Source organism: Stutzerimonas sp. R40042 (genome assembly GCF_026642215.1).
Taxonomy (GTDB): domain Bacteria; phylum Pseudomonadota; class Gammaproteobacteria; order Pseudomonadales; family Pseudomonadaceae; genus Stutzerimonas; species Stutzerimonas frequens.
The window spans coordinates 2,155,305-2,211,577 of record NZ_CP113258.1 but is presented as its reverse complement, the minus strand read 5'-3'; the positions used below and the strand labels follow the sequence as shown (position 1 = coordinate 2,211,577).

Here is a 56,273-nt window from a genome sequence, read left to right as displayed (position 1 = left end):
GGTTTAGATGTATTCTCTATCTTATTGATTTATTTAATTTTTTAGTACGTAGAGGTTCTCATGCAGCTTGTCGATATCGGTGTCAATCTGACACACCGCTCTTTCGCCTCCGCCCCATCCGCGGTGGTGGAACGCGCCAGAGCGGCAGGCGTGACGCAGATGGTGCTCACTGGCACCAGCCTCGCGGAAAGCGAAGCCGCCCTGGCCTTGTGCCGTGAACTCGACGAATCCCGCCGGCACCTGTTCAGCACCGCCGGCGTGCACCCGCATGACGCCAGCCAGTGGAGCGTCGACAGCGCCAGCCAATTGCGCGCCCTGCTGGCCGAACCCGAGGTGCGTGCCGTCGGCGAGTGTGGGCTGGACTTCAACCGCGACTTCTCGCCCCGACCACAGCAGGAACGCGCCCTGGAGGAGCAGCTGCAGCTGGCGGCAGAGAGCGCAATGCCGGTGTTTCTCCACGAACGGGACGCCAGCGAACGCCTGGTGGCGATCCTGAAACCGTTCCGCGATCGACTCAGTGCGGCGGTCGTACATTGCTTCACCGGCGAGAAGCGCGCGCTGTATGCCTATCTCGACCTCGATCTGCATATCGGCATCACCGGCTGGATATGCGACGAACGCCGCGGTACCCATCTGCATCCATTGGTCAAGGACATCCCTGCGGGCCGCCTGATGCTCGAAAGCGACGCGCCATACCTGCTGCCACGCACCCTGCGACCGAAGCCGAAAAGCGGGCATAACGAGCCGGCCTACCTGCCAGTAGTGCTGCGTGAGGTGGCCTTGCATCGTGGTGAAAGCGAAGCCCAGTTGGCAGATCAAACCACACAAACAGCGCGCCGATTCTTCGGCCTGCCTGACCTCGATTGATTCACAAAAATCCACTCAAGCTCTGCGCCGGCCAGCCGTTAATTATTCCGTCGCGCCGAAAGCGCTAATGCGCTCCGGCAACCCTCAATAGAAGAAGAGCAGCCATGGCCGTTTGGATTCGCGATCTGTCGCTCAAGTACAAGTTCTGGGCGCTCAACATGGTGACTTTCGTTATCGCCTTGTTGCTGGTGCTTTATGCCGTGCAGCTGGAGCAAAGCGCTCGCAGCGCCGACGCCCGTAGTGCCGCTCAGGCGCGTGCTGCCCTGCTGGCCACCTGGCCTGATGGCGCGACCTTGCCGCAGGCGGCGGACCTGACTGTGTATCCCGCCGGGCAACGTGCCATGGTCGATCGTCAGCCGCTGGCCGATTCTGGCTGGACGGCGCTGCCCCATGATCGCTTGTTCGCCTCCAACCCGCTGATCGGTGCGGAAATGCTCACCCGCCCCGATGGCCGGAAGCTCGCGGTAATGGCACGCACGCCCAGCGTGATCCAGATACTGGGGCAGCATTTCTTCAGTTATGCCGCCGCCGTCGCCGTGCTGATGCTCGGTCTGCTCGCCGCCTCGCAGATGCTGATCCGTTTCCTGCTCAGCCACCTCAACACGCTCAAGGACGTCATGCTGCACGTCGAGCGCAGCGGCGACCTACAGGCCCGCGTGCCGCTGGACAGCCGTGACGAAGTCGGTCAGATGGCCGGCGCCTTCAATGCGATGCAGGGCGGCTATCAGCGCGTCGTCAGCACGGTTGCCCAGGCCGCCGCGCGTCTCGACGAGGGCGCCAGCCGCCTTGCACTGAGCATGAATGACGTGCACAACGGCATGCGCGGCCAGCAGGGCGAGACCGATCAGGCCGCCACCGCGATCAACGAAATGAGCGCCACGGTGCATCAGATTGCCGAACATGCCCGCGAAACCCGTGATCAGTCGCAGAATGCCGATCGTCTCGCCGGCGACGGCCATCGGGTGGTCGGCCGAGTGGAGAAGTCCATTTCCAGCCTGTCCCAGGGCGTACAGCAGACCGGTGAGATGATCGAGCAGCTCGCCGCCGACAGCCAGAAGATCAACGGTGTGGTCAGCGTGATTCACAGCATCGCCGAGCAGACCAACCTGCTGGCGCTCAACGCGGCGATCGAAGCCGCCCGCGCCGGGGAGCAGGGTCGCGGTTTCGCGGTGGTGGCCGACGAGGTACGCAACCTGGCCAAACGCGTGCAGGACTCCACCGACGAGATCACCCAGATGATCACCGGACTGCAATCGATGACCCGCGATGCCGTGGAATTCATGCAGGAGAGCTCGCTCAAGGCCGACGATTGCGTGCGCGAGGCCCACGAGGCCGCCCAGGCCCTGGAAGCCATCGCCGAAGCCGTGGCGCAGATGCGCGAAAGCAACACGCAGATCGCCGTGGCCGCCGAGCAGCAGAGCCAGGTCGCCGAGGAGCTCAACCGCTCGGTTACCGGCATTCGCGACGTCACCGAGCGCACCGTGGAGCAGACCGTCAGCTCCGCCAGCACCAGCGCCGAACTCGCCGCGCTCTCCACCGACCTCAGTCGCGCTATCGGCCAGCTCAGGCTCTGAGGTACGCCCCGCGCCGCGCGCACCACAACGCGGCGCGGCCTGCCCGAAAAACAGGCAGCACCCCGTCTCATGCCCCATGAAGGGGCGCCTCGCCAGCCTTGGTTCAGCGCAAAAGCCGCTGACGCCTGTCCATCGCGCCTTGGCACCGCTCTTGCTTTGTCGATCATGCAGGCGAAGCTGCTGCGACAATTCGAAATAGCCGACTAGGGTTCCGACTCGCTCGCGAGTGGCTGGTCCGAGAGTTGGCGACCTCCAGTGAGGTTACACGGCGGGATAAAAGCCCGGGAGAACAGCGTGATCCGCACGCAGCTCCTGCGCCATCCCCAAACACTGGAGGGTTTGCCATGTGCCCGCTCGTATCGGCTCTGCCACTCGCCGCTCTACCCGCCCCCGCGGCCGCCTCGCAGTGGGGCACCTGCCCATGCGCCTGATCAATCGAACGCCGAGCCGCAGCGGCTGGCTTGCTCTGGCCATACTGCCCTTCGCCCTGTTGCTGGCGCTGTACCTGACCAGTTCTACCCAGCGCCTGGAGATCAATCCCAACGACAAGCTGCTGCCCAGCTTCGGCCAGATGAGCGCGGCTGTCGAACGCCTCGCCTTCACCCCGGACAAGCGCTCGGGCGACTACCTGTTCTGGCAGGACACCGCCTCGAGTCTCAAGCGCCTCGGCACCGGTCTTGCCATCGCCGCAGTGGCCGGTCTGTGCCTGGGGATCGTTGCCGGCACCCTGCCACTGTTCAGCGCGCCGCTCTCGCCGCTGCTCACGGTGCTGTCGATGGTGCCACCGCTGGCGATCCTGCCGATCCTGTTCATCGTGTTCGGGCTTGGCGAGCTGTCCAAGGTGATGCTGATCGTCATCGGCATCACCCCGATCCTCGCCCGCGACCTGGAGCAGCGTGCTCGCGAGATCCCCCGCGAGCTGCTGATCAAGGCACAGACCCTCGGCGCCAACACCTGGACGCTGATCCTGCGCCTGGTCCTTCCGCAGCTGCTGCCGCGCCTGCTGATCAGCTTGCGCCTGGTGCTCGGTTCGGCCTGGCTGTTCCTCATCGCCGCCGAGGCCATCGCCTCCACCGATGGTCTGGGCTACCGCATCTTTCTCGTGCGCCGCTACATGGCCATGGACGTCATCCTGCCTTATGTCGCCTGGATCACCCTGCTGGCCTGGGCCATGGACTACCTGCTGCGGCGCCTGACCCAGCTGCTGTTCCCCTGGTACGAAGGAGCCAAGGCATGAGCGAAAACAACGCGGAGGTGCCCGTGGCTCGCGCAGGCAGCAACCCCGGTTCTTTCATTCAGGTGAAGAACGTCTGGCAGCAGTACGGCGATCAAGTCGTGCTGGAGCGCCTGAACCTGAATATCGCCGAAGGTGAGTTCTGCACCCTGGTCGGTGCATCCGGTTGTGGCAAGTCCACCTTCCTGCGGCTGTTGCTCGGCCAGGAAGCGCCCAGCCGTGGCGAGATCCTGCTGGATGGCCAGCCATTGGCAGACGAACCGGATGCCAGCCGTGGCGTGGTTTTTCAGCGCTACTCGGTATTTCCGCACCTGACGGTACTGGACAACGTCGCCCTCGGCCTGGAACTGCCGCGCGCCCCACTGCTGGGTCGTCTGCTCGGACGCCGCAAGCGCGATGCCCGTGAGCGGGCCGCGCAGATGCTGCACAAGGTCGGCCTCGGCCATGCGCTGGACAAGTACCCGGCACAGCTCTCCGGCGGCATGCAGCAGCGCCTTGCCATCGCCCAGGCGCTGGTGATGAAGCCCCGCGTACTTTTGCTGGACGAGCCCTTCGGCGCACTCGACCCCGGTATTCGCAAGGACATGCATGAGCTGCTGCTGGAGCTGTGGCGGGAAACCCGGCTGACGGTGTTCATGGTCACCCATGACCTCTCGGAAGGCTTCACCCTCGGCAGCCGCATCCTGGTCTTCGACAAACCGCGCATCGACCCCCACTCCCCGGGTGCCTATGGCGCACGGGTGACCTACGACATTCCGCTGCACGAGGGCCGTCATGCTCCCGGCGCGTCCGCAGGCCTGCCGACCGCCCTCGCCGACTCTTTTCGCACTGCCTATCAAGGAGCCTGACATGAGTGCTTCACTCGCGATCCGCCCCACGCTGTACGAGGAAACCGTTCCTGGCGGCGGCCACACCTCCTTCATCCTCAAGCGCGGTCAAGTGCTGCGTCTGACCGATCTCGAAGGCGGCGCCAACGTCAGCCTGATGCTGCTCAACGCCCAGGAGAAGAGCGAGCGGCTGAACCTGCCGGATACCCTCAAGGGCCAGCACACCGCCAAGCTCACCGCCGGGCATTGCCTGTACTCGGACATGGGGCGCGTACTCGCCGCCATCACGGCCGACACCTGCGGCTGGCACGACAGCTTCGGCGGCGTGCTGAACGCCGATGAAGTCGCCGAGAAGTACGGCATCGGCCGCTATCAGGAACTGCGCAACGGCTTCTTCCGCAATGGCACCGACAACCTGCTGGTGGAAATGGGCAAGTGGAACCTGAACCTGCAGGACCTGCTCATGGTGCTCAATCTGTTCAGTCGCGTGGACGTCACCGCCGACGGCGCCTTCGCCTTTCACAGCGGTAATTCCAAAGTGGGCGACTACATCGAGCTGTACGCGCCCATGGACACCCTGGTGATCCTCACCGCCCTGCAGCATCCGCTGGACCCCAATCCGCTGTACGCACCCAAACCGGTGCAGCTGAGCTGGCACAAGGTCGAGAGCGATGGCATCAGCGTGCTCTGCCGCACCTCGCGCCCGGAGAACGGCCGTGCCTTTCACAACACCGAACGCCTGTACATCTGAGGAGGTGGCCGCGATGAGCCTTACCGAAAGCAGCCTGCACCCCGAAACCGCCGCCTTCCGCCATGTGATCCCGGCCGGCGAACCGTACCTGTTCGAAGTCAAGGCCGGACAGACCCTGCGCCTGCTCGATCTCGAAGGCAACCAGGCGGTGGACACGCTGTTCTTCAGCGCGAAAAACCCGCGCGAGCGCTACGACCCACAGCGCACCCTGCGCCGGCAGAACCGCGTCTACCTCACCACCGGCACGGTGCTCTATTCGAACCTCGGCAATCCGCTTCTGACCATCACCGCCGACACCTGCGGCCGCCATGACACCCTCGGCGGGGCCTGCGCCCAGGAGAGCAACGTGGTGCGCTACGCGCTGGACAAGCGCTACATGCACAGCTGCCGTGACAACTTCCTGCGCGCGAGCCTCAACGACGGTCGCCTGACCAAGCGCGACATTGGCGCCAACATCAACTTCTTCATGAACGTGCCGGTGACCCCCGAAGGCGGCCTGACGTTCGCCGACGGCATCTCCGCGCCAGGCAAGTATGTGGAGCTGAAGGCCGAGCAGGACGTGATCGTGCTGATCTCCAACTGCCCGCAGCTGAACAACCCCTGCAACGGCTGGAACCCGACGCCGGCCGAGGTGCTGGTGTGGAACTGATGCCGCTGTTGCGTCGCTACCTGCTGCCGCTGCTGCAGGCACGCGCCGGGCAGCGACCCCAGCGGCCGGCAACGAAGAAACCCTCCCCAACCACGGACGGCCGTGGCACTGATGAATAAAGGCGGGACGGCCCGCCAGCCCTTCGAGGGTTACTGACCATGTTCGACAAACTGCTGATCGCCAACCGCGGCGCCATTGCCTGCCGCATCCTGCGTACGCTGCGCAACCTGAATGTGAACGGCGTCGCCGTCTACTCCGAGGCCGACGCCGCCAGCCTGCATCTGCAGCAGGCCGACGAGGCCCACAGCCTGGGCGAAGGCCCGGCCACACAGACTTATCTGGACGCGCAGAAGATTCTCCGCATCGCCCGTGAAACCGGCGCGAAAGCCATCCACCCCGGCTACGGTTTTCTCTCCGAGAACGCGGCGTTTGCCGAAGCCTGCGAGGCCGCCGGGATCGCCTTCGTCGGTCCGACGCCGGAACAGCTGCGGGTGTTTGGCCTCAAGCACACCGCCCGCGCCCTGGCCAAACAACGCGGCGTACCGATGCTGGAGGGCACCGAGCTGCTCGACAGCCTCGCCGATGCCCTCGGCGCAGCCGAGCAGGTCGGCTACCCGGTGATGCTGAAAAGCACCGCCGGCGGTGGCGGTATCGGCATGCGCGTGTGCCGCTCGGCGGCGGAGCTCACTGATGCCTTCGAGGCGGTCAAGCGCCTGGGGCAGAACAACTTCAGCGATTCGGGCGTGTTCATCGAGAAGTACATCGAGCGTGCCCGCCACCTGGAGGTGCAGGTGTTCGGCGACGGCGCCGGCGACGTCATCGCCCTCGGCGTGCGCGACTGCTCGGTGCAGCGGCGCAACCAGAAGGTGCTGGAGGAAACCCCGGCGCCGAACCTGCCGGCCGGCATGGCCGAGGCCCTGTGCGAGGCGGCGATCACCCTGGCCAAGGCGGTCAGTTACCGCAGCGCCGGCACCGTCGAGTTCGTCTACGACGCCGAAGCCCAGCGCTTCTACTTCCTCGAGGTGAACACCCGCCTGCAGGTGGAGCACGGCGTCACCGAGCAGGTCTGGGGCGTCGATCTGGTGCGCTGGATGATCGAGCTGGCCGCCGGCGACCTGCCGCCTTTGGTCGAGCTGGTGAAGGGTCTCAAGCCCAGCGGCCACGCGATCCAGGCGCGCGTCTACGCCGAGGACCCGGGCCGGGATTTCCAGCCGAGCCCCGGTCTGCTCACCGCCGTGGCCTTCCCGGCCGCCGACGGCAAAGCCCTGCGTATCGACACCTGGGTCGAGGCCGGCTGCGAAATCCCGCCATACTTCGACCCGATGATCGCCAAGGTCATCACCTGGTCCCCGAGCCGCGAGGATGCCCGCGTCGCGCTGGACGCCGCCCTCGGCGACACCCTGCTCTACGGTGTGGAAACCAACCGCGATTATCTGCGCCAGATTCTTGCCTTCACCCCATTCGCCAGCGGCAACCCCTGGACCCGCTGTCTGGAGGGCCTCAGCTACAAGGCCGATACCTTCGAGGTGATCAGCGCCGGCACCCAGACCACCGTGCAGGACTTCCCCGGCCGCCTCGGCTACTGGGCGGTGGGCGTGCCGCCGTCCGGCCCGATGGACAGCCGCGCGCTGCGCCTGGGCAACGCCCTTTTGGGCAACCCCGAGGACGCCGCCGGGTTGGAAATCACCATGAACGGGCCGATCCTGCGCTTCAACACCGATGCGGTGGTGGCGGTCACCGGTGCCGCGATCCCTGTGAAGCTCGATGACGTCGTGCAGCCGATGTGCACCGCCATTCTGGTCAAGGCCGGCAGCACCCTGACCATCGGCACCATCGCTGGCGCCGGTGCGCGAAGCTACCTCTGTGTGCGCGGCGGGCTGCAGGTGCCGGAGTATCTCGGCAGCAAGAGCACCTTTACCCTCGGTCAGTTCGGCGGTCACGGCGGCCGGGCGCTGCGTGCCGGCGACGTGCTGCACCTGGCGCCGCTGAGCGACTCGTCTGCCGGCGCCAGGCTCGCCGCCGAGCTGTGCCGCGCCCTGCCGGCGGTGCGCGAGCTGCGGGTGATCTACGGCCCGCACGGCGCGCCGGAATACTTCACCGAGGGCTACATCGCGCGCTTCTTCGCCACCGACTGGGAAGTGCACTTCAACTCCAGCCGCACCGGCGTGCGCCTGATCGGCCCGAAACCCGAGTGGGTGCGCGAGAGCGGCGGCGAGGCCGGCCTGCACCCATCCAATATCCACGACAACCCCTACGCCATCGGCGCGGTGGACTTCACCGGCGACATGCCGGTAATCCTCGGCCCGGACGGCCCGAGTCTGGGTGGCTTCGTCTGCCCGGTGACCATCATCGAGGCCGATCTTTGGCAGCTCGGCCAGCTCAAGGCCGGCGACAAGGTGCGCTTCGTGCCGGTGGATATGGCCACCGCGCGGGCCTTGGCCTCCGCGGTCAATAGCGAACGCGCCAGCCTAACCGCCGCCACGGAGACGGCGCTTCCGGTCGCGCTGCAATCTCCCGTGGTACTCGATATCGGTGACGCCGACACCCGTCTGGTTGCCCGACTTTCCGGCGACACCCACTTGCTCCTGGAGATAGGCCAACCAGAGCTGGACCTGGTGCTGCGCTTTCGTGGCCATGCGCTGATGCAGGCCCTGGAAGCCAAGCAGCTCGATGGGGTGATCGACCTGACCCCCGGCATCCGCTCGCTGCAGGTGCACTACCAGCCCGAGACCCTGGCGCTGGAGGATCTGTTGGAGATCGTCGCCGGCCTGTGGGATGCCGTGTGCGCCGCGCAGGACCTGAAGGTGCCCTCGCGCATCGTCCACCTGCCGCTGTCCTGGGACGACCCGGCCTGCCAGTTGGCCATCGAGAAGTACATGACCACGGTGCGCAAGGACGCGCCCTGGTGCCCGAGCAACCTGGAGTTCATCCGCCGCATCAACGACCTGCCGAATCTGCAGGCGGTGTTTCAGACCGTGTTCGACGCCAGCTACCTGGTGATGGGCCTGGGCGACGTCTACCTCGGTGCGCCGGTGGCCACCCCGCTGGACCCGCGCCACCGCCTGGTCACCACCAAGTACAACCCGGCGCGCACCTGGACAGCGGAGAACTCGGTGGGCATCGGCGGCGCCTACATGTGCATCTACGGCATGGAAGGCCCGGGGGGTTACCAGTTCGTCGGCCGCACCCTGCAGATGTGGAACCGCTACCGCGCGGTCGAGGCGTTCGGCGGTCAGCCGTGGCTGCTGCGCTTCTTCGACCAGATCCGCTTCTACCCGGTCTCCGCCGAGGAACTGCTGAAGATCCGTCGCGACTTCCCGCTGGGCCGCTACCCGCTGCGTATCGAGGACACCGAGCTGCGCCTGTCCGACTACCAGGATTTCCTGGCGAAGGAGGCCGACAGCATCGACGCCTTCCGCCGCCAGCAGCGCGGCGCCTTCGACGCCGAACGCCAGCGCTGGATCGAATCGGGCCAGGCCCACTTCGAGAGCGAGGAAGTCGCCGCCGACCTCGGTGAGGACGCGCCGCTCGGCGCCGGCCAGCACGGCATCGAGAGCCACATCGCCGGCAACCTCTGGCAGGTGTCGGTGGCCGAGGGCACGCGGGTCGAGGCCGGCGACGTGCTGGTGATCCTCGAGAGCATGAAGATGGAAATCCCGCTCACCGCGCCGGTCGCCGGCGTGGTCAAGGAGGTCCGCGCCCAGCCCGGCTCGCCGGTGCGCGCCGGCCAGCGGGTGGTGGTGATCGAGGAGGCGTGAGCCCAAGCAACTGTAGGGTGGACAGCGCCTTACCTGTCCACCAACCGGCCCAGCGGGCCGGCAACGAACATCGCGGTGGAAAAGGCTTCGCCGTTTTCCACCCTACGAGGGACATGAGATGACCACGACTTTTGACCTGCGCCTGGCCACCCTGCGCACCGCCTATGCCGAAGGCACCACCACCCCGCGCCAGCTGATCCTCGGCCTGCGTGACAAGGCCGCGAAGCTCAACGGCGAGTTCAACGCCTTCATCCACCTGCTGAGCGCCGCCGAGCTCGAGCCCTACCTGGCCGCACTCGACGGCAGGACGCCCGCCGAGCTGCCGCTCTACGGCGTGCCCTTCGCCATCAAGGACAACATCGATCTGGCCGGCGTGCCGACCACCGCCGCCTGCCCGGCGTTTGCCTATACGCCCGAGACCAGCGCGACGATCGTCGAACAGCTGATCGCCCTCGGCGCGGTGCCGCTGGGCAAGACCAACCTCGACCAGTTCGCCACCGGCCTCAACGGCACCCGTTCGCCCTACGGCGAATGCCGCAACTCGGTGCACCCGGACTACCCCTCCGGCGGCTCCAGCGCCGGCTCGGCGCTGGCCGCGGCCCTGGGGCTCTGTTCCTTCGCGCTGGGCACCGACACCGCCGGTTCCGGCCGCGTGCCGGCGGCACTGAACAACCTGGTGGGCCTGAAAGCCAGCAAGGGGCTGATCTCCACCGCCGGCGTTGTCCCGGCCTGCCGTACGCTGGACTGCGTGACCTTCTTCACCGCCACCGCCGCCGAGGCCAGCCAGCTGCTGGCGCTCACCGCCAGGCTCGATCCGCGCGACGAGTACAGCCGCGCCAACCCGCTGTGGAACGACGGCTCGGCCTTCGGCCAGGTGAAGGCCTTCCGCTTCGGCGTGCCGAAGGACCTGGAGTTTCTCGGCTGCCCGGAGAGCCCGGCGCTGTTCGCCGTCACCATCGAACACCTTAAAGCCATCGGCGGCGAGCCGGTGGAGATCGACTTCTCGCCCTTCCTTGAAGCTGCACGCCTGCTCTACGAAGGTCCTTGGGTGGCCGAGCGCTACAGCGTAGCCGGCGAGCTGATCGAGCAGCAGCCCGACGCCGTGCTGCCGGTCATCGAGGCGGTACTGGAAAAGGCCCCGGGGACCACGGCGGTCGGGCTGTTCCGCGCGCAATACCGCCTGCAGCAGCTCAAGGCCATCTGCGACCGGATCATGGCTGAAGTCGATTGCGTACTGACCCCGGCCTACCCGCGCCCGGTGACGCTCGCCGAACTTCATGCCGAACCGGTCAAGCGCAATTCGGACCTGGGCTACTACACCAACTTCATGAACATGCTGGACTACGCCGCCGTAGCCGTACCGGCCGCCGTGATGCACAACAGACTTCCCTGGGGCGTGACGCTGTTCGGGCGCGTGTTCACCGACCAATACCTGCTGAGTCTGGCCGATGCGCTGCAACGCCAGACCGATCTCACCTTGGTCGGCGGCAACGCGATCACCGGACCCGTGCCGCGGAATCCGGCACGCAACGACCGAGCGAACGTGGTGGTCTGCGGTGCGCACCTCGATGGTCTGCCGCTGAACTGGCAGCTGCGCCAGCGCGGCGGTCGGCTGCTCGAAGCCACTCAAAGCTCGCCGGATTACAGGCTCTACGCCCTGGCCGGCGGCCCGCTGTTGCGCCCGGGAATGGTGCGCGTCACCGAGGGTGGCGCGGCGATTGCGGTGGAAGTCTGGGACATCCCCAGCAGCGAGCTGGGCTCCTTCCTGACTGGCATTCCCGCGCCGCTGGGCCTGGGCAAGGTGCAGCTGGCGGATGGGCGCTGGGAAACCGGGTTTATCTGCGACGCTTACGGCCTCGACGGCGCCGAAGACATCACGCGCTTTGGCGGCTGGAAAGCCTGGCTGGCCAGCCGTAACTGAAGCACTGCCACGCAGCCATCTTCTCTGGTGATCACGACTGTTCAGGCGGCTCGTCCAGCAACCTTACGGTACTCGCGCCCGGGTCCGGCAGGTCCACGCCGGCGTCGCGCAGGGCACGGATGACGCGGATGCGCACCCGCGAGGCAGTCTGCATGAAGTCGGACCGCCTCGAGTCGCACCAGAAGTTGAGCTGGAACGTCAGCCCATCAGCCCGCAGTTCCAGTAACACAACGAGGGGTGGCGGCGTATCGATCACCCCTTCGGTTTCCAGGGCCGCTGCGTTCAGCAGCGCCATCACCTGCGCAACCTCGACCCCATACCCCAGATGACACAAAACCTTGGCCCGGCGCACCGGAGCAGCGGTGTTGTTGGTCACCCGCGAGGTGAAGGTCTCGGCATTGGGTACCAGTACGCGGCGACCATCGTAGGTACGGATCTGGGTGGCACGCAGTTCGATACGTTCGACGGTGCCCTCGGTATCGCCGATGACGATCTGGTCGCCAAGTTTGAACGGCCGCAGCGTGAGGATCAGAAGGCCGCTGACGAAGTTTGAGAGGATGTCCTTCAGCGCAAAGCCGAGCGCCAGACTGGTCAGGCCGAGGCCAGTTGCCAATGTGCTGGGCTCCAATCCGAAAGCGGTGGCCGCGACGATCAGGCCCAGCAACCAGACGGTGTAGTAGCTGACCTGCTTGATCAGGTTCTCGACCGTACGATCCCGCACCAACCGCTCGGAAATGATCCGGGTCAGCCCCCGCACGCCGGCCGCCAGGGCCCAGAATACGCCGATGACCAGCAGCGCAGCGAGTGCCCGAGGCACGATGCTGACGGCCGCCTCCACCAGCCGTGCGAAGGCGGTATCGACGCTGGCGCGCACATCGGTAACGAAGCGCGCGCGCTCCGAGGTACGACGTGTACTGGCCTGTACCAGTGCGGTCTCCAGCACCGAGGCCCACTTCCGGGCCTGGGCATCCAGCGTCTGACCGTTGGCCTGTGCGTCGTCTTCGAACACCTGCATCAAGGTGCGGCCGGCGACGCTTATCTGCCGCGCCTCACCGTTTTCCCCCGCAGGGGCAATGCGCGCCTTGGCAATGCCTTCGGGAACCTCCAGCACGGCCAGCAGCTGCCGCTCGATCAGACGGGCCCGCTGGCGCGCCTCCAGCTCGCCGATAGCCCCGATGCGAAAGAGTGCGCGCCCATCCAGGCGCACTGTAGCCAGACCGTCATCGACCTGAGCGCTGACCGGCGGCGGAGACAGCAACGCCAACAATGCAAGCAGCAATGCAAGGGCAGGCGACGAAAAAGCGGTCATGGATGAAAGCGCGAACGGTGTCTGGATGGATGCGCAACCCCGAGTCGGCCGAAGGACGGCCGCTCAGGGCTCGAGGAGTGGTCAGAAGATCAGCGCGAACAGGCCGAATACGACGATCAGGCCGATGAGAAAGATGATGCCGACGGTGCTTCCGAGAAATTTCAGCATTGCGGTGCTCCCGTTTTTGCGTGGGTTCACTTGTTCCGACTGAGCCTTATCCCCATCGTTCAGGATTTTCCATCAGGTATTGCGCGTCGCCACTCGTCTGCGCGGCACCATTGCAGCGCGCGGAGCCTTTCCGCTGACCTGCATTCGCGCACGCGGCTTGCCTCGCTTGGAAGCGCAAAGCGGGGGCAAGCAGCGCCAGACGTGGCCTGGCGACCACTTCATGGTATCTGGCACGCAACCTGCTCTATCACCCTTGCACGGGATGAGTCGCCTCCGGCACTCATGACGCTTGGCACAATTAGGAGCAACTTCAAGGAGAACTAGGGTTCCGGCTCACAGGGAGTGGGCGCTGGTCCGAGAGTTCTCCGGTCCCAAGGACGGGACTACACGGAGGGATAAAAGCCCGGGAGACGCGATGTCATCCCGTGCCTGTCATTCCAATGTGTAGGGAAATCACGCCATGTCCACACTGCGCTCGCTGAACAAGACCATCCTCGCCGCCGGCCTGGCCGTCGCGACGTTGTTTTCACCGCTGGCCAGCCAGGCCGCCGAGAAGCTGAAGATCGGCACCGTGGTCTGGGCCGGCTATGGCCCCTTCTACGTCGCCGACAAGCTCGACCTGTACAAGCCCCATGGCCTGGACGTTGAGCTGCAGTTCTTCAACGACCCGGCACTGATCCCCACCGCCATGCTCAGCCGCGCGCTGGACGGCGGCATGCTCACCTACGACCAGGTAGTGGCCTCGGTCGCCAAGGGCTTGAAGCACCGGGTGGTGATGCCCATCGACTTCTCCAACGGCGGTGACGCCATCGTCGCCGACGCCTCGGTTCAGTCGGTCGCTGACTTCAAGGGCAAGAAGGTCGGCTTCAACCCGCTGTCGCCCTCCGACTTCCTCCTGGCCTACGCGCTGCAGCAGAACGGCATGAGCGACAAGGACATTGATGCCGTCAACATGACCCCGGAAGGCATCCCCGGCGCCATGGCCTCGGGCAACCTGCCAGTCGGCGTGACCTACGAGCCCAACGTCTCGCAGATCCTCTCCATGGGCGGCGGCGACAAGTTCAAGGTGGTCTATTCGTCCAAAGACGCCCCGGGGCTGATCACCGATGTGCTGGTCTTCGACGAGGCGGTGATCGCCAAGAAGCCCGCCGCCATCAAGGCGATGATTCAGGGCTATCTCGACGGCCTGGCCTACATGCAGGCGCACCCCGAGGAGTCGGCGAAAATCATCGGCGAGGTGCTCGGCGTCAGCGCCGAGGAAGCCGTCGAGCAGATGGCCGGCGCCTACAACATCCCGCTCGCGGAGATGGGCAAGAGCTTCACCCCGGGCGACGACACCCATTCCTTCCATGGCAGCGGCGCGATCATCGCCAAGCTGCTCAAGGACAACGGGCAGATCCCGAGCATCCCCGACTTCAGCCAGACCTACGACGCCCAGTTCACCGAAGCGCTCGCCCAGTAAGCCGACGCCGGGCGGGCCGTCGCCCGCCTGTGCTGGAGAAAAACCATGACTGCCAAACCCCTGTACCGTTACGCCGATGGCCGCCTACCCAACACGCTGGCGATCCTCTATACCGCGCTCGCCTACGGCGGCGGCCTGGCTCTGCTGTTCGCCAGTAACGGCTGGCTGAACGCACTGGGCACGCTGCTGCTGGCCCACGGCATGATCATCGCCGCCTACCTGATCCACGAATTCGCCCACGGCGCCATCTTCAGCGTGCCCAAGCACAACGAATGGGCCGGCAATGTCTGCAGCTGGCTGTGCGGCAGCTGCTACGCCGAGTTCCAGGACCTGCGCAAGAAGCACATGCGCCACCACGTCGACCGCGCCGACGTGATCACCTTCGACAGCAAGGCCTTCCTCAAGGCACGCCCGCTGTGGTTCCAGAAGCTGGTGCTGGCGCTGGAATGGGCCTATGTGCCGGCGGTGGAACTGATCATGCATTTCTACGTGATCGCCCTACCCTTCATCACCGACAACGACAAGCACCGCGCCCGGCGCGGCAAGGTCGCCGCGGTGCTGGCCATTCGCACACTGCTCTTTGCCGGGCTCGCGGTGCTCTCGCTGAAGGCCGTGCTGCTCTACGCCGTGGCCTGGATGATCATGCTCAGCGTGCTGCGTTTCGCCGATGCCTATCAGCACACCTACGAGGCCTTCGCCGTGCTGGAAGACGGTGGCAAGCTGCCGGAGGACAAGCGCCGCGACCGCAGCTACGAGCAGCAGAACACCTACAGCAACGTGGTTTCCGAGCGGTGGCCGGCGCTGAACCTGCTGCTGCTCAACTTTTCCTTCCACAACGCCCACCACGAGAAGCCGGTGGCGCCCTGGTATCGCCTGCCCAAGCTGCACGCCGAGCTGTACGGCAGCACCTACAACCAGGTCATCCCGATGCGCAAGCTGCTCGGCAGCTTCCACCGCTACCGAGTACGCCGCGTGCTGGACGATGACTACGGGGTGGTCAGCGAGGGGCCGCACAAGGCCGACAACTTCTATGGCGCCGTGGGCGTCTCCTTCCTGACGGCGGTGTGACATGCACAAGGCACTGGATTACCGAGGCCGCTGCGTGGTCATCACCGGCGCCGCCGGGGGCATCGGCCGGGGCCTGGCGCAGAGCTTCGCCGCTGCCGGCGCCACCCTGGAGCTGCTGGACCGTGACGCCGACGCCCTCGCCCGGCTCGCCGACGAACTCGCTGGCGAGACGCCGCTGCACTGCACCGCACTGGACCTGGGTGATCGCCAGGCGGTGCAGCAGTACGCCGATGACCTCGCCTGCCGCGGCCTCAACGCCGATGTGCTGATCAACAACGCCGGCGTCGAGTACGCAACGCCGCTGGGCGAGTGCAGCTTCGAGGCCGATCAGCGCTGGTCGGCCCTGCTGGAGAACAACGTCGGTTCCATGCAGCGCCTGACCCGCGCGTTGCTGCCACGCCTGCGCGCCGGCGCCAGCGTGATCAACCAGGCCTCCATCTGGGGTCTGAAAGGCGTGCCGGGCTTTTCCGCCTATGTTGCCAGCAAGCATGCGGTGGTCGGCCTGACCCGTTCGCTGGCCTGGGAGCTGGGCCCGCGGCGCATCCGGGTGAACGCGGTGTGCCCCGGCTGGATCGGCACCGATGCGGCCATGCGCTCGCTGCAGGTGATGGCGGACGCCAACGGCCGCAGCGACAGCGCCGAGCTGGCGGCGATACTCGCCAACCAGGCCATTCCGGAGCTGCTGACACCGGCCGATCTCGGCGGCACCTTCCTGTTTCTCGGCTCGCCACTGGCCACCGCCCTGACCGGCCAGGCGCTGTCGGTCAGCCACGGCGAGGTGATGCACTGATGGCTGCCATCCTTACCGGGCGGACCGCTCTGGTCACCGGCGCAGCGACCGGCATCGGCCGTGCCACCGCACTCGCGCTGGCCGCAGAAGGCGCGCGGCTCTGGATCAACCATCGCGATCAACACGACCTGGCGGAACGAGTGCTCGAGCAGATCATCGCCAGCGGCGGCTGCGCCTGGGCCATCGAGGCCGATGTCAGCGATCCGGCCGCAGTCGCGGCAATGTTCGAGACCATCGAAGCACAGGGACCGCTGGATCTGCTGGTCAACAACGCCGGGGTGATCCTGGAAAAGCCCTTTCTCGAAACCAGCGAGGCGGACTGGGCAAGGGTGCTGGGCGTCGATCTCGCCGGCGTCTACCGCTGCTGCCGCCATGCACTGGCACAGATGCAGCCGCGGCGCAGCGGCGCCATCGTCAATGTCGCCTCGGACCTCGGATTTCTCGGCCGCGAACAGTACGTCGCCTATTGCACCGCCAAAGCCGGGGTGATCGGCCTGACCCGCTCGCTGGCCCGCGAATTCGCTGCAGACGGCATTCGCATCAATGGCGTCGCACCCGGCCCCATCGCCACGGCGATGGTCAGCCCGGAGCACATGAGTGACGAGTGGATGGCCAAGGAGCTGGCGATCCCCATGGCGCGCCTGGGCACGCCGGAGGAAGTCGCGGCGGCCATCGTCTTCCTGCTTTCGCCGCAGGCGAGCTATTTCACCGGACAGCTGCTCGGGCCCAACGGCGGCTCCTGGATGGGCGCATGAACAGCCTGATGCCACAGGGCATGCTGATCGGCGGCGCCATCATGTGGGGGCTGGGCTGGCTGCCGCTGCAGTTCTTCGCAGCCCGCGGCCTGGCCGGCATGCCGCTGGTGCTGCTGACCTATTCGCTGCTCAGCCTGCTGGCGCTACCGGTGCTCTGGCAGCAGCGCCAGCAGTGGGCGAGCCAGTATCGCCAGGTGCTCACCATGGGCCTGTGCGGTGGCTGGGCGACCGCCGCCCTGGTCACCGCCCTGGCCGAGGGCAACGTGGTGCGGGTGATGCTGCTGTTCTACCTGGCGCCGGTGTGGGCGATGGTCGGCGGCTGGCTGCTGCTGGGCGAACGCCTCAGCGGCACACGGCTGTTCGCCCTGGGCCTGGCGATGCTCGGCATCGGCCTGACCCTCGGCATTACCGGCGAAGCGCTGGACGCACCGGGCGCGAACGACTGGCTGGCGCTTTCCGCCGGCCTAGCCTTCAGCCTCAACAACCTCGCCACCCGTGCCGCCGACCGGGTGCCGCTGGCGAGCAAGGCGCTGGTCAGTTTCGTTGGCAGCGCGCTGCTCGGTGGGCTGTTCTGCCTGCTGCTGCGCCAGCCACTTCCGCCCCTGGATCTGACCCTGAGCTGGCAGATCGCCCTGCTCGCCCTCGGCTGGCTGGTCAGCATGGCCGCCGTGCAGTACGGCCTGACTCATCTGGAAGCCGGCCGCGCCGCAGTGCTGGTGGTGTTCGAGCTGATCGCCGCGGTGCTGTCGTCCGCCTGGTTCGGCAGCCACGCCATAGGCCCGAACGAATGGCTCGGCGCCGCCCTGATCACCACCGCCGCGCTGATCGCCGGCTGGCCGGAACGTCCCCTTTCAATCGAGACAAGGAGCACCTGCGCATGACCGTGCACATGGAGCAACTGAGCTGGGTCGATTACGAACGCCGCGTGCGCGAAGGCGCCGTGGTCTTTCTGCCCTGCGGTGCCACCGAGCAGCATGGCCCGCACCTGCCGCTGGGCACCGACGCGTTGCTGGCCAGTGCCATCAGCGCCGATGTGGCGGCACGAGTCGGCGGGCTGGTGGCACCGGCGCTGTCATACGGCTACAAGTCGCAGCCGAAATGCGGCGGCGGCCAGCACTTCTGCGGCACCACCAGCCTGGATGGCGCGACCTTGAGCGCGCTGGTGCGCGACGCCGTGCGTGAGTTCCATCGCCACGGTGTGCGCCGCCTGGTGCTAGTGCTCGGCCATTACGAGAACCAGTGGTTCGTCGCCGAGGGCATCCAGCTGGCGCTGCGCGACCTCGGGCCGGACGCCGGGCTGGAGGTGATGCGCCTGGAGCACTGGGATTTCTGCCACGAGCAGACCCTGACCGACATCTTCCCGGAAGGCTTTCCCGGTTTCGCGCTGGAGCATGCCGCGGTGATCGAGACCTCGCTGATGCTGCATTTCCATCCGCAACTGGTCGCGCTGGAGAAGATTCCCGACGACGCCCCGGCCGACTTTCCGCCCTACGACATGTACCCCACCCGTACCGAATGGGTGCCGCTCTCCGGGGTGCTGTCCTCGGCCAAGGGCTCCAGCGCAGAGAAAGGCCAGCGGCTGGCCGATGACATCGTCGAAGGCATCGCCGCCGCGGTGTGCAAGGAGTTTGCCCTGTGAGCCTGACGACTAACTCGCTGCAGTCCGGGCGCACGGCGCTGCTGGTGATCGACATGCAGCGCGACTTCTGCGCACTGGGCGGTTACGCCGACCAGGCCGGCATGGACGTCCGCCGCCTGCGCGCGCCGATCCCGGCGATCCAGGCACTGCTGGAACGCGCCCGCGGCGTGGGCATGCTGGTGGTGCACACCCGTGAAGGCCATCGACCGGATCTTTCCGACCTGCCCGAACCCAAACGCCGCCGCGCCCAGGCCACCGGCGCTCCCATCGGCAGCCCCGGCCCCCTCGGCCGCCTGCTGGTGCGCGGCGAATTCGGTCACGACCTGATCGACGAGCTGCAACCGCGCGCCGGCGAGCCGGTGATCGACAAGCCGGGCTACAGCGCCTTCGCCCATACCGATCTCGAACTGATCCTGCGCCGCCGCGGTATCGAGCGGCTGATCCTGACCGGCGTGACCACCGAGGTCTGCGTGGCCTCGACGCTGCGCCAGGCCATCGACCTTGGCTTCGACTGCCTGACCGTCCGCGACGCCTGCGCCTCGTCCGACCCGCAACTGCATGCGGCTGCGCTGGCGATGATCGAGGTGGAAGGCGGCCTGTTTGGCAGCGTGATCGACAGCCAAGAGCTGCTGAGCCAGCTGGATGTATCGCCATGACTACCCAGCCTGATCGCGTCCGAAGCACGTCATTTGCGGAGCATTACCCATGAAAACCGTTCCCGATGCCTATCTCGGCGTCTGGCGCCGCCGCCTGCTGACCACCACGGCCGGCCTGCGCGACGAAACCAGCGAAGTCTACTGGCTGCAGACCGCCAGCCTGCACGCCGACCTGCGTCTGCCGGGGGGGCAACCCGTGGCACCGGCAGCTTCGCTTGAAACCTGCAGCCATGCCCAGCAGCTGGCGTTGAGCGAACAGGCCGGCTTCGCCGGCATCACCGAGGTCAACGGCGATATCTGCCAGTGGCATCGCCTGATCGACTTCCAGCCGCCGGGCGGACCTGCGGATATCGGCCTGATGCGCTTCGAGAACCCGGAACGGCTACTGGAAGACGGGCTGGACGGCAGCTATCACGAAATCTGGCAGCGCCTGCCGGAATCGCAGGGGCGCAGCTGGGGGATCTGGCTGCGCGCATCGGAGCAGCCGGCCCGCCAGGCCTGCCTGGTGGTAGCGGGTGACTACTTCCTGTTCGCCGCCGAGCGGCCAGTTCTGCTGCCGGCCAGCTCGGGACATCTGCGTGACCAGCTGGCCGCCGTCGGCCCCGCGTTGCGGCCGCAGCTGCTGGCCTGCGAGCTGTCCTTCGGCCGCCACCGCAACGGCGCCACCCCCTGGCAGATCACCCATTCGACGCTGCCCGGCCGCGTCGGCGACGCTCTGCTGTCGAGCTACTGGAACTTCGCCGACCCCGCCAGTCTGCCCGCCGCGGACCTCGCCGCGCTCGGCCGTTATCCGGCGGCCGGCGGCTGGCAACGCGTCGAACTGGATGTGCCCACCGCTACACAGGAGGTTCCCGCATGACCGCACAGATCAGCATTCCCTCCGCTGCCCCCGCCGCTCAACAACGACACACCACAGCACCCGTCGTACGAGCCGAACCGGTGGCAAGCAAAGGCAGTTTCTGGCGCATTCGCGGCGAACTCTCACGGCGCAGCGCCTGGCTGCTCACCGGCGCCGGGCTGAGCCTGCCCTTCGTCGTCTGGTGGCTGTGGACCGCCCTCGGTCTGGCCGACCCGATGTTCATGCCCAGCCCCGGCTCAGTGCTCGAGCGCATCGGCCGCTGGTGGACCAGCGAGGGGCTGCTGGGAGACATCGGCATCAGCGTCTGGCGGGTCATGGCGGGCTTCGGCGCCTCGGCACTGATCGCCCTGCCGCTGGGGCTGTACATCGGCACCTACCGGCCGGTGCAGGCCTTTCTCGAACCGCTCACCGACTTCATCCGCTACATGCCGGCCGTGGCTTTCATTCCGCTGGTGATGCTCTGGGTCGGCATCGACGAAGGCTCCAAGGTGCTGATCATCTTCATCGGCACCTTTTTCCAGATGGTGCTGATGGTCGCCGAGGATGTGCGCCGTGTGCCCATGGCGCAGATCGAGGCGGCGCAGACCATGGGCGCCAACCGCAGCGAGATCGTCAAGCTGGTGATTTTGCCCTCGGCCAAGCCGGCACTGCTCGACACCCTGCGCATCACCTGCGGCTGGGCCTGGACCTACCTGGTGGTGGCCGAACTGGTCGCGGCCAACTCCGGCCTCGGCTACGCCATCCTCAAGGCGCAGCGCTACATGCACACCGACAAGATCTTCGCTGGCATCCTGCTGATCGGTCTCATCGGCCTGCTCACCGATCAGGCCTTCCGCTGGTTGCACCGCCGCGCCTTTCCCTGGATGAGGAAATGACCATGTCCGATGCCAAGATTCGTGTACGCCAGGTCGGCAAGACCTTCGTCAGCGAGCGCCGTGAGGTGCAGGCGCTGCAGTCGATCGACCTGGACATCCAGCCCAACGAGTTCGTCACCTTCGTCGGCGCCTCGGGCTGCGGCAAGTCCACCCTGCTGCGCATCATCGCCGGGCTGGAGACGCTGAGTCACGGCGAGATCCTGCTCGACGGCAGGCCCATCGACGGTCCCGGCGTCGACCGCGCCATGGTCTTCCAGCACTACAGCCTCTACCCCTGGCTGACGGTGATGCAGAACATCAAGTTCTGCCGCCAGCTCAAGGTGATCGGCGATACCGTGCGCCACGATGGAGACGTGGAGTCCGCCGCCGGCCGCGCCGATGCCCTGCTCAACCTGATGGGTCTGACGCGCTTCGCCGACGCCTACCCCAGCCAGCTCTCCGGCGGCATGCAGCAGCGCGTCGCCATTGCCCGCGCCCTGCTGCCCAAACCGGCGACGCTGCTGATGGACGAGCCGTTCGGCGCGCTGGATGCGCAGACCCGCGAGGTCATGCACGACCTGATCCGTCACGTGCACCGGCTGGAGAAGAGCACCATCCTGTTCGTCACCCACGATGTCGAAGAAGCCATCTATCTGGGCAGCCGCATCGTGCTGATGGCGCCCCGCCCCGGGCGCATCGATTCGATCTACGAGGTGCCGCTGCCGGCCCAGCGCCATCAGGACATGAAGCTCGCGCCGGAATTCACCGAGCTCAAGCGCGAGATCCTTGCCCGTATCCGCGAAACCTCCGGCATGCAGACCGACCTCGAGCAACTGGCCAAACTCAGCGCCGTGGCCGGCTGAAAGCTAGCGGCCAAGCAGTTCGGCCATTGCCGCGAACACCTGGTGCATGGCCGGCGCGCTGCGGCCCGGCCCACCGGCACAATGGCCCCAGTCCGACTCGAGCACCCGCAGCTCGGCACCCGGAATCAGCGCGGCCTCGTAGCGGGCATCCTCGACGGTGAAATACAGATCGCTGCTGCCGGGCATAAGGATGGACCGCGCACGGATGCGACCCAGCGCTTCGGCCAGCGAGCCGGCAGCGAAACTGCGGGCCGGGTCGGCCGATTGCCAGGTATGCAGCACGCAGAGCAGGTCGTTGGCGTCCTGCTCCAGATGATCCTGTTCCCAGTAGTCGAGCAGCGCCTCGAGGCTCTCGAAACCCAGCTCACGCCACAGCTCATGACGATAGAACGCCTGCGAATAGGCCCAGCCGGCATAGGCACGGCCGAAAGCCCGCAGACCGCGTTCCGGCGGCACGCTGTAGCGCCCTCCCAGCCAGGCGGCGTCGGCGCACAGCGCCGCCTTTACCCCTTCGAGAAACACCCGATTGTGCGGCCAGCAGCGTGCCGTACAGCAGAACGGCAGGATGGCACGCATCCGTTCCGGATAAGCCATTGCCCAGAACAGCGTCTGCATGCCGCCCATGGACCAGCCGCTGACCAGGGCGAGCTGCCAGTCATCGCCATACAGCCGATCGAGCAATGCCTTCTGTGCGTGCACATTGTCCAGCAGGCTCACCTGCGGAAAGCCGGCGCCCTCCTGCCCCGGCGCCGCATTGCTCGGCGACGTCGACCAGCCGGCGCCGAACAGGTTGGTCAGCACCACGCAGTAATCGCCACCTGCCAGCGGGCCATCCGCACCAAGCAGGGGCAGACTGCCCCAATGTGTGCCGCCGTAGTAGCTCGGAATCAGCACCAGGTTGTCCCGCGCGCGGTTCGGCGTGCCGATCACCTGATAGCAGATGCGTGCATTGCGCAATCGCTCACCACTTTCCAGGCGCATTTCGCCCAGCGCGTGAAGCTTTTTTTCCCTTTTTATTTCAAGCATTTGCATGACTCCCTCATCGGCGAAACGGGCAAGCAGGGGCACCAGCCGTAGCCCGTTTCTATACACGCTGGCATGTATATTGGATGAAGGAATCGTGCCAGCGGCCCCGGCCGCCATTCATGACTCCAAGGAGCGCAAGCCGATGACCAGCTTTCCCCTCTCCTCCGTCGAGGAGTTGAAACAGCAGTTGCAGGACAAAGGTGTGAAGTACGCGATGGCCAGCTACGTCGACATCCACGGCGTGATCAAGGGCAAGTTTGTCCCCATCGCCCATCTCGGCCAGATGCTCCGCGGCTCCGAGCTCTACACCGGTGCGGCGCTGGACGGCGTCCCGCAACAGATCAGCGACAACGAGGTGGCCGCGATGCCAGACCCGGCGACCGCCACCCAGTGCAGCTGGAACCGCGATCTCGCCTGGTTCGCCAGCGACCTCTACCTGGACGGCAAGCCCTTCGACGCCTGCTCGCGCGGCATCCTCAAGCGCCAGACCGAAGCCGCTGCAGCGCTGGGCTACACCTTCAACCTCGGCATCGAGACCGAGTTCTTCCTCTTCAAGGACACCCCGGATGGCGGCTTCGCGCCCATTTCCGAGCGCGACGACATGGCCAAGCCCTGCTACGACCCGCGCCTGCTGATGGACAACCTGCCCATCGTCGACGAACTGGTGCAGGCGATGAACGAGATGGGCTGGGGCGTCTACTCCTTCGACCACGAGGACGCCAACGGCCAGTTCGAAACCGACTTCAAGTACACCGACGCCCTCGGCATGGCCGACCGCTTCGTGTTCTTCCGCATGATGGCCAACGAGATCGCCCGCAAGCACGGCGCCTTCGCCACCTTCATGCCCAAGCCCTCGGCCAACCGCACCGGCAGCGGCGCGCACTACAACATGTCGCTCGCCGACATCGAGACCGGCAAGAACCTGTTCGAAGTCGATGGCGAAGACCCCTATGGCTGCGGCGTGACCCCGCTGGCCTATCACTTCATCGCCGGGGTACTGAAACACGCCAAGGCCATCTGCGCGGTCATCGCGCCTACGGTGAACAGCTACAAGCGGCTGATCCGCAAGGGAGCCATGTCCGGCTCGACCTGGGCGCCGGTGTTCTGCTGCTACGGCAACAACAACCGCACCAACATGCTGCGCATCCCGTCCCAGGGCGCGCGGGTCGAATGCCGCGCCGCCGACATCGGCTGCAACCCCTACCTCGGCGCCGCAATGATTCTCGCCGCCGGCCTCGAAGGCATCCGCGACAAGCTGGAGCCCGGTCAGCCGCATCGCGAGAACATGTACGACTACAACGAAAAGGACGTTGCGGACATGGGCATCGAAACCCTGCCGCGCACCCTCAGCGAAGCCATCGACGCGTTCGAGGCCGATCCGCTGTCGCGCCAGGTGTTCGGCGATGCGATGTATGAAGCCTTCGTCGAGTTCAAGCGCGACGAATGGAATGCCTACCACACCCATGTTTCCGACTGGGAAATCCAGCGCTATCTGAAGTTCTTTTGATCAAGGAGATTCGCCATGCAAGCCAACACCTTCAAGCGTCTGCTGTGTGCCGGCGCTGTGGTCTTCGCCAGCCTTTCGCCCTTCGCTCAGGCGGAGGAAAAGAAAAGCTTCGATATTGCCTGGACCATCTACGCCGGCTGGATGCCATGGAAGTACGCGGATGAGTCGGGAATCATGAAGAAGTGGGCCGACAAGTACGGGATCGAAGTGAACATCACCCAGGTCAACGATTACGTCGAGTCGATCAACCAGTACAGCGCCGGCCAGTTCGACGGCGTGGTCGCCACCAGCATGGATGCACTGTCGATTCCGGCAGCCGGCGGCATCGATACCACCGCACTGATTGTCGGTGACTATTCCAACGGCAACGACGGGATGGTGATGAAGGACAGCGCCGACCTGAGGAGCCTCAAGGGTCAGCAGATTCATCTGGTCGAGCTGTCGGTTTCGCATTACCTGCTGGCCCAGGCGCTCGATAGCGTCGGCATGAGCGAGCGCGACGTACAGGTGGTCAACACCTCGGACGCCGATCTGGTCGCCGCATTCAGTACGGACGAAGTGCGCAATGTCGTGACATGGAACCCGCTGCTCGACGAAGTCGCCGCCACGCCCGGTGCGCACCGGACCTTCGACTCCAGCCAGATTCCCGGCCACATCAAGGACCTGACCATCGTCAACAGCGAAACCCTGGCCGACAACCCTGACTTCGGCAAAGCCGTGGTTGGCGCCTGGTATGAGGTGATGGCGATTCTGGAAAGCGACACCGAGGAAGGCGCCAAGGCGCGTGCTTCGCTGGGCCAGGCCTCCGGAACCGATCAGGCCGGTTACGATAGCCAGCTCAAGGGCATGAAGATGTTCTGGAAGCCGGCCGACTCGCTCGCGTTCATCAACAGCAACGAGGCGTATCAGGCCATGGATAGCGTGCGCAGGTTCTCCTTCGACCACGGTCTGCTGGGCGACGGTGCGGACTCGGTAGACTTCATCGGCATCGCCATGCCTGGCGGCAAGTTGCTGGGCTCGGACGCCAACGTCAAACTGCGTTTCGATACCACCTACATGCAAATGGCCGCGGACGGAAAACTCTGAATCCTCAACCCGTGACGGGCGCCAGGCGCCCGTTTCATCAGCCACGGCGCGCTGTCGCACAGTGCGTTCTGGCTGAGCCACCGCGCATCATCTGAGGCCCCACATGCGCCGGACCAAAGAAGACGCCGAACAGACCCGCCTGAAGATCATCGCCGCAGCGCTGGAACTGTTCAGCCGCAACGGTTACTCGAACACCACCCTGGCGATGATCGCCGAGGCCGCCGGCTTCAGCCGTGGCCCGATCTACTGGCACTTCAAGAGCAAGGATGAGCTGTACGAAGCGGTGCTGGCCTATTCCCAGGAGCCGCTGGAGCAGCTGATCGAGCAGAGTCGCCAGCTGGCCGGCGACCCGCAGGCTGCGCTGGAGCACTTCGTCGGTGAATGGTTTCGCCTGCTGCTGGACGAGCGCTGGTATCGGCAGTCCTTCGAGATCCTGCTGAACAAGACCGAACTCACCGCGCAGATGGCAAGCACCCTGAAACGCGAACGCAAGCTCACCCGCGCCATGGTGCAGCTGCTGGAAGAACTGATCGCCAAGGCGCACGCGGATGAAGGGTCGGCGCGCTCACTGGCCTTGCTGCTCTATTCGAGCCTGATGGGCATCACCCATACCTGGCTGCTGTCGCCCAAGCTCTTTTCGCTGAGGGAACAGGCACCGTTTCTCACCAGACGTCTGTTGAGCTCGATGGCGCCGGGCTTGGAGATGGCAGGCGGGACAAGCGGAACGGGTCGATCAGCCGAGTAGCCGTGGACGCTTGAGCTTGTTCAGCAGAGCGGGCCGAAGCGCGGCGGCATCGGCATCGATGGAGGCGATCAAGCCAGCGATTTCAGCGCGCGACAGCGAGATGCGGCACGGCAGGCCGGTCAGCAACAGGGATTCGCCAGTGGCCTCATCGAGCAACATCACGCGCACCGTGGTTGGCGAGTCCATCCGTGCGTTGAACACCAACGGTTCGTAGTGTTGCTGGACCAGAGCAAAGGCCTCCGGCTGTCTGAATCGTTTCATGGCGACAACTCCTTTTGTCGGGGCGCGGATTCTAGCAGCAGCGGCCGCCTCGCAGGCGGCCCGATTGCCAACAGCGCCACAAGCCGGATGGAGATATCACGGGCACGCGGTGGGATAGGCACCAAACGGAACGTCGGGCTCGACTCAGGGGGGTCGGGAAAAGTCAGGTGCTGACGGGACCAAACTGGGACCAAAAACATGCTCTTTTCCGCACCCCAGAAACGCTGAAGGCCCCGGAATACGGGGCCTTCAGGATTGCAGATGGCGGAAGCGCAGAGATTCGAACTCTGGGAAGGGTCTCCCCTTCGGCGGTTTTCAAGACCGCTGCCTTCAACCACTCGGCCACACTTCCGGATAAAGCGGGCGCAATAGTACCGGATAGAAATACACTGTCAAACACTGATGCTAGGCATCCAACTTGCCTCTGTTATGATCCGGGACAAATCGTCTCAGGCTTGAATTCATCCAAGGAGTGTCGCCATGCACGAACACGAATACGCGCTTAGCCACACGCAGGTCGAACAGCGTGAGGTCAGCAAGGTCCTGCGCAACACCTACGGGCTACTGGCCATGACCCTCGCGTTCAGCGGCCTGGTGGCTTACCTGGCCATGCAGGCCAACGCGGCCTACCCGAACATCTTCGTGGTACTGATCGGCTTTTATGGCCTGTTCTTCCTCACCGCCAAGCTGCGCAACTCGGCATGGGGCCTGGTCTCCACCTTCGCCCTGACAGGTTTCATGGGCTACACGCTGGGTCCGATCCTCAACATGTACCTGGGGTTGGCCAACGGTGGTGAGCTGATCAGCTCGGCGCTGTCGATGACCGCTCTGGTGTTCTTCGGACTGTCTGCCTACGTGCTGATCACCCGCAAGGACATGAGCTTCCTCAGCGGCTTCATCACCGCGGGCTTCTTCGTGTTGATCGGTGCGATGCTGGCGGGCTTCTTCTTCCAGATCACCGGGCTGCAGCTGGCGATCAGCGCAGGTTTCGTGCTGTTCTCCTCGGCCTGCATCCTGTTCCAGACCAGCGCGATCATCCACGGTGGCGAGCGCAACTACATCATGGCCACCATCGGCCTGTTCGTTTCGCTGTACAACCTGTTCATCAGCCTCCTGCAGCTGCTGGGTATCTTCGGCGGCGACGACTGATTCACGGCTGGACCCGCCCGCCTCGGCGAGCAATCCGACACCCTGCGAAGGCCACGCTTTCGCAGGGTGTTTTCGTTTGGGCTGCCGATACGCGCATTGTGCAAGCGCCTCAGCCGTTGCGAGTGGCGCGGCCCTCTGGCGCGGCATCCTCGAAGCGGTTCACCTGGCGCAGACTCCTGAAGCCGAGCATCCAGCCGCCGGTCACCGCCAGCGTGCAGAAGCTGCCCAGCAGCGCCGCCGGTACCGCACCGAGCCAGGCGGCACTGGTGCCGGCGCGGAACTCACCGAGCTCGTTGGACGAACCGATGAACAGCATGTTCACGGCATTGACGCGTCCACGCATGGCGTCCGGCGTGGAGAACTGGATCAGCGACGAGCGGATGTACATGCTCACCATGTCCGCACCTCCGGCGACGAACAACGCGGCGAACGACAGCCAGAACAGACTGGACAGCGCGAAGACCATGTTGGCGAGACCGAACACCGCCACGGCAATGAACATGGTCATGCCGACATGGCGGTTGAACGGCCGCGTGCTCAGATAGAAACCCACCATCACCTCACCCAGCGCCATGGCGCTGCGCAGCGCACCGAGGCCGGTCGGGCCGACGTCCAGCACCTCCTGGGCGTAGATTGGCAACAGCGCAACCACACCACCGAGCAGCACGGCGAACAGATCCAGCGAGATGGTGCCGAGGATGATCGGCCGCGAGCGGATGAAACGGATGCCCGCGGTGAAGCGCTGCCATGCGGTAGCCTCCAGCGCCCGCATGGCCTCGCCGTAGCGCACAGGTACCCGTTGCAACAGCACGATTGCCGCGAGGAAGAACAGCAGGCAGGCCGCATAGGTCAGCCCGCCACCGCCGAGTGCGTAAAGGCCACCGCCGAACACCGGCCCGGCGATGGTCGAGCCGCGCACGATCATGCTGTTGGCCGCGATAGCCGCCGCCAGGCGCTCACGCGGCACGATCTGTGGCAACAGGCTGGACAACGCCGGCGCGGTGAAGGCGCGGGCGCAACCGTAGAACACCAGCACGATATAGAAGCTCGGCACCGCCCCGCCGCTGAGCGAGAGCCACAACAGAGCCGCCGCGCAGATCGCCTCGAGCGCCCAGCTCAGGGCGAGGATGCGCTTGCGATCGTAGCGGTCGATCAAATCGCCGGCTGGCATCAGCAACAGGAACATCGGGATGAACTGCGCCAGGCCGACATAGGCCAGCGACAGCGGATCGCGGGTCATGTCATACACCTGCCAGGCCACCACGACGGCGAGGATCTGCACGGCGAACATGGCCAGCACGCGACTGATCAGAAATGGCAGAAAGCCAGGCTGGCGGTAGACGGAATCAGGCAAAGCGGAAGTGTCGGCTACAGACATGGGATATCCAGACAGCCAGGCCCGGTACGGGCAGAAAGCCGGCCAATCTACCGGAGTGGCGAAGACCCGAGCAATGCTGGCCCGCCCGGGCGCAGCCCGTTAGCTCGGGTATCCCGCGGAGCCTTGCCGCGCGACGACAGTCCGGATGGGCGACGACGGATTCTTCATCCGCGCAGCTGGCGTATCATGTCGGCTGTTTCGCAATGGTGCCCCGATGAAATTCGTAATCGCCCTGTTCGCCCCACCCCACTCGCCGGCCGCGCGTCGCGCGCTGCGCTTCGCCGAAGCCGCGCTGTCTGGCGGCCACGAGATCAGCCGCCTGTTCTTCTATCAGGACGGCGTGCACAGCGCCTCGGCGAACATCGTCGCGGCCCAGGATGAGCTGGACGTGGCGGCCGAATGGAGTCGTTTCGTCAGCGCTAACCAGCTGGACGGCGTGGTCTGCATCGCCGCGGGTTTGCGGCGCGGCGTGCTCGATGCCGGCGAAGCGCAGCGCTATCAGCGACCCGCAGCAAACCTTGCGCCCGGCTGGGAGCTGTCCGGCCTGGGCCAACTGCACGAGGCGGCGCAGCAAGCCGATCGTCTCATCTGCTTCGGAGGTCATTGATGGCGCGCTCCCTGCTCATCATCAGCCGCCAGGCGCCCTGGTCCGGCCCATCCGCCCGCGAGGCGCTGGACATCGTGCTGGCCGGCGGCGCCTTCGAGCTGCCGCTGGGAATGCTGTTCCTCGACGACGGCGTATTCCAGCTCGCCGCCGCGCAGCAGGCGGCATCCGTTGAGCAGAAGGATTTGACTGCGAATCTGCAGGCACTGCCACTGTTCGGCATCGATGCCCTGTTCGCTGCGCGACGCAGCCTCAGCGAGCGCCAGCTCGCCGAATCGACGCTGGCGCTGCCGGTCGAGGTCCTCGACGATGCCGGCCTGCGCGCCCTGATCAACCGCTACGACCACGTGATCACCCTCTGATGGCTACTCTGCACCTGCTTTCTCATTCGCCGTTCAGCGACAGCCGCTTCGCCAGTTGCCTGCCGCTGCTGGGCGACGCCGACGCCCTGCTGTTGACCGGTGACGCCACCTATGCGCTACAGCCCGGCAGCCAACCGTGCCAAGCGCTGGAGCAGCTGCCCGAGCAGGTCGCCCTGTTCGCCCTGGAAGAAGACGTGCAGGCCCGCGCGATCGCCGTCCTGCCGCCGCGTGTCCAGCTGCTGGACTATCCCGGCTTCGTCGAGCTGACCTGTCGCTATCCGCGGGTCAACAGCTGGTTATGAGCCTGATCGTCGAAGGGCGCGAAATCGCGCTGGACAAGGACGGTTTTCTGGTCGATCTGAGCGACTGGAACGAAGCCGTGGCCGAGGCCCTGGCGGCCCGGGAAGAGCTGGAGCTGGAAGACGAACACCGCGAAGTGCTTCGGCTGCTGCGCGAGTTCTACGCCGAATTCCAGCTGTCGCCGGCTACGCGCCCATTGATCAAGTACACCGCGCTCAAGCTGGGGCCCGAAAAGGGCAACAGCATGCACCTCAACCGCCTGTTCAAGGGCACGCCCGCCAAACTGGCCGCCAAGCTGGCGGGGCTGCCGAAACCGAGCAATTGCCTATGAACCTCGAAACTCCAGCCGAACACCCATTCGCCGTATATGTGCGCATCCTTGGCAAAGGCAAGCGTGGCGCCCGCGACCTGACGCGTGAAGAAGCCCGCGAAGCCATGGGCATGCTGCTCGACGGCAAGGTCGAGGAGGCCCAGCTCGGTGCTTTCCTCATGTTGCTGCGGCACAAGGAAGAAAGCGCCGACGAGCTGGCCGGCTTCACCGAAGCGGTACGCGAACGGGTGCAGGCACCGACGATGGCCGTCGACCTCGACTGGCCAAGCTACGCCGGCAAGAAGCGCCACCTGCCCTGGTATCTCTTGGCAGCCAAGTGCCTGGCAGCCAACGGCGTGCGCATCCTCATGCACGGCGGTGGCGCCCACACCGCCGGGCGCATCTATAGCGAACAGCAGCTTGAGCTGCTTGGCATCCGTGGCTGCGAGAACTGGCAACAGGTCAACGCTGCACTGGACCAGAGCAATCTCGCGTTCATTCCGCTGGGTGCCTGGATGCCGGTGCTGCAGCGCATGATCGACATGCGCAACCTGCTCGGCCTGCGCTCGCCGATTCACTCGCTGGCGCGCCTGCTCAACCCGCTCGGCGCACGCTGCGGCCTGCAGAGCATCTTCCACCCCGGCTATCAGGACACACACCGCCAGGCCAGCACCCTGCTCGGCGACCACGCCATCGTCATCAAGGGCGAAGGCGGTGAGGTCGAGATGAATCCGGACAATATCTCCCATCTCTACGGCACCACTGGCGGGCTGCCCTGGGACGAAGAATGGCCGGCATTGTCCGAGCGCCGCCATGTGAAACCGGACCAGCTGGACGCTCGGCAGCTACTGGCCGTGTGGGAGGGTCGTGAAGAAGATGCCTATGGCGAACTCGCCGTGATCGCCACCATGGCCCTGGCTCTGCGAGGCCTTGGCGCGACACGGGACGCAGCTTTCGAGCAGGCGCGTGGTTACTGGCACAGCCGCCATTCATCGATTTAAGCGATAGGATTAACCCGCCATTCGGTCACATCGATCGAACGATGCTTCATAGACTGGCCTCCTATTCCGTAACAGGAGGGCACCATGGGACTACTGATCGATGGCCAGTGGCACGACCGCTGGTACGCAAGCCGCGACGGCAAATTCGAACGCGAACAGGCCAAGCGCCGGCACTGGGTCACCCCCGACGGCGCGTCCGGGCCCGACGGCCAGGGCGGCTTCAAGGCCGAGGCAGGTCGCTACCATCTCTATGTTTCACTTGCCTGTCCGTGGGCGCACCGCACGCTGATCTACCGCAAACTCAAGGGCCTCGAGCCGCTGATCGATGTCTCGGTGGTCAGCTGGCTGATGGCCGAGCACGGCTGGACCTTCGACAAGTCCACCGGCTCCAGCGGCGACGCATTGGACGACCTCGACTACCTGCATCAGCGCTACAGCCGTGACGATCCGAAGTACTCAGGCCGGGTCACCGTTCCCGTTCTGTGGGATCGCGAGCGCCAGTGCATCGTCAACAACGAGTCGGCCGAGATTATCCGCATCTTCAATGACGCGTTCGACGAGCTGACCGGCTCTACACTGGATTTCTACCCGGAGGCGCTGCATGGCGAAATCGACGCACTGAATGCGCGGATCTATCCGGCGATCAACAACGGGGTCTACCGCGCAGGTTTCGCCACGACTCAGGACGCCTACGAGGAAGCCTTCGACGACCTGTTCCGCGAGCTCGACTGGCTGGAACGACGCCTGGGCAAGCAGCGCTACCTGACCGGGGAGTACCTGACCGAAGCCGACTGGCGCCTGTTCACCACCATCATCCGCTTCGATGCGGTGTATCACGGCCATTTCAAGTGCAATCTGCGCCGTATCGAGGATTATCCGAACCTGTCGAACTGGCTACGCGAGCTGTACCAGTGGCCGGGGATTGCCGAGACCGTGGATTTCACCCACATCAAGAACCACTACTACGCCAGCCACCGGCAGATCAACGCCAACGGGATCGTCCCGCAAGGGCCACTGCTCGGCCTGGATCGCCCACACGATCGCGAGCGGCTACCGGGACGCGGGATATGGTCGCGCTAAGGCCAAGTCCTTTGCCGCGGATCAGGCGCGCAACACTGCGCTGATCATCCCTGTCCCTAGCTTGCCGTACCGTGCTCGAGCATATGGCACATGGCGGTCTTCAGTTTCATCGGCCGCACCGGCTTGTGCATCAGCATATGGCCGAGCTCGCGGACCTGCTGCTTGAGCTCGTTGCTGTAGTTGGCGGTAATCATCAAGGCCGGGAGCGGGCTGGCGCGCCGCGCATTGACGGTAGCCACCACGTCAATGCCGGTGTGGCCGTTGTCCAGGTGGTAATCGGCGATCATCAGATCGGCCTCGGCATGGAAGTTATCCACCTGCCGTGCCAGGTCTTCCTCGGACAGCGCCGTGATCACCTTGCAGCCCCAGCCTTCCAGCAGCGTGCGCATACCCGCGCAGATCGCCGTGTCGTTATCCAGCACCCACACCCGGGCACCCTGCAGCCGCTGCAGCACCAGCTCCGTGGTGCTCGGCTCTGGCCGCGCCTTGGGCGCGCGTTTGGCCAGCGGTACGTCGATGGCGAAGCACGAGCCGCGCCCAGGATGCGAACTGACCCGGATGCGATGGCCGAGCATGCGCGCGATCTTGTCGACGATGGCCAGACCCAGACCGAGGCCGCGATCCTGGTTAGGACGCACGCCCTCCCCGCGCTTGAACTCCTGAAAGATTTCCTCGAGCTTGTCCGAGGCGATACCGACGCCGGTATCCCAGACCTCGATGGACAGGCTCTGCCGGTGCCGGCGACAGCCCAGTAGCACGCGTCCATTGGGCGTGTAGCGAATCGCGTTGGTCAGCAGATTACGCAGGATGCGCGCCAACAGCTGGATATCACTGCGTACCAGCGCCGAACAGGGAATGAAGTCCAGCTGCAGCTGCTCGGCGCCGGCGATCTGGCGAAACTCCATGGCCAGGTTTTCCAGCAGCTCACTGACAGCGAACGGGGCGATATCCGGCTTGATCACGCCGGCATCCAGCTTGGAAATATCGACCAATGTGCCGAGCAGGTTTTCCACGTCCTCCAGTGAATTGCTGATGTTGCGGATCAGCCCGCTGCTGGACGTGCCCGGCTGTTCCAGCAAGGCGCTGGTGAACAGCCGCGCAGCATTGAGCGGCTGCAGCAGGTCGTGGCTGACCGCGGCAAGGAATTTGGTCTTGGACAGGTTGGCCACTTCCGCCTCGCGCTTGGCTTCGCGCAGCCGCGCCTCGACATGGCTGCGCTCGTCGATCTCGCGCAGCAGCTGGTCGTTGAGGCTGGTCAGCTCGGCAGTGCGCTCCCGCACGCGCTGTTCGAGATTCTGATAGGCCTGGTGCAACGCCTCGGCGGTGCGCCGGCGATCGGTGATGTCCTGAATCAGCACGAAGATGCCGGCCACCTCGCCATTGGCCTGCCGGTTCGGCACGTAGGAGCGCAGCATGTAGCGCTGCTGGCCGGCATGGTTGCGCTCGGCCATCTCGAAGCTGACGCTCTCGCCCGACAATGCGCGATCGATGTAGGGCTCCAGTTGCCGCCAGTGCTCGCCACTGTGGACCTCGCGCAGCGACTGGCCGAGCATGCCGTCGCTGGGCCAGCGGTACCATTCCTCGTAGACCTTGTTGGTGAACTCGTAGGTGAGGTCGGCCGACACATAGGCGATCAACGCCGGCACATGGTCGGTGATCAGGCGAATCCAGCGCTCGCTCTCGCGCAGCGCCTCGGCATGGCGGTAACGCTCGGTGATGTCGGTGAAGGTATTGACGAAGCCGCCGGTGGGCAGCGCGTGGGTACGAATTTCCAGCACGCGGCCGTCGAACAGGCGCTGTTCCAGCTCGCGAATCGGCCGGCCGCGGGCGTCACGGCTGTTGGGCGTGAGCAGGGTCAGCTCGCTGTCGGCCATGACCTCCTCGAACGGCCGATGTGCCTCGATCGGCGCCAGCCCGCACAGTTCGAGAAAGCGCCGGTTCCACAGCTCCAGCGCACCCTCGGCGCTGACCATCGCCACTCCTTGGGACAGATTGTCCACCGCACGCTGCAGCAGCCGCGACTTCTGCGCCAGCGCCTGCTCGCGGCGCATGGTTTCGCTGACCTTCACCTCGGTGATGTCGGTGTAGAGAATCACCAGGCCGCCTTCGCGGGTCGGGCGCTCGCTGACCTGCACCCAGCGCCCGTTGTTCAGGCGGTACACCGTGGGCTCATCGCCCTTGCCGCGATGCTCCTCGACGATCAGCCCGGTGCTTTCCGCCAGCCGCCGCACCTCCGCCAGCCGCGTACCGGCGTTGATGCGCGCGCGCGTGCGCGTCCATAGCGACTTGAAGCGGCGGTTGAACAGGACGATGCGCTGGTCGCGGTCGAACAACACGAAGGCATCGGAAATGCTCTCGATGGCATCGACCAGGTGCTGGTGCGCCGTTTCCGCGCGCAACCGTGCATCGCTGAGCAGCTGGTTGCTGCCCTTGAGCTCGGCCATCGCCTGATTCAGCGCATCGGTGCGCTCGCGCACTTGCTCGGCCAGTTCCACCGAGTGCTGGAAGGCGGCGTAGGACGCATCGCGGCCGGCACCGCTGGATTCGACGCGTTCGATCAGCGCAGCGTTGATGCGTTTGAGCTTGAGGTTTTCGCGCTCGAGTTCGGCCTGGCGCGCCAGCAGCTCAGCGACCTGCCCGGCCTCCCGGTCGGCCAATGGCGACGCCGGTGAAGGTCTGGTTGATATGCATGCCATTGAACTGCTCTCCGTAGGTGTTGAAGCCGATCACCTGCTGGCGTCGGAGAAAAGCCGAGGTTTGTTCGCTGGTATCGTTGGCCTCGATTTCCAGGCGGCGAAGGAAGCAATCACAGCCGATCGTAAGCAGCGGTGGGCCGAGGCGCTGTTCCAGTCGCTCGAATAACGCTTCCAGGTTCGGCATCAGCGGCCCCGGCTCCATGGCGGTCAGCACGATGCCGTTCTCCACGGCGCAATAGAAGGTCAGGCTCATGTCCTCGTTGACCTTCTGAATCGAACGCACGTAGTAGTGCTCATTGATTCGCACCGCCAGCGGATGGGCGGCGAACAGCCGATGATCGAGATCGCTGACCGGCACGCCGATCAGCCGTGCGTATTCCTCGGCGGCCGGCTCGGCGTTCAGCTCGTAGACCCGTCGGCTGGTACTGTCGGCGCGGGTCACCACCAGCTTGTCTTCGAGCGGCAGGATGTGGTGAGTGGTGAACACCTCGAAATCCAGCCAGGTGTTGATCAGCACCACGATGGCCGCACCGCTGTAGAAGCGGCCGTCGTAATAGACGTAGGTGTCGCTCAGGTGATTGTCATCGCCGGCCGAACCGCCGAAATGCGGAATGCTGCCGAACGCCGCGCTGAGCGCGGACAGCACCACTTCCTCGCGGCTGGACAGCCCGTCGAGCAGGGTCAGCGCGAAGCTGTGATCCTTGATTGGCGCCAGCGAGTTGCTGCGGCAGTCGCTACCCAGGCGTTCGACCAGTTGCTGCGCCTCGATCAGGCTGAAGCGATCCATCTCATCTATCAGCTCGCAGGCGATGGAAAAGCTCCGATGGTCGAATCCGACCGCCGTCACGCAGCTGCGGCCGTAACCTTGGGAGGTGATCTCGCCCGCCGAGGTGCAACCGACCAGACGCACACCGCCGAAGTACTGGCGCAGCGCATCGCCCAGCGCCGGAAGATCGTATTCTGCCGAACAGAAGAACAGCACGAAGCCCAGATGCGGATGCATCAGCTGGCGCGCCAGGTCCTGGGCCACCGTCTCGGGCAGCCGCGCCTCGGACATCGCGGTGCGGATAACTTCGCCTTGTTGTTCGGTCACGCACGATACCCCGCACCACCTGAATCGGATGACCCCATTCTTGGCCAGGGCATATGGCCCGAAAATGCTACTTGAGTACCGGTAAAGGCCTGCCTAGGTAGCATCGCGACGAAACAACGCGGGCCAGCAACAGTTCCGCTGCCGACAGTGCTCGTCTCAGCCTGTGCAATAGCGAAAAAGGCTGACCCCCTCGCGGGGGCCAGCCTTTCAGGATGCAGCGGTTAGCTCTGCATCGAGGGCGTGGGGACGATCAACGTACCTACCACTGCATCGCAACGGATGACGCGACCTACGGTTCGGCTGCCATCCGCGCCCTGTACTCAGCTTAGAAGCTCAGCGCCGCACCCACTGCGAAGGTGCGGGTTTCCTCGTCCAGCGTCGGGGTGTCCTTGCCTTCGATCTCGAACTGGTTCAGCTCGGCGACCAGGGTCAGGTTGTCGTTGATGCTGTGGAACAGCGCGATGCCGCGGGTTTCGTAATCTGCTTCACTGCCCAGACCGTTGCCATCGTCCTTGGTCTGGCCGTAGGACAATGCCAGGCGGTTCTTGCCGAAGCGGTAGGAGCCTTGCAGCAGGTAGCCGTCGCTATCCACTTCACGCAGCAGCGCCTCGCCAGCATTGTTGGTGAAGAACGGGTTGATGCCCTCGGCCTGGAAGCCGGAGGCGGTCAGCGACAGGTTGCCCATCTTGGCCTGTACGCCATAGCCCAAGCCTTTGGAGTCAACTTTCTCGATGCTGCTGTCGGTATTGTCCGAACTCTGCTGCATGCCGTTGATCCAGGTGTAGAACTGGGTACCACCCAGTTCGAACTCGTAAGTCACCTCGGTTTCGAAGCGTGGGGCTTCCTGGTAGGCCTTATCCAACGCGGTGCTGGTGTCGTCGGTGGTATCTACCGGATCCATGATGCCCGCAGCGATGCGCAGACCGTTCATCTTTGGCGAGCGGTAGGTGATTTGCGAGGTCGGGAAGGGGTACGGGTAGCCGGTACCGATGTTGCCGAAGGAGACGCCACCGCCATCGACCAGGCCCAGCGTGTCACTGACCTGACCATAGCCACTGAGCATCTCGTCGAGCAGGATATTGGAGCGCCCGAACAGGCCGAAGTCCTTACCGAACAGCACTTCACCCCACTGCTCGTTGCCGGCGGTAGCGTAGAACTGACGAACGTCGATACCGGTTTCGGTGCCGTTGCTTTCGCTGTCGTTGATGGTCACCCAGAACGAGGAGCGGCCGCCCAGCTTGAGGTCACCGACCTGCTTGCCGAAGTTGAAGCCGATCCAGTTGGGCAGGAAGCCCATCTTCACCCGAGACTGCTTGCGATCGAACTGCTCGCCGTCCCGCTCCACGTCGCTGTGGACGTAGAAGGTGTTGAAATAACCATCGGTGGAAAAGGTAGTGTCGTTCTCATCATAGAGCACGATCTCAGCCATGGCCGACTGGCTCACGGTCATGGCAACAGCACTGGCCAAGGCCAGTGGCAGCAGGGTTGATACGGCTTTCTTGTTGTTGTGCATGGCGCTCTCCGCTGTATTGACGACTCGCAGTCGTGTCGGGAGCGATTATCGAAAGGCCTCATGGGTGGACATACGCTGCGATAGCGGCGAAAGGCTAGTACTTTCGCCGCGGTCCTGGTCTTGCACGCAAAGCATGCCCTCCCCCACACCCACCGAACGAACCATGGGTCTTACACCCAAAGCAGTGCCGGACACCGACTGCCATGCAGTGGCGATGAACTGGATCGACGAAAAGAGAGACGAGCTATGTCAGCGCTGTAGCCAGCGCGCATCCGGCGCATCGGTGTTGGCGATGACTCGCCAACCGCCTGCGGCACTGCGCAGCGCCTGCAGCTGTGCGGCGATGTCCCGGAGCTCCTGCGTCTTCATCGCGGCGGCGACAGCAGCCGGATGCTCCGGCCCCAACCCGGCCAGTTGGGCTTGCCAGTTATCCTCGACGCGGCGACGCAAATCCTGGGTCGAACCGCCTGCCGAGTCACCGCCAGCCGCGAGCGCGTCTGCCCCCGCAGAGCCCAAGGCGTAGTCGAAGGAGCAGAGAAACTCCTCGATGTGCCGCAGAATTTCCGCAGCCGAAGCCGTCGGCGATTGGACGGCGAAAACGATACCGGCGTGCTCACCGAACTGACGGAAGCCGGAGAACACCGCGTAGCCCAGCTGCAATTCGCTACGCAGGCGGCGAAAGAACGCCCCTTCCATCAGCAGGGCCAGCTGCCGCCAGCCGGCCTCGATGGCGATTGAGCGTGTCGGCAACGGACAGAACAGCACCAGCGCGGTTTCCTCGCCAGGGTCGCCGAAGCGAGACCAGAGGTAGCGCGCGGAAGTGTCTCCTAGCGCACCCACAATAGCGACCTCGGGCACGCCTGGCAGCGCTTGCAGAACATCCTGCAGCGGCCCACTCAGCGTTGCGGGAAGCCCCATGACCAACGCATCCCAGTGCGCATACCGCCAGGCGCCGGCAAGATCGGCCTCGCCTTCGGCTACCCCACTTTCGTCTGCAGTCCGCTCCAGCAGCAGTGGCAGACGCCGCATCAGTTGGCGAATCAGGAGCTCGTCTGCGGAAGGCGACCGGGCCTCATCGAACAGGCGTAGACCTTCGCGCACGGCATCCGGCGAAGGCGCCCGCAGTACCGGAAGCAGGTCTTGCAGCACGAGTGGCAGCGCTTCGGCATAGCCGAACAGCGCCAGACACCAGCTGCCGCCAAAGTCTTCGAAGCGCACCTCCACCCCCGCCTGCGTCGCAGCCGCAAGGTAGGGCCGCAACGCCGACCGCACTATGTGCCAAAGACACTCGCCAGGAGCGTGCGGGGCAAAACGCCAGCGAAGGTAAAGCGCAGCCTGCCCCCCTGAATTAGCGGCAGCTTCCAGCCAGCACAAGCTCGGCGGCAATACCGATGCCACGCGTGGCGTCGGTCGCTCCGTCAGCCAGCGATTGGCCGCGGGGAGGCGCCAGGGCCAGGTGCGCGGCTCCATCTCCGGCAGCGGCTCGTGTCCCAGCGCCAAGGCGAAGCCGCCGTGCACAGCAGAACATTCAATCTGTTGCCCATCGGCCCCGTCGGTAACTGTCAGCACGATTGGCGGCTGGCTCTGCAACCGTGAGCCCAGAGCCACGAATGCGCGCTGCACGCGAGCGCTCTCGATCGATGGTCGCCAGGCAGCGGGATCGATCCAGTAGCGCAGGCGCGCCAAGGGCTCCTTGCCCAGCAGGCCTCGTTCGCGGATACGCACGAAGTCATCCCAGAGCCTGCCCCAATCAGCCTGCTCGGTCATGAAGCGCAGCCATTCGCGGACCGCCGCGACGATCTGCGCACGGGCGGCCATGCCTTGGCCGGTCAGCTGCAACTCCAGACTGATCACGCCCTGATTTTCATGCCAGTAAGGCACGCGCAACGTCGCCGTTTCGCACCAGCCTGTCTCGCGCAGCGTGGCCAGCAGGCTATCGGGCGCCTGTGATGTCAGCCAGGTGCCAAGGAGGTCCAGCGCCACGCAGGTTGCATCCGGCATCTGGTCCAGCGAGAACGCCAGAATCAGGCAAGGACGAGCGTTGGCGACCATCAGCCTCAGCGAGGCACCGGAACCGGCGGGCAGTGGAGGGACCGTTCGCCGGACCGGCGGCGCAGCGGGCAGCCGGCATTCGCTGCAGTCGAGATAGGCCTGCAAGACCTCGATGCTGCAAGGGGCCGCGACCAGTAGCTCCATCTGCCCGGCATGATAGAAGCGTCGATGGTAGTCGCGCAGTACCTGCTGGAAAGCCGGCTCTTCCACGGGCAGCGTTTCGCGATTGCCGGCGTGAAAAGCGCTGAACGGGTGCGATTCCAGTGCGGTACCGATTGCGGCATCGCTGAGGGTTTCGCGGTCGCGGCCGCGCGCGAGGAACTCCGCTTGCAGGACTTCCCGCTCACGTAATTGCGCCGCCGGGTCGAGCAGCGGACGGGCCAGCATGTCGAGCAATCGCTTGAGCGCCTCGCCAAACGCATCGGCCGGGACCTGGAAGAAATAATCCGTGTGCCGCTCACGCGTCGACGCATTCAGCTGCCCGCCACAGCCCTGCACGAAAGGCATCAGGCTGCGATCCTGCGGGTAGGCTTCACTGCCGAGAAACAGCAGGTGCTCGAGAAAGTGCGCCAGTCCCGGGTACTGTACTGGCGCGTCATGCGAGCCGGCATGCACACGCACCAGCGCGGCGGCCTGGCTGCCGGTTGGTAGCGCGATGAATCCCAGCTGCAACCCGCCGGGCAGCGTCACTCGCTCGGGAGGTGAGGAGGTCGGCAGGCCGCTCGCAGTCATGGTTCGCCTCCGGGAGCGCGGAACGCGCTCATTCGGTCAGGTATCCAGCTGACCGGCAAGGAACTGCCGTAGCCGCCGTTGCATCAGCTTGCCGGAGTTGCCCAGGCAGGCTATCGGTGATCCGGTCAGGGCTTCACGGGCCAGCTCCGCCGCCTCGCCAGCCAGCGCCAGCGGGCAATCGATGCCGAGCGACAGCTTGTTGAGCTGACGCAACTGCGCTTCGCGGTGGGGAACGTTGGAAAACAGCACCAGTGCCTGCGGTTTCATCTTGTCGCAGACCAGCGCCAGTTCCTCGAGGGGCTGGCCAATGGGCAACACGCTGACAGCCAGGCTGTCGCCACTCAGCATCAACCCGGTGACCAGCAGCTCCAGCTCGCGCCCCTGCCCCGGCATGGCTGCGAGCAGGACGCGCTCGGCAGAGTGAATACGTGAGAGTTGCAAGCGTTGCAGTACGCGGGCCCGCAGGAACGCATCGAGAAACAGCCACTCGCTGGTGCGGCCGAACTCGTCCTGTCGCAAAAGCAGCTCCTGCCAGATAGGCAGCAGCACATCCTGAAACACCACGGTCGGCGGGTAGGTGGAGAAAATCTGACCGTAGAGCTGCTCCAGACGAGTCTCATCGAAGCTGCTTACCGCCTCGCGCAGCTGCTCCTGCCACTCGCCCCACTCGTTGTTCGCCGCGACGACCGGCTCGTCGGCGTCACGCCCAGCCGCACTGCGGGCGAGAATGCTACCGACCTTGCTGACCGCCACGCCTCGCTCGGTCCAGGCCAGGATGCTGCGCACCGCCTCCACGTCGGCCATCGAGTAGAGACGATGGCCACTATCGGTGCGGGTAGGCCGGATCAGGCCATAGCGACGTTCCCATGCCCGCAACGTGACCGGATTGACACCGGTCAGCCGCGAAACCTCGCGTATGGGGAACAGGTCCTGCTGATTGAAGGCGTTGGCAGCGAGGGTCGAAGCGCCGGAAGAATCGGTCATGAGGGCGGCTCGTTCGAAAAGAGTGCAGCGATTGTAACTCAGCGTTTCCCGACATACCCTCTACAAACATTGTACAAACGTGAGATGCGATGAAATGTCGCCCGATTTGCCGCTGACACTCTACGTTGATCGCAGCTGCCCGCTCTGCGCGCGCGAGGTGCGCTGGCTGGAGCGTCAGGCAGACCCTGCGAGGCTCCTGCTGGTGGATATCAGTGCACCGGACTTCAACCCGGACGGCCTCGGGCGCGAGCTAAGCCAGCTACAGCGACGCCTGCATGCACGCAGCGCCAGCGGACAGTGGCTGACCGGCGTCGACGCGACCTACTGGAGCTGGCGGCTGGCCGGGCATGGCGTCTGGGCCGCCCCGCTCGGTTGGCGACCACTGCGCCCATTGCTACTGCTGGCCTACTGGCTGTTCAGCCTGGCGAGACCGCACCTGGACTGGCTGCCGCATCCCGACGGTGCCAGCCGCTGCGGCACGCAATGCAATCTTGCCGACAAACCGCATGCGATGCCGGGGCGAGCCGACAAGCCGGACTAACCTTCTGCACGCAGCGGCACCGGCAGACCTGCCTCGGGCTCACTGCAACCGGGGCGGCCGATCATCTCGTCATGGCTGACCACCTGCCGCCAATAGACTTCACGTACACCCACGCCGTGCAAAACCCGCTTCAGGCTGCCCTGATCAAGCCAGACGCTACGCTCACCTTCGGCAAACTGCCGTCGCTGGCCCTGTCGATCGATCACCCAGACGCTGTATCCGCAGCAACGCAAGCCATGCAGCTCGACTCGTGCGACTTTTCCCCTGAGCAGCGCCAAACGCAACCCGAACCTGGATAGCTTCTTCACCGCCGATTCCTTTACAGATTTCCCGATTTGCACAACGCAGGCCGGTGCAGGCAGCGCTGGGATGCCCGCCCCCAGGCTTATGCTCGTTGAAGCGCAGCGTATTCCTATACATTTAGTTGTACAAGATTATATCTTCGTATAGCTTTATCGGCAGCAGCGCTTCGCTTTCAAGCGTGCCCACCAACGCAAGCGCGTTTTTCCACAAAGGAATTCGTCATGAACGATCTATCTGGTCACTACCGCGAAATACTGTCCGGCCTCGGCGAGAACCCGGAGCGTGAAGGCCTGCGCGACACCCCGCTGCGCGCGGCCAAGGCCATGCAATACCTGTGTGGTGGTTACCAGCGCAGCCTTGAGGAGATCGTCAATGGCGCGCTGTTCGCCTCGGACAATGACGAGATGGTGATCGTCAAAGACATCGAGCTCTACTCGCTGTGTGAACACCACATCCTGCCTTTCATCGGCAAGGCGCACGTGGCCTACATCCCTACCGGCCGCGTGCTCGGGTTGTCGAAGGTCGCGCGGATCGTCGACATGTTCGCCCGCCGCCTGCAGATCCAGGAAAACCTGACCCGCCAGATCGCCGAGGCCATCCAGGAAGTCACCGGCGCGGCTGGCGTCGCGGTGGTCATCGAGGCCAAGCACATGTGCATGATGATGCGCGGCGTCGAGAAGCAGAACTCGGTGATGAACACCTCGGTAATGCTCGGCGCCTTCCGCAGCTCCTGCAACACACGCATGGAATTCCTCCAGCTGATCGGGCGGGGCCAGTGATGCCGCGCCTGGAACCCGGTATGGCGCGCATTCGCGTAAAGGACCTGCGCCTGCGTACATACATCGGCATCAACGAGGACGAGATCCTCAACCGGCAGGACGTGCTGATCAATCTGACGATTCTCTACGGCGCCGTGGAGGCGGTGCGTGAAAACGACATCGAGCAGGCGCTCAACTACCGCACCATCACCAAATCGATCATTCGTCATGTCGAGCAGAACCGTTTCGCCCTGCTCGAGCGCATGACCCAGGAAATCCTCGACCTGGTGATGGCGCACCCAGCGGTGTGCTATGCCGAGGTGGAAGTCGACAAGCCCCATGCGCTGCGCTTCGCCGACTCGGTATCGATAACCCTGGCGGGAAGCCGCTGAGTCCATGCCATGAGCCGCCGCCCGCTGATCGCCCTGCTCTGCACGCTGTGGCTGCTGCCCGCCGTCGCGTCAGCCAGCTGGCGCGAGGTGCTGCCCGACGCCCGGCTGGTGGGCGAAGGCCAGCTGCGCTTCTTCGGTTTTCGCATCTACGATGCACGACTCTGGAGCCCCACGAGCCCGCTGCGACCGCAAACGCCCTTCGCCCTGGAACTGACCTACCACCGCGCCATCAGTCGTGACGACTTCGTTCGTACCAGTCTGGAAGAAATCCAGAGGCTGGCCGGCGCAACGCTCGACTCCACGCAGCTTCGCCAGTGGCGTGTCGAGATGCAGCAGGCCTTCGTCGACGTCACGCCGGGCGAGCGCATCACCGGGGTTTACCTGCCCGGCCAGGGCTGTCGGTTCTACGTCAACGACCGCTTGCACCACGAGGTGAGAGATCCGCTATTCGCCGATGCCTTCTTCGCCATCTGGCTCGATCCACGCAGCCGCGACCAGAAACTGCGGCGCAACCTGCTGGGTGAGCCGTGAAGAATAGGGCGCTGGCAGCGTACGGCGTACTCGGCCTGCCGTTGGCAATGGCCATGCTGCCGATCTACGTACTGGTGCCGAATTTCTATGCAGCGGACCTCGGGCTTGGGCTCACGTTGACCGGTGCCGTGCTGTTCCTTGCGCGGCTGCTGGACACCGTCCAGGACCCCTGGCTCGGTCGCCTGATCGATCGCCGCTCGCCGCGCGGCTGGACCGCCCTGCTCGCCGCTGCCGCCGCGCTGCTGAGCCTGGCTATGGCGGCCCTGCTGATTCCACCGGGCGGCTTTGGCACCTTCGCGCTTGCCGCATGGCTGGGTGGTTTGCTGGCACTCACCTACACCTTGCACAGCCTGGTCAACATCACCTATCTGGCCTGGGGCGCGCGGCTATCCGATCACCCCAACACCCGGACCCGCGTCGCCGCCTGGCGCGAAGGCGCCGGGCTTTTCGGCGTGGTGCTGGCCAGCGTGCTGCCGAGCGCGATAGCGAATCGATACGGCATGGCGACCGGACTCGCTGCGTTCGCGGTGACCTTCGCCGTGCTGCTTTACATCGGCACCGGGACGCTGCTGTTCGCCGCGCCTCGACCGCAGCGAGCCTTACGCGCCGATACTGGCAACTGGCGACAGCCATTGCGCAACCCGGCCTTTCGACGGCTGGCGGGCGTGTATTTCATCAATGCGGTCGCCGTGGCAATTCCCGCCACGCTGGCGCTTTTCTTCATTACCGATCGCCTGCAGCTGGCGCGGCTGACCGGACTCTTCCTGACGCTCTACTTCGTCAGCGGCGCCCTTGGCCTTCCACTCTGGACCCACCTGGCCGATCGCATCGGCAAACGGCGCAGCTGGCGGATCGGCATGCTCACCGCCTGCGCCGCGTTTATCTGGGCGGTGCTGCTGGAACCCGGTTCCGCGTGGGCCTATGGGGCGGTATGCATCCTTTCCGGCCTCGCCCTCGGGGCGGACCTGGCGCTGCCACCGGCACTGCTGGCCGACATCATCCCGGTCGATGAGCGCGACTCGACCGCTGCCTATTTCGGCCTGTGGAGCTTTCTCGCCAAGCTGGCGCTGGCACTCGCCGGCCTCGCTCTGCCATTGCTGGCGCTAAGCGACTACCAACCGGGCACTGCGGCCGGCTGGAACCTTGCGCTGGTCTACGCCGGCCTGCCCTGCCTGCTGAAGCTGCTGGCGGCGTGGCTGCTCACATCCCTGCCCTGCGGAGAAACGCAACCATGAAAAAGCTATTGATCCTGGCTTGCTGTCTGATGTTGCTCAGCTGCACCGCCGTCGACGTCGAACACTACCGCAACGAGGAACCGCAGCTGGATCTGCGCCGGTACTTCGTCGGCACGGTGGATGCCTGGGGCATGTTCCAGAAGCGCTCCGGCGAGGTGGTCAAGCGCTTCCATGTCGAGATCGAAGGCAGCCTCGATGGCGACAAGCTGATCCTCGACGAACATTTCCGCTACAGCGACGGCACCACCCAGCAACGCGTCTGGACCCTGACCGAGGAACGCCCCGGACACTGGCGCGGCACGGCTGCAGACGTTGTCGGCGAGGCCGTTGGTGAAGTGGCCGGCAACGCCCTGCGCTGGCGCTACGTACTCAGCCTGCCGGTGGATGGCAAGGTCTACGACGTACACCTGGACGACTGGATGTACCTGATCGACGAAAACACGCTGGCCAACCGTTCGTTCATGAGCAAGTTCGGCGTGGAGGTTGGCCAGGTCACGTTGTTCTTCCGCAAGCGCGGTGATTGAACGAGCCGCATGGCAGAGCACTGATTGGGTCAAGTTGTTCTAGAATGCGCCGCATGACCCTTCAGGATGCCGCCACATGATCAACGCCAAGCTGCTGCAACTGGTTATCGAAGCCTCCAACGATGGAATCGTGGTCGCCGAGCAGGAGGGTGACGACAACATCCTGATCTACGCCAACCCGGCGTTCGAGCGGCTGACCGGCTACGCCGTGGACGACATCCTCTACCGCGACTGCCGCTTCCTGCAGGGCGACGACCGCGACCAACCGGGCCTGCAGGCCATCCGCGAGGCGGTGAAGAACAACCAGCCGTGCCGTCAGATCATCCGCAACTACCGCAAGGACGGCACACCATTCTGGAATGAGCTTTCCATTACGCCGGTGTTCAACGAGGCCGATCAGCTGACCTATTTCATCGGCATCCAGAAGAACGTCACCGCCGAGGTGGATGCGCTGCAGCGGGTCGAAGCACTCGAGGCAGAGATCCGCGAACTCAAGGCCCAACTCGGTCAGGCCTGAACCCACCCACACACGCCCCTCCCGGCGCGCCGCGCCCGCAGCGCGCCCCGCACCCTTTCTCCCAGTTACCGTCCGGTCGCTCGACTGTGGAATAATGGCAAACAGCCATTTCACCAATCCTGATGTGGGTATGCATGCCCTAGGATGATGTCTTGACCATAAATGCCGTTGTACAGAACGCGGTCATGCTGCTCGCCCTCTGCTGGCTGCTCGCGTTCACCACCCGCAGCTGGAACCGGAGCGGTCAGCTTTCTGCACAATTGCTTGCCGGGCTCTGGTTCGGCAGTGCCTGCATCATCGGCATGCTGATGACCAGCGTTGGCGAGACCGGCATCATTCTCGACGCACGCACCGTGGTGCTAAGCATGGCCGGCCTGTTTGGCGGACCGCTGGTGGCTGCCATCGCCGGCACGCTGGCGGCCGCCTACCGCCTGTGGCTCGGCGGGCCCGGCGTCGTCCCAGGCATTGCCAATATTCTGCTGCCGATTGCGCTCGGGCTGGCCTACTGCTGCGCGTATCGCAAGCGTCTGCTCAGCATCGGCTTCTGGCAGCTGCTCGCCTTCGGCGTGCTGCTGCATCTGGGTGTCCTGGCGCTGGTGGTCCTGATGATTCCCGGCGAGCTCGGCACCGCTGCAGCGCGGGAAATCGCCGTGCCGGTACTGCTGGCTCTGCCCCTCGCGACCGCAATCCTCGGCGTGCTGCTCAAGGACCTGCTCGAACGCAGCCAGATCGAACAGGCACTCAGGCTGAGCGAAGCGCGGCTGCGCGCCATCGGCCAGGCAATCCCCGATCCGCTGCTGGTGGTCGACGAGGACGGCCGTTGTCTGGACGTTATCTGCTCCGAACGCAACCTGCTGTATGGCGACGCCATCCGGCTGCACGGCAAGAACGTGCAAGAAGTGATGCCGGAGGCAGAGCAGCAGCGCTTTCTTGACTTCATCCAGCAGACGCTCGAAAGCGACACGCCTCAACTAATGGAATACAGCCTGCCGACACGGGTCGGTCAGCGCGTGTTCGAAGGCCGTGCGCTGCCTCTGGAGCAACCGCCAGGATACAAGCGCGCGGTGGTCTGGCTGAGCCGCGACATCACCGAGCGGTTCAACACCGAACTGGAGCGGCGGATTGCGGCGATTGCCTTCGAGTCCCAGCAAGGCATGCTCATCACCGACGCGCAGAACCGGATTTTGCGCGTCAACGGCGCTTTCACGCGTATCAGCGGCTTCACACCCGAAGAAGCCATTGGCAACACTACCGCCCTGCTCGCTTCCGGCAAGCACGGCCGCGAGTTCTACCGGGCGATGTGGACCAGCATCGAGACGACCGGCGCCTGGGAAGGCGAGGTCTGGAATCGGCGCAAGAGCGGCGAGATCTATCCCGAGTGGCTGACGATCAGCGCTGTGCGCAATTCCCTTGGCGAGGTGACGCACTATGTGGCCGCCTTCACCGACATCACCGATCGCAAGGCGGCCGAAGAACGCATTCACAACCTTGCCTTCTATGACCCACTCACCGGTCTGCCCAATCGTCGGCTGCTGCTGGATCGGCTGCACCAGGCAATGGCCGCCAGCCGGCGAAACGGCGAACTCGGCGCGCTGATGTTCATCGATCTGGACAACTTCAAGAACATCAATGATCTGCATGGCCATCAGACCGGTGACCAGGTGCTGCGCCTGGCTGCCGAGCGGCTGCACAAAGAGGTCCGCGGCAGCGATACCGTGGCTCGACTGGGCGGCGACGAGTTCGTGGTAATGCTCGAGAATCTCGGACCCGACCCGTTACAGGCGGCCTCGCAGGCCGAACACATCGGCATGAAACTGCTCAGTTCGCTGGATCGACCGTACCGTATCGACAACCTCGGTCTCTACAGCAGCGCGAGCATCGGCGTGGTGCTGTTCGGCACGGAGAGCAGCACCAGCGACGAGCTGATGAAACGTGCCGACATGTCAATGTATGAAGCCAAGATATCCGGCAAGAACGCCTTGCGCTTCTTCGACCCGCGCATGCAACTGGCCGTGCAGGAGCGTCTGCGCCTGGAGGATGAGATCCGCCAGGGCTTGAAGAACGGCGAGTTCATCCTGCACTTGCAGCCCCAGCTGGAACAGCACGCGGGCATCGTCGGCGCCGAGGCACTGGTGCGCTGGCAGCATCCGCAGCGCGGGCTGCTCGCGCCCGGTGCATTCATCGCCCAGGCCGAACACGCCGGGTTGATCCATGCGCTGGACCAACAGGTGCTCGGCAAGGCCTGCGAACAACTGGCACTCTGGGAGAAACAACCGGCGTTCGCCGGGCTTACCCTTTCAGTGAACCTGAGCGCCCATCTGCTCTATCAGGACAGCTTCGTCGCCAACCTGCTCGAACTGTTGCGAAGCAGTGGTGCCAATCCGTCCAGGCTCAAGCTCGAACTGACCGAAACCCTGCTGCTGGACAACATGCCCGAGGCGATCGCCCGCATGACGCAGCTCAAGCAGCACGGCATCCGTTTCGCCATCGATGACTTCGGTACCGGCTATTCGTCGATGAGCTATCTGCAGCAGCTGCCGCTGGATCAGTTGAAGATCGACCAGACCTTCATTCGCGGCCTGCCAGAAGACGCCAGCAGCCTGACCATCGTGCGCGCCATCTGCGCCCTGGCAGCCGGGCTTGGGCTGGAAGTCGTCGCCGAAGGGGTCGAAAGCGAGGCCCAGCGGGCAGTGCTGCTCGGCAACGGTTGTCACCGTTTTCAGGGTTATCTGTTCGGAAGACCGATGGCGCTAGACGAGTTCGAGCGGATGTTCATCGATCACGTGGCCTGAGCGGCGCCGCCGGGCAATAAAAAGGCGCCTGGACGGGCGCCTTCTGGCACGGGCTCAAAGCGCGAGGGGCGCACGGCCGCAGAGCTTGACCAGTGCCTGCACCCAGTCTTCATGGGTATTCAGGCAGGGCACCAGCACCAGTTCCTCGCCGCCGGCCTCGGTGAACTGCTCACGCCCGCGGTCGCCGATTTCCTCCAGGGTCTCGATGCAGTCGGAAACGAATGCCGGGCACATCACCAGCAGCTTCTTGACGCCCTGCTCGGCCAGTTCGTCCAGTCGCGTCTCGGTGTACGGCTCGATCCACTTGGCGCGGCCCAGACGCGACTGGAAGGACACCGACCACTGATCGTCGCGCAGACCGGCGCGAGCGGCGAAGCCCGCCGCGGTACGCATGCACTGTGCGCGGTAACAGCTGGCCAGCACTTCACCTTCGGCGCGCTGACAGCAGTCATCGCCCTTCAGGCAGTGCGCGCCGGTGGGATCGCTCTTGTGCAAGTGCCGCTCCGGCAACCCGTGAAAACTCAGCAGCAGGTGATCGAACGGCTGCTCAAGGTACGAACGGGCGCTGGCCACCAGCGCTTCAAGGTACTCGGGCTCTTCATAGAACGGCTGCAGGATCGACAGCTGCACGCCCAGATCATGTGTGCGGACGACCCGTCGCGCTTCCTGAATGACCGTGGTGGTGGTGCTGTCGGCGAACTGCGGATACAGCGGCGCCAGGGTGACCTGAGTGATGCCCTGGGCCGCCAGGCGCTTCAGTGTGCTTTCGATGGAAGGTTCGCCGTAACGCATCGCCAGCTCCACTGGCCCCTGCGTCCAGTGCGGACGGACCGCCTCCTGCAGGCGCCGGCTGAGCACCACCAGTGGCGACCCCTCCGGCCACCAGATGGAGGCATAGGCATGCGCCGATTGTTCGGGGCGCTTGATCAGAATGAGTGAAACCAGCAGGCGCCGCAGCGGCCAGGGCAGATCGACCACATAGGGGTCCATCAGGAACTGGTTGAGGTAGCGGCGTACATCGGCGACTTCCGTGGAGGCCGGCGAACCCAGATTGACCAACAACAACGCCTGCTCTGTCATGCAACTTTTCCAACGACTGATGATTAGGATTGACGCCCGGCTCCAAGCGGCAGGCGCGCTATTTTCACACAGGGCCTCGCGTTCAGCGATGCGTCAGAAGGTCGGCAAGCGCCTGATCCAGCTCGGCGAAGCGAAAGCGGTAGCCTTCGTCCTGCAGCTTTTTCGGCAGCGCGTGCTGGCCACCGAGCAACAAACCCGCCAGCTCCCCGAGGGTCGCCTTCAGCACAACCGCCGGCACCGGCAAGCACGTCGGCCGATGCAGGCACCGACCAAGGCTGTGGGTGAAGTCGGCGTTGCGCACCGGCGCCGGCGCGCAGGCATTGTAGGGGCCTTCAGCGGTCGGCTGCCGCAGAACAAAATCAATCAGACCGATTTGATCTTCGATATGGATCCAGGGCATCCACTGTCGGCCGCTGCCCAGGCGCCCGCCCAGCCCCAGCCTGAAAGCCGGTAGCAGCCGTTTCAGGAAGCCACCGTCGCGAGCGAGGACCAGCCCGGTACGCACCAGCGCCACGCGGATGCCCAGCACCGACGCTTCCATCGCCCGCTCCTCCCAGGCGCTGCACAGCTGGCTGGCGAAATCCGCGGTGACCGGCTGATCGGCCTCCGTCAGGCGATGCTCGCCGCCGTCACCGTACCAACCGACTGCAGAGCCGGAGATCAGCACGGCCGGCTTCTGCTCACGCTTGCCCAGCCAGTCGACCAATTGCTCGGTCAACTTCACTCGGCTATCCCAAAGCAGCGCCTTGCGTGACTTGGTCCAGGGCCGGTCAGCGATCGGTGCCCCGGCCAGATTGATCACCGCGTCCAGCTGCACCCTGTCGAGCTGTTCAAGACTGCCAACGCCCTGAACCTCAGCGCCGCACAGCCGGGCGACGCGATCCGGCGTACGGCTCCAGACCCACAGCCGATGCCCCTCCGCCAACCAGCGCCGGCAAAGCGCTCGGCCAATCAGCCCGGTACCGCCAGTCAACAAGATGTTCATGGTGAGCTCCTGTGCGATGCAGCCGCGCCCAACGGACAGCTACATTCAGCATACACCTATACAGACGAAGGCAAACGTACAGCACTTTAGCCCTCATACCCCTGCCTTTCGCCACCTCAAGACCCGTCTTCCGATCAAGATCGGCCCTCGCCAAATCGCTCCAGCGGAGACGGGGCGACGGCCCCAGACGTGTTCGATGGTTACTTTGTACAGGAAATACAGCTTACTTGTACATCTGATATTGACTTGTACAACATCTGCAATATGATGACCTCAAGTTGTACATCAATCCTGTTTGTACAAGTGAGGTACGTCATGCACACCACACTCCCCACGCCCAAGATCGGAATCAGCGCCTGCCTGCTGGGCAATCCGGTGCGCTTCAACGGCGGCCACAAGGAATCGCGTCTGTGCAGCGAAACCCTCGCACAGCACTTCGAATTCGTGCCGGTGTGCCCTGAAGTGGCTATCGGGCTCGGTACGCCGCGCGAGCCTATCCGGCTGGTAGGTGACACCGAAATGCCGCGGGCGGTTGGCACCGTTCGACCCGAGCTGGACGTGACCGATGCACTGGCCGCCTATGGCCGGCAGATCGCCGAACAGCTGCACGACATCAGTGGCTACATCCTGATGCAGAAGTCGCCGTCCTGCGGCATGGAGCGAGTGAAGGTCTATGCCGCCAACGGCCATACCCTGCCCGGTGGCGGCACCGGCGTGTTCGCCCAGGCGCTGATGCAAGCGCGGCCGGACCTGCCAATAGAGGAAGACGGCCGGCTGAACGATGCCGTGCTGCGCGAGAACTTCCTGACCCGCGTCTACGCCTACGCCGACTGGCAGCGACTGCTGCATGGAGGTCTGACGCGCCGCGCCATCGTCGACTTCCACTCCCGGTACAAGTACCAGCTGATGGCCAGCAATCCGTTGCAGTACAAGGCCCTCGGCCGGCTGGTGGCGAACCTGGCCGAGCACGATCTGGACGAATTCGCCGCGCGTTACTTCAGCCAGATGATGCTGGCGCTGAAGAAGCCTGCCACCCGCGGCACGCACTGCAACGTGCTGTTGCATCTGAGCGGCTACCTGAAGGATGCCCTGGGCTCCGAGGATCGCCGCGAGATGCGCCACCTCATCGATCAATACCGCGCCGGGGTGATTCCGCTGGTGGTGCCGCTGACGCTGCTCAAGCACCACTTCCGCCGCCATCCCGATCACTACATCGCGCGCCAGGCCTACCTGCAACCGCACCCGGAAAGCCTCAGCCTGCGCAACGGAATCTGACCATGCCCGAACCACTGGACCAGAGCCAGATGACTGCGGACGGCCTGTTGCCGATCCGCGAAGTAGCCCGCATCACCGGTGTCAACGCCGTGACCCTGCGCGCCTGGGAGCGGCGTTACGGACTGATCGTGCCGTTGCGCACCGCCAAGGGCCATCGGCTGTACGAAGAGGCGCATATCCAGCGCATCCGCGACATCCTCACCTGGCTCAACCGCGGCGTGGCGGTCAGCCAGATCAAGCCGCTGTTGGACACCAGCACGCCCCCGGAACTGCCTCAGGCGAACCAGTGGTCGGAGCTACTGGACGAACTGCTGCAGGCCATCGAACGCCTCAGCGAACGGCGGCTGGACGATGCCTTCAATCGCGCCATGGCGCTGTATCCGCCACGCACGCTATGCCAGCACCTGCTGCATCCGTTGCTGGATCGGCTCGACATGCGCTGGCAGGGGCAGTACGGCGCCGCGCTGGAGCGGGCGATGTTCAGCTCCTGGCTGCGCAGCAAGCTGGGCACGCGCATCTACTTCAACAACCGCCAGCAGGCCGGCCGGCCGCTACTGATCGTCAACCTCGACGAAGAAGCCTTCAGCCCCGATCTCTGGATAGCCGCCTGGCTGGTTTCCAGCACCGACTGCCCGGTGGATGTCGTGGAATGGCCGGTTCCGCTGACCGAATTATCTCTGGCGCTGGAGCGCATGCGGCCACGCGGCGTCCTCCTGCATGCCAGCAAGGCGCTGCCTGGCGACTGCCTGCAGCGCCAACTGCCACGCCTGCTCGAACATAGTGCCGCGCCGCTGTTGCTGACCGGGCCGGCTGCCCACATCCACGCGCTTGAACTGCGCCGCCACCGCGAGCTGCTACTGGCCGATCACCCGCTCGGCGCACTGCAGCAGTTGCATGAAGCCGGCCTGCTGCCCGGTAGTGAAGGACGTTCATCATGACCCAGCTGCTCTGGCTGCGCAGCGATCTGCGCGTCAGCGACAACACCGCGCTGGCCGCTGCGATGGCAGCCGGCCCGACCGTCGCCCTGTACCTCATCACACCGTGCCAGTGGCTCGCCCACGACGATGCCCCGTGCAAGGTGGATTTCTGGCTGCGCAACCTCGTCGCGCTATCCGAGCAGCTGCACGCACTTAACGTGCCATTGCTGATTCGTGAAGTGGACGACTGGACGGCGGCTCCCGATGCCCTGCTCAGGGTCTGTCAGCAGCTGGGCGTGCAGGGCGTGCATTGCAACGACGAGTACGGCGTCAACGAGCAGCACCGCGACCAGGCAGTGGCCGAGCGCCTGCAGGGCGCCGGCGTCAGCCTGCGCCGGCATCTGGATCAGCTGCTGTTCGCGCCAGGCACGCTGCGCACTCAATCCGGCGGCTACTTCAAGGTGTTCAGCCAGTTCCGCAAGGCCTGCCTGGCGCGGCTGAGCGTTTCGCCACCACTCTGTATCCCGCGACCGGCGGCTCAGCCACCCTTGCCCATCGTCAGCAATCCGCTACCCACGGCAGTGGCCGGCTTCCCGCCGCCGACCGATTATCTGCGCGCACTCTGGCCGGCCGGCGAGGCCTTCGCCCAGCGCCGCCTGGCCTCGTTCGTCGAAGACGACCTGGAGCAATACCACCAGCGCCGCGACTTGCCGGCCGAACCGGGCACCAGCCAGCTTTCGCCCTATCTGGCGGCCGGCGTGATTTCCATCCGCCAGTGTCTGCATGCCGCTCTCTGCTACAACCGGGGCGAACTGGACAGCGGCGCCAGCGGTGCCACGACCTGGATCAACGAGCTGCTCTGGCGCGAGTTCTACAAACACATCCTGGTGGGCTACCCACGGGTGTCGATGCACCGCGCCTTCCGCCCGGAAACCGAGGCGCTGCCCTGGCGGCGCGCCCCGTACGAGCTGGAAGCCTGGCAGCAGGGCCGCACCGGCTTTCCCATCATCGATGCCGCCATGCGCCAGCTGCGTGAAACCGGCTGGATGCACAATCGTCTGCGCATGATCACCGCCATGTTCCTCAGCAAGAACCTGCTGATCGACTGGCGTGAGGGTGAGCGCTGGTTCATGCGCCACCTGATCGATGGCGACCTGGCCGCCAACAATGGCGGCTGGCAGTGGAGCGCGTCCACCGGCACGGATTCAGTGCCCTACTTCCGCCTGTTCAATCCCACCAGCCAGTCGCAGCGCTTCGATCCGGACGGTCAGTTCCTGCGTCGCTGGCTGCCTGAGCTGCAACACCTGAGCCGCCGGGACATTCACAGCCCGGCCACGCATCACAACCTGTTCGGGGTCATCGAATACCCCACGCCGATCGTCGATCTGGGGAAAAGCCGCGCGCGCGCCCTAGATGCCTTCCGCAATCTGCCGGAGGGTCGGCCATGAGCGCCTTCCTGCAACGTTTCGCAGAAGATTTCGCCCGCCTGAACGCGAGCAATCTCGAGCGCCTGGCGGACCTGTACAGCGCTGATGTGCATTTCACCGACCCGCTGCACGAGGTGTGCGGCCTGGATGAACTGCAGCGCTACTTCAGCGAGCTGTATGCCAACGTCGAGCAGCTGCATTTCGAGTTCATCGGCCATGATCTGGTCGCAGACGGTCAGGGTTATCTGCGCTGGGTCATGAGTTACCGCCATCCGCGGCTCAATCGGGGCCGGCTGATCAGCCTGGAAGGCTGCTCGCTGTTGCGCTGGAACGCCGAAGGCAAGGTCGAGCGGCACCGCGACTACTTCGATGCCGGCGCGCTCATCTATCAGCATGTGCCGCTGCTCGGCAGCGCCATACGCTGGCTGCAGCGGAGACTCGCATGAACCTGTCACGCCGTATCTGGCTGACCGGTGCCAGCAGTGGCATCGGCCAGGAACTTGCGCGTCAGCTGTTGGCCGCTGGTCACTGCCTGGCCCTGTCGGCGCGTCGCGCGGAGCCACTCGAGGCCTTCGCCCGGCGCTATCCGGGGCAAGTCCTGGCGCTGCCCGGTGACCTCACCGATCTCGAACAGGTACGTGCCATCGGCGCGGCCATCGATTCGCATTGGGGCGCGCTGGACAGCGTGATCATCAATGCCGGCACCTGCGAGTACATCGAGGTGCAGCATTTCGAAGCGGCGCTGCTTGAGCGCGTGATTCAGACCAACCTGATCTCGGCCGGGTACTGCATCGAAGCCGCGCTGCCCCTGTTGCGCCGGGGCGTGCGGCCACAACTGGTCGGCATCGGCAGCTCGGTCACCTGGCTACCGTTGCCGCGGGCTGGCGCCTATGGCGCCTCGAAAGCCGCGCTGCGCTATCTGCTCGAATCCCTGCGCCTGGACCTGGCCGGCGAAGGGATCGACGTCACCCTGGTCAGCCCGGGCTTCGTCGACACCCCGCTGACCCGCCGCAACGATTTTCCGATGCCCCTGCGCTGGCCGGTCGAAAAGGCCGCGCGGCATATCGCCAGGCGCCTGGAGCGTCGCCCGCTGAACATCAGCTTCCCCGCTGT

At 65.0% G+C, this 56,273-nt stretch carries 54 protein-coding genes, 1 tRNA gene and 2 riboswitches (1 of these 57 only partly in view); of the genes, 41 read left to right on the top strand and 14 right to left on the bottom strand.

Going from position 1 to position 56,273, the window contains the following annotated elements:
* Positions 1-60 precede the first annotated feature (60 nt).
* The 8 genes from OUY36_RS10525 (at position 61) to atzF (ending at position 11,581) form a co-directional block, all read left to right on the top strand.
* Positions 61-867, top strand: coding sequence for a TatD family hydrolase (locus tag OUY36_RS10525; RefSeq protein ID WP_133457100.1), 807 nt, complete (start codon positions 61-63; stop codon positions 865-867).
* Between the two features lie 104 nt (positions 868-971).
* Positions 972-2,441, top strand: coding sequence for a methyl-accepting chemotaxis protein (locus OUY36_RS10520; protein WP_267937977.1), 1,470 nt, complete (start codon positions 972-974; stop codon positions 2,439-2,441).
* A gap of 192 nt (positions 2,442-2,633) precedes the next feature.
* A riboswitch (guanidine-I (ykkC/yxkD leader) is annotated at positions 2,634-2,731 on the top strand.
* A 131-nt stretch (positions 2,732-2,862) separates the two neighbouring features.
* Entirely contained in the window at positions 2,863-3,678 is an 816-nt protein-coding gene (locus tag OUY36_RS10515; RefSeq protein WP_267937975.1) for an ABC transporter permease, read from the top strand.
* Positions 3,675-4,523 (top strand): ABC transporter ATP-binding protein, encoded by an 849-nt coding sequence (locus OUY36_RS10510; protein ID WP_267937972.1) that lies wholly within the window; start codon positions 3,675-3,677, stop codon positions 4,521-4,523. The genes OUY36_RS10515 and OUY36_RS10510 overlap by 4 nt, the downstream gene beginning before the upstream one ends.
* Before the next feature lies 1 nt (position 4,524).
* Positions 4,525-5,253 carry an urea amidolyase associated protein UAAP1 gene (locus tag OUY36_RS10505; RefSeq protein ID WP_267937970.1) on the top strand — a complete coding sequence of 243 codons (729 nt, stop codon included), beginning with the start codon at positions 4,525-4,527 and terminating at the stop codon, positions 5,251-5,253.
* Between the two features lie 13 nt (positions 5,254-5,266).
* Positions 5,267-5,902: an urea amidolyase associated protein UAAP2 gene (locus OUY36_RS10500; protein ID WP_011913149.1), complete on the top strand. Its 636-nt coding sequence runs from the start codon at positions 5,267-5,269 to the stop codon at positions 5,900-5,902.
* 158 nt (positions 5,903-6,060) lie between these two features.
* Positions 6,061-9,660: an urea carboxylase gene (gene uca / locus OUY36_RS10495; protein ID WP_267937967.1), complete on the top strand. Its 3,600-nt coding sequence runs from the start codon at positions 6,061-6,063 to the stop codon at positions 9,658-9,660.
* 118 nt (positions 9,661-9,778) lie between these two features.
* Positions 9,779-11,581: an allophanate hydrolase gene (gene atzF, locus OUY36_RS10490; RefSeq protein WP_267937965.1), complete on the top strand. Its 1,803-nt coding sequence runs from the start codon at positions 9,779-9,781 to the stop codon at positions 11,579-11,581.
* A gap of 31 nt (positions 11,582-11,612) precedes the next feature.
* On the opposite strand, the gene OUY36_RS10485 is transcribed toward atzF, so the two are convergent.
* On the bottom strand, positions 11,613-12,890 hold the full coding sequence (locus OUY36_RS10485) for a mechanosensitive ion channel family protein (RefSeq protein WP_254162495.1): 1,278 nt from the start codon (positions 12,888-12,890) through the stop codon (positions 11,613-11,615).
* A gap of 81 nt (positions 12,891-12,971) precedes the next feature.
* Positions 12,972-13,088 (bottom strand): hypothetical protein, encoded by a 117-nt coding sequence (locus OUY36_RS22060; RefSeq protein WP_442807055.1) that lies wholly within the window; start codon positions 13,086-13,088, stop codon positions 12,972-12,974.
* A 279-nt stretch (positions 13,089-13,367) separates the two neighbouring features.
* Positions 13,368-13,470: riboswitch (guanidine-I (ykkC/yxkD leader) on the top strand.
* 48 nt (positions 13,471-13,518) lie between these two features.
* Between OUY36_RS22060 and OUY36_RS10480 the strand changes: the two genes are divergently transcribed.
* Genes OUY36_RS10480 through OUY36_RS10435 form a run of 10 tightly spaced genes read left to right on the top strand, consistent with a single transcriptional unit; the run spans position 13,519 to position 22,004 of the window.
* Positions 13,519-14,520, top strand: a complete 1,002-nt coding sequence (locus OUY36_RS10480; RefSeq protein WP_267937962.1) for an ABC transporter substrate-binding protein — start codon at positions 13,519-13,521, stop codon at positions 14,518-14,520.
* Positions 14,521-14,565: 45 nt separating this feature from the next.
* Positions 14,566-15,588, top strand: a complete 1,023-nt coding sequence (locus OUY36_RS10475) for a fatty acid desaturase family protein (protein WP_267937960.1) — start codon at positions 14,566-14,568, stop codon at positions 15,586-15,588.
* Position 15,589: 1 nt separating this feature from the next.
* Complete coding sequence (locus OUY36_RS10470; RefSeq protein ID WP_267937958.1) at positions 15,590-16,378, top strand: SDR family NAD(P)-dependent oxidoreductase; 789 nt, start codon at positions 15,590-15,592, stop codon at positions 16,376-16,378.
* Positions 16,378-17,133 (top strand): SDR family NAD(P)-dependent oxidoreductase, encoded by a 756-nt coding sequence (locus OUY36_RS10465; protein WP_267937956.1) that lies wholly within the window; start codon positions 16,378-16,380, stop codon positions 17,131-17,133. The genes OUY36_RS10470 and OUY36_RS10465 overlap by 1 nt, the downstream gene beginning before the upstream one ends.
* A complete protein-coding gene (locus OUY36_RS10460) occupies positions 17,130-18,014 on the top strand; it encodes a DMT family transporter (protein ID WP_110777150.1) in 885 nt (294 codons plus the stop codon). The genes OUY36_RS10465 and OUY36_RS10460 overlap by 4 nt, the downstream gene beginning before the upstream one ends.
* Positions 18,011-18,772: a creatininase gene (locus OUY36_RS10455; RefSeq protein ID WP_110777152.1), complete on the top strand. Its 762-nt coding sequence runs from the start codon at positions 18,011-18,013 to the stop codon at positions 18,770-18,772. Before OUY36_RS10460 ends, OUY36_RS10455 begins: the two co-directional genes overlap by 4 nt.
* Positions 18,769-19,428 carry a cysteine hydrolase family protein gene (locus OUY36_RS10450; RefSeq protein ID WP_267937954.1) on the top strand — a complete coding sequence of 220 codons (660 nt, stop codon included), beginning with the start codon at positions 18,769-18,771 and terminating at the stop codon, positions 19,426-19,428. Before OUY36_RS10455 ends, OUY36_RS10450 begins: the two co-directional genes overlap by 4 nt.
* Before the next feature lie 49 nt (positions 19,429-19,477).
* Positions 19,478-20,287 (top strand): hypothetical protein, encoded by an 810-nt coding sequence (locus OUY36_RS10445; protein ID WP_267937953.1) that lies wholly within the window; start codon positions 19,478-19,480, stop codon positions 20,285-20,287.
* Complete coding sequence (locus tag OUY36_RS10440; protein WP_110777157.1) at positions 20,284-21,162, top strand: ABC transporter permease; 879 nt, start codon at positions 20,284-20,286, stop codon at positions 21,160-21,162. The genes OUY36_RS10445 and OUY36_RS10440 overlap by 4 nt, the downstream gene beginning before the upstream one ends.
* A gap of 2 nt (positions 21,163-21,164) precedes the next feature.
* On the top strand, positions 21,165-22,004 hold the full coding sequence (locus tag OUY36_RS10435; RefSeq protein WP_267937951.1) for an ABC transporter ATP-binding protein: 840 nt from the start codon (positions 21,165-21,167) through the stop codon (positions 22,002-22,004).
* A 3-nt stretch (positions 22,005-22,007) separates the two neighbouring features.
* Here OUY36_RS10435 and OUY36_RS10430 read toward each other — a convergent pair whose 3' ends face one another.
* Positions 22,008-23,030, bottom strand: coding sequence for an alpha/beta fold hydrolase (locus OUY36_RS10430; protein WP_267937949.1), 1,023 nt, complete (start codon positions 23,028-23,030; stop codon positions 22,008-22,010).
* Between the two features lie 142 nt (positions 23,031-23,172).
* On the opposite strand from OUY36_RS10430, the gene glnT reads away from it, so the two are divergent.
* The 3 genes from glnT (at position 23,173) to OUY36_RS10415 (ending at position 26,368) form a co-directional block, all read left to right on the top strand.
* Positions 23,173-24,537, top strand: coding sequence for a type III glutamate--ammonia ligase (gene glnT / locus OUY36_RS10425; protein ID WP_267937947.1), 1,365 nt, complete (start codon positions 23,173-23,175; stop codon positions 24,535-24,537).
* Positions 24,538-24,552: 15 nt separating this feature from the next.
* The gene (locus OUY36_RS10420) at positions 24,553-25,623 is read left to right on the top strand and encodes a putative urea ABC transporter substrate-binding protein (RefSeq protein ID WP_267937946.1); all 1,071 of its coding nucleotides are present in this window, start codon (positions 24,553-24,555) and stop codon (positions 25,621-25,623) included.
* Between the two features lie 103 nt (positions 25,624-25,726).
* The gene (locus OUY36_RS10415; protein WP_267937944.1) at positions 25,727-26,368 is read left to right on the top strand and encodes a TetR family transcriptional regulator; all 642 of its coding nucleotides are present in this window, start codon (positions 25,727-25,729) and stop codon (positions 26,366-26,368) included.
* Here the strand turns inward: OUY36_RS10415 and OUY36_RS10410 are convergent.
* Together OUY36_RS10410 and OUY36_RS10405 are read right to left on the bottom strand one after the other, a co-directional pair.
* Complete coding sequence (locus tag OUY36_RS10410) at positions 26,357-26,629, bottom strand: DUF1652 domain-containing protein (protein ID WP_011913133.1); 273 nt, start codon at positions 26,627-26,629, stop codon at positions 26,357-26,359. The genes OUY36_RS10415 and OUY36_RS10410 overlap by 12 nt on opposite strands.
* 262 nt (positions 26,630-26,891) lie before the next feature.
* Positions 26,892-26,981: transfer RNA gene (locus tag OUY36_RS10405), tRNA-Ser, on the bottom strand.
* 128 nt (positions 26,982-27,109) lie between these two features.
* Between OUY36_RS10405 and OUY36_RS10400 the strand changes: the two genes are divergently transcribed.
* Positions 27,110-27,778 (top strand): Bax inhibitor-1/YccA family protein, encoded by a 669-nt coding sequence (locus OUY36_RS10400; RefSeq protein WP_003284506.1) that lies wholly within the window; start codon positions 27,110-27,112, stop codon positions 27,776-27,778.
* 109 nt (positions 27,779-27,887) lie between these two features.
* On the opposite strand, the gene OUY36_RS10395 is transcribed toward OUY36_RS10400, so the two are convergent.
* Positions 27,888-29,156: an MFS transporter gene (locus OUY36_RS10395; protein ID WP_267937943.1), complete on the bottom strand. Its 1,269-nt coding sequence runs from the start codon at positions 29,154-29,156 to the stop codon at positions 27,888-27,890.
* 214 nt (positions 29,157-29,370) lie between these two features.
* On the opposite strand from OUY36_RS10395, the gene tusD reads away from it, so the two are divergent.
* From tusD to OUY36_RS10365, 6 genes are all read left to right on the top strand, one after another.
* Entirely contained in the window at positions 29,371-29,763 is a 393-nt protein-coding gene (gene tusD / locus OUY36_RS10390; protein WP_267937941.1) for a sulfurtransferase complex subunit TusD, read from the top strand.
* Positions 29,763-30,122: a sulfurtransferase complex subunit TusC gene (gene tusC / locus OUY36_RS10385; protein WP_267937939.1), complete on the top strand. Its 360-nt coding sequence runs from the start codon at positions 29,763-29,765 to the stop codon at positions 30,120-30,122. Before tusD ends, tusC begins: the two co-directional genes overlap by 1 nt.
* Complete coding sequence (gene tusB / locus OUY36_RS10380; protein ID WP_053527035.1) at positions 30,122-30,424, top strand: sulfurtransferase complex subunit TusB; 303 nt, start codon at positions 30,122-30,124, stop codon at positions 30,422-30,424. Before tusC ends, tusB begins: the two co-directional genes overlap by 1 nt.
* Positions 30,421-30,753, top strand: coding sequence for a TusE/DsrC/DsvC family sulfur relay protein (locus OUY36_RS10375; RefSeq protein WP_053527036.1), 333 nt, complete (start codon positions 30,421-30,423; stop codon positions 30,751-30,753). Before tusB ends, OUY36_RS10375 begins: the two co-directional genes overlap by 4 nt.
* Entirely contained in the window at positions 30,750-31,733 is a 984-nt protein-coding gene (locus OUY36_RS10370; RefSeq protein ID WP_267937938.1) for a glycosyl transferase family protein, read from the top strand. Before OUY36_RS10375 ends, OUY36_RS10370 begins: the two co-directional genes overlap by 4 nt.
* Positions 31,734-31,817: 84 nt before the next feature.
* Positions 31,818-32,813, top strand: a complete 996-nt coding sequence (locus tag OUY36_RS10365) for a glutathione S-transferase family protein (protein ID WP_267937936.1) — start codon at positions 31,818-31,820, stop codon at positions 32,811-32,813.
* Positions 32,814-32,869: 56 nt separating this feature from the next.
* Here the strand turns inward: OUY36_RS10365 and nahK are convergent, their stop codons facing one another.
* From nahK to OUY36_RS10340, 5 genes are all read right to left on the bottom strand, one after another.
* Positions 32,870-35,509 carry a hybrid sensor histidine kinase/response regulator NahK/ErcS' gene (nahK, locus tag OUY36_RS10360; protein WP_253751572.1) on the bottom strand — a complete coding sequence of 880 codons (2,640 nt, stop codon included), beginning with the start codon at positions 35,507-35,509 and terminating at the stop codon, positions 32,870-32,872.
* On the bottom strand, positions 35,439-36,602 hold the full coding sequence (nosP, locus tag OUY36_RS10355; protein ID WP_110777174.1) for a nitric oxide-sensing protein NosP: 1,164 nt from the start codon (positions 36,600-36,602) through the stop codon (positions 35,439-35,441). The genes nahK and nosP overlap by 71 nt, the downstream gene beginning before the upstream one ends.
* A gap of 325 nt (positions 36,603-36,927) precedes the next feature.
* A complete protein-coding gene (locus OUY36_RS10350; RefSeq protein WP_063543182.1) occupies positions 36,928-38,115 on the bottom strand; it encodes a porin in 1,188 nt (395 codons plus the stop codon).
* Between the two features lie 249 nt (positions 38,116-38,364).
* Positions 38,365-40,899 carry a pyrroloquinoline quinone biosynthesis protein PqqF gene (gene pqqF / locus OUY36_RS10345; protein ID WP_267937935.1) on the bottom strand — a complete coding sequence of 845 codons (2,535 nt, stop codon included), beginning with the start codon at positions 40,897-40,899 and terminating at the stop codon, positions 38,365-38,367.
* Positions 40,900-40,935: 36 nt separating this feature from the next.
* Positions 40,936-41,883 carry a MerR family transcriptional regulator gene (locus tag OUY36_RS10340; protein WP_110777177.1) on the bottom strand — a complete coding sequence of 316 codons (948 nt, stop codon included), beginning with the start codon at positions 41,881-41,883 and terminating at the stop codon, positions 40,936-40,938.
* A 94-nt stretch (positions 41,884-41,977) separates the two neighbouring features.
* On the opposite strand from OUY36_RS10340, the gene OUY36_RS10335 reads away from it, so the two are divergent.
* Positions 41,978-42,424 carry a thiol-disulfide oxidoreductase DCC family protein gene (locus tag OUY36_RS10335; RefSeq protein ID WP_267932761.1) on the top strand — a complete coding sequence of 149 codons (447 nt, stop codon included), beginning with the start codon at positions 41,978-41,980 and terminating at the stop codon, positions 42,422-42,424.
* On the opposite strand, the gene OUY36_RS10330 is transcribed toward OUY36_RS10335, so the two are convergent.
* On the bottom strand, positions 42,421-42,732 hold the full coding sequence (locus tag OUY36_RS10330; protein ID WP_174214565.1) for a DUF6482 family protein: 312 nt from the start codon (positions 42,730-42,732) through the stop codon (positions 42,421-42,423). The two genes, OUY36_RS10335 and OUY36_RS10330, sit on opposite strands and share 4 nt — an antisense overlap.
* A 216-nt stretch (positions 42,733-42,948) precedes the next feature.
* Between OUY36_RS10330 and folE the strand changes: the two genes are divergently transcribed.
* The 7 genes from folE to OUY36_RS10295 all read left to right on the top strand — a co-directional run bounded on the left by folE (position 42,949) and on the right by OUY36_RS10295 (position 49,476).
* Positions 42,949-43,506, top strand: coding sequence for a GTP cyclohydrolase I FolE (gene folE, locus OUY36_RS10325; RefSeq protein ID WP_063543190.1), 558 nt, complete (start codon positions 42,949-42,951; stop codon positions 43,504-43,506).
* A complete protein-coding gene (gene folX, locus OUY36_RS10320; protein WP_102841203.1) occupies positions 43,506-43,877 on the top strand; it encodes a dihydroneopterin triphosphate 2'-epimerase in 372 nt (123 codons plus the stop codon). Before folE ends, folX begins: the two co-directional genes overlap by 1 nt.
* A 9-nt stretch (positions 43,878-43,886) precedes the next feature.
* Entirely contained in the window at positions 43,887-44,408 is a 522-nt protein-coding gene (locus tag OUY36_RS10315; protein ID WP_156245927.1) for a chalcone isomerase family protein, read from the top strand.
* Complete coding sequence (locus OUY36_RS10310) at positions 44,405-45,643, top strand: MFS transporter (RefSeq protein WP_267937934.1); 1,239 nt, start codon at positions 44,405-44,407, stop codon at positions 45,641-45,643. Before OUY36_RS10315 ends, OUY36_RS10310 begins: the two co-directional genes overlap by 4 nt.
* Positions 45,640-46,167 (top strand): DUF3833 domain-containing protein, encoded by a 528-nt coding sequence (locus tag OUY36_RS10305; protein WP_267937932.1) that lies wholly within the window; start codon positions 45,640-45,642, stop codon positions 46,165-46,167. The genes OUY36_RS10310 and OUY36_RS10305 overlap by 4 nt, the downstream gene beginning before the upstream one ends.
* A gap of 76 nt (positions 46,168-46,243) precedes the next feature.
* Complete coding sequence (locus tag OUY36_RS10300; RefSeq protein WP_125868947.1) at positions 46,244-46,684, top strand: PAS domain-containing protein; 441 nt, start codon at positions 46,244-46,246, stop codon at positions 46,682-46,684.
* Positions 46,685-46,836: 152 nt separating this feature from the next.
* Positions 46,837-49,476, top strand: coding sequence for an EAL domain-containing protein (locus OUY36_RS10295; RefSeq protein ID WP_267937929.1), 2,640 nt, complete (start codon positions 46,837-46,839; stop codon positions 49,474-49,476).
* Positions 49,477-49,530: 54 nt separating this feature from the next.
* Here the strand turns inward: OUY36_RS10295 and hemH are convergent, their stop codons facing one another.
* Together hemH and OUY36_RS10285 are read right to left on the bottom strand one after the other, a co-directional pair.
* Positions 49,531-50,556, bottom strand: a complete 1,026-nt coding sequence (gene hemH, locus OUY36_RS10290; protein ID WP_063543204.1) for a ferrochelatase — start codon at positions 50,554-50,556, stop codon at positions 49,531-49,533.
* Positions 50,557-50,638: 82 nt separating this feature from the next.
* Positions 50,639-51,541, bottom strand: a complete 903-nt coding sequence (locus OUY36_RS10285; protein WP_267937928.1) for a TIGR01777 family oxidoreductase — start codon at positions 51,539-51,541, stop codon at positions 50,639-50,641.
* Between the two features lie 315 nt (positions 51,542-51,856).
* Between OUY36_RS10285 and OUY36_RS10280 the strand changes: the two genes are divergently transcribed.
* The 5 genes in view from OUY36_RS10280 to OUY36_RS10260 are tightly spaced (at most 2 nt apart) and all read left to right on the top strand, a layout consistent with a single transcriptional unit that may run on beyond the window.
* The gene (locus OUY36_RS10280) at positions 51,857-52,816 is read left to right on the top strand and encodes a YbgA family protein (protein ID WP_267937927.1); all 960 of its coding nucleotides are present in this window, start codon (positions 51,857-51,859) and stop codon (positions 52,814-52,816) included.
* A gap of 2 nt (positions 52,817-52,818) precedes the next feature.
* Positions 52,819-53,754, top strand: coding sequence for a MerR family transcriptional regulator (locus OUY36_RS10275; protein WP_267937925.1), 936 nt, complete (start codon positions 52,819-52,821; stop codon positions 53,752-53,754).
* The gene (gene phrB / locus OUY36_RS10270; protein ID WP_267937924.1) at positions 53,751-55,181 is read left to right on the top strand and encodes a deoxyribodipyrimidine photo-lyase; all 1,431 of its coding nucleotides are present in this window, start codon (positions 53,751-53,753) and stop codon (positions 55,179-55,181) included. The genes OUY36_RS10275 and phrB overlap by 4 nt, the downstream gene beginning before the upstream one ends.
* Positions 55,178-55,606 carry a nuclear transport factor 2 family protein gene (locus OUY36_RS10265; protein ID WP_267932753.1) on the top strand — a complete coding sequence of 143 codons (429 nt, stop codon included), beginning with the start codon at positions 55,178-55,180 and terminating at the stop codon, positions 55,604-55,606. The genes phrB and OUY36_RS10265 overlap by 4 nt, the downstream gene beginning before the upstream one ends.
* Positions 55,603-56,273 carry the 5' portion of an SDR family NAD(P)-dependent oxidoreductase gene (locus tag OUY36_RS10260; protein ID WP_156245937.1) on the top strand. Its footprint extends 97 nt past the window's final position, so 671 of the gene's 768 nt are visible here — the first part of the coding sequence; the start codon lies at positions 55,603-55,605; its stop codon lies beyond the right edge, outside the window. Before OUY36_RS10265 ends, OUY36_RS10260 begins: the two co-directional genes overlap by 4 nt.

Excerpts from the sequence above, each read along its gene's own strand:
- OUY36_RS10510 (WP_267937972.1), top strand. The coding sequence starts at position 3,675 with ATGAGCGAAAACAACGCGGAGGTGCCCGTGGCTCGCGCAGGCAGCAAC.
- OUY36_RS10505 (WP_267937970.1), top strand. The coding sequence starts at position 4,525 with ATGAGTGCTTCACTCGCGATCCGCCCCACGCTGTACGAGGAAACCGTT.
- OUY36_RS10315 (WP_156245927.1), top strand. The coding sequence starts at position 43,887 with ATGAGCCGCCGCCCGCTGATCGCCCTGCTCTGCACGCTGTGGCTGCTG.
- OUY36_RS10370 (WP_267937938.1), top strand. The coding sequence starts at position 30,750 with ATGAACCTCGAAACTCCAGCCGAACACCCATTCGCCGTATATGTGCGC.
- OUY36_RS10375 (WP_053527036.1), top strand. The coding sequence starts at position 30,421 with ATGAGCCTGATCGTCGAAGGGCGCGAAATCGCGCTGGACAAGGACGGT.
- OUY36_RS10485 (WP_254162495.1), bottom strand. The coding sequence starts at position 12,890 with ATGACCGCTTTTTCGTCGCCTGCCCTTGCATTGCTGCTTGCATTGTTG.
- folX (WP_102841203.1), top strand. The coding sequence starts at position 43,506 with ATGCCGCGCCTGGAACCCGGTATGGCGCGCATTCGCGTAAAGGACCTG.
- OUY36_RS10285 (WP_267937928.1), bottom strand. The coding sequence starts at position 51,541 with ATGAACATCTTGTTGACTGGCGGTACCGGGCTGATTGGCCGAGCGCTT.
- uca (WP_267937967.1), top strand. The coding sequence starts at position 6,061 with ATGTTCGACAAACTGCTGATCGCCAACCGCGGCGCCATTGCCTGCCGC.
- OUY36_RS10500 (WP_011913149.1), top strand. The coding sequence starts at position 5,267 with ATGAGCCTTACCGAAAGCAGCCTGCACCCCGAAACCGCCGCCTTCCGC.
- folE (WP_063543190.1), top strand. The coding sequence starts at position 42,949 with ATGAACGATCTATCTGGTCACTACCGCGAAATACTGTCCGGCCTCGGC.
- OUY36_RS10400 (WP_003284506.1), top strand. The coding sequence starts at position 27,110 with ATGCACGAACACGAATACGCGCTTAGCCACACGCAGGTCGAACAGCGT.
- glnT (WP_267937947.1), top strand. The coding sequence starts at position 23,173 with ATGACCAGCTTTCCCCTCTCCTCCGTCGAGGAGTTGAAACAGCAGTTG.
- OUY36_RS10430 (WP_267937949.1), bottom strand. The coding sequence starts at position 23,030 with ATGCTTGAAATAAAAAGGGAAAAAAAGCTTCACGCGCTGGGCGAAATG.
- OUY36_RS10480 (WP_267937962.1), top strand. The coding sequence starts at position 13,519 with ATGTCCACACTGCGCTCGCTGAACAAGACCATCCTCGCCGCCGGCCTG.
- pqqF (WP_267937935.1), bottom strand. The coding sequence starts at position 40,899 with ATGACTGCGAGCGGCCTGCCGACCTCCTCACCTCCCGAGCGAGTGACG.
- OUY36_RS10395 (WP_267937943.1), bottom strand. The coding sequence starts at position 29,156 with ATGTCTGTAGCCGACACTTCCGCTTTGCCTGATTCCGTCTACCGCCAG.
- tusD (WP_267937941.1), top strand. The coding sequence starts at position 29,371 with ATGAAATTCGTAATCGCCCTGTTCGCCCCACCCCACTCGCCGGCCGCG.
- OUY36_RS10280 (WP_267937927.1), top strand. The coding sequence starts at position 51,857 with ATGCACACCACACTCCCCACGCCCAAGATCGGAATCAGCGCCTGCCTG.
- OUY36_RS10410 (WP_011913133.1), bottom strand. The coding sequence starts at position 26,629 with ATGAAACGATTCAGACAGCCGGAGGCCTTTGCTCTGGTCCAGCAACAC.
- OUY36_RS10335 (WP_267932761.1), top strand. The coding sequence starts at position 41,978 with ATGTCGCCCGATTTGCCGCTGACACTCTACGTTGATCGCAGCTGCCCG.
- OUY36_RS10305 (WP_267937932.1), top strand. The coding sequence starts at position 45,640 with ATGAAAAAGCTATTGATCCTGGCTTGCTGTCTGATGTTGCTCAGCTGC.
- phrB (WP_267937924.1), top strand. The coding sequence starts at position 53,751 with ATGACCCAGCTGCTCTGGCTGCGCAGCGATCTGCGCGTCAGCGACAAC.
- OUY36_RS10520 (WP_267937977.1), top strand. The coding sequence starts at position 972 with ATGGCCGTTTGGATTCGCGATCTGTCGCTCAAGTACAAGTTCTGGGCG.
- OUY36_RS10475 (WP_267937960.1), top strand. The coding sequence starts at position 14,566 with ATGACTGCCAAACCCCTGTACCGTTACGCCGATGGCCGCCTACCCAAC.
- OUY36_RS10365 (WP_267937936.1), top strand. The coding sequence starts at position 31,818 with ATGGGACTACTGATCGATGGCCAGTGGCACGACCGCTGGTACGCAAGC.
- OUY36_RS10340 (WP_110777177.1), bottom strand. The coding sequence starts at position 41,883 with ATGACCGATTCTTCCGGCGCTTCGACCCTCGCTGCCAACGCCTTCAAT.
- tusB (WP_053527035.1), top strand. The coding sequence starts at position 30,122 with ATGGCTACTCTGCACCTGCTTTCTCATTCGCCGTTCAGCGACAGCCGC.
- OUY36_RS10420 (WP_267937946.1), top strand. The coding sequence starts at position 24,553 with ATGCAAGCCAACACCTTCAAGCGTCTGCTGTGTGCCGGCGCTGTGGTC.
- OUY36_RS10515 (WP_267937975.1), top strand. The coding sequence starts at position 2,863 with ATGCGCCTGATCAATCGAACGCCGAGCCGCAGCGGCTGGCTTGCTCTG.
- hemH (WP_063543204.1), bottom strand. The coding sequence starts at position 50,556 with ATGACAGAGCAGGCGTTGTTGTTGGTCAATCTGGGTTCGCCGGCCTCC.
- OUY36_RS10470 (WP_267937958.1), top strand. The coding sequence starts at position 15,590 with ATGCACAAGGCACTGGATTACCGAGGCCGCTGCGTGGTCATCACCGGC.
- OUY36_RS10265 (WP_267932753.1), top strand. The coding sequence starts at position 55,178 with ATGAGCGCCTTCCTGCAACGTTTCGCAGAAGATTTCGCCCGCCTGAAC.
- OUY36_RS10435 (WP_267937951.1), top strand. The coding sequence starts at position 21,165 with ATGTCCGATGCCAAGATTCGTGTACGCCAGGTCGGCAAGACCTTCGTC.
- OUY36_RS10300 (WP_125868947.1), top strand. The coding sequence starts at position 46,244 with ATGATCAACGCCAAGCTGCTGCAACTGGTTATCGAAGCCTCCAACGAT.
- nahK (WP_253751572.1), bottom strand. The coding sequence starts at position 35,509 with ATGGCATGCATATCAACCAGACCTTCACCGGCGTCGCCATTGGCCGAC.
- OUY36_RS10455 (WP_110777152.1), top strand. The coding sequence starts at position 18,011 with ATGACCGTGCACATGGAGCAACTGAGCTGGGTCGATTACGAACGCCGC.
- OUY36_RS10350 (WP_063543182.1), bottom strand. The coding sequence starts at position 38,115 with ATGCACAACAACAAGAAAGCCGTATCAACCCTGCTGCCACTGGCCTTG.
- atzF (WP_267937965.1), top strand. The coding sequence starts at position 9,779 with ATGACCACGACTTTTGACCTGCGCCTGGCCACCCTGCGCACCGCCTAT.
- OUY36_RS10525 (WP_133457100.1), top strand. The coding sequence starts at position 61 with ATGCAGCTTGTCGATATCGGTGTCAATCTGACACACCGCTCTTTCGCC.
- tusC (WP_267937939.1), top strand. The coding sequence starts at position 29,763 with ATGGCGCGCTCCCTGCTCATCATCAGCCGCCAGGCGCCCTGGTCCGGC.
- OUY36_RS10460 (WP_110777150.1), top strand. The coding sequence starts at position 17,130 with ATGAACAGCCTGATGCCACAGGGCATGCTGATCGGCGGCGCCATCATG.
- OUY36_RS10445 (WP_267937953.1), top strand. The coding sequence starts at position 19,478 with ATGAAAACCGTTCCCGATGCCTATCTCGGCGTCTGGCGCCGCCGCCTG.
- OUY36_RS10275 (WP_267937925.1), top strand. The coding sequence starts at position 52,819 with ATGCCCGAACCACTGGACCAGAGCCAGATGACTGCGGACGGCCTGTTG.
- OUY36_RS10415 (WP_267937944.1), top strand. The coding sequence starts at position 25,727 with ATGCGCCGGACCAAAGAAGACGCCGAACAGACCCGCCTGAAGATCATC.
- OUY36_RS10465 (WP_267937956.1), top strand. The coding sequence starts at position 16,378 with ATGGCTGCCATCCTTACCGGGCGGACCGCTCTGGTCACCGGCGCAGCG.
- OUY36_RS10440 (WP_110777157.1), top strand. The coding sequence starts at position 20,284 with ATGACCGCACAGATCAGCATTCCCTCCGCTGCCCCCGCCGCTCAACAA.